General features: G+C 41.0%; 47 protein-coding genes, 2 pseudogenes and 1 riboswitch (2 of these 50 running past the window's edge). Of the genes and pseudogenes, 43 read left to right on the plus strand and 6 right to left on the minus strand.

The features are described from left to right. Positions 1-575: the final stretch of a Tle-like phospholipase domain-containing protein gene (locus O2S85_RS04835; protein ID WP_269411575.1), read on the plus strand. Its footprint begins 691 nt before the window's first position; 575 of the gene's 1,266 nt are visible here — the last part of the coding sequence; the start codon falls outside the window, past its left edge; the stop codon is at positions 573-575. A gap of 21 nt (positions 576-596) precedes the next feature. After that, the gene (locus O2S85_RS04840; RefSeq protein WP_269411576.1) at positions 597-926 is read left to right on the plus strand and encodes a hypothetical protein; all 330 of its coding nucleotides are present in this window, start codon (positions 597-599) and stop codon (positions 924-926) included. A 479-nt stretch (positions 927-1,405) separates the two neighbouring features. Here the strand turns inward: O2S85_RS04840 and O2S85_RS04845 are convergent, their stop codons facing one another. After that, a complete protein-coding gene (locus O2S85_RS04845; RefSeq protein ID WP_269411577.1) occupies positions 1,406-2,293 on the minus strand; it encodes a LysR family transcriptional regulator in 888 nt (295 codons plus the stop codon). A gap of 116 nt (positions 2,294-2,409) precedes the next feature. Here O2S85_RS04845 and hutG point away from each other — a divergent pair, with 116 nt between their 5' ends. The 6 genes from hutG to hutH all read left to right on the plus strand — a co-directional run bounded on the left by hutG (position 2,410) and on the right by hutH (position 10,187). Beyond that, positions 2,410-3,360: a formimidoylglutamase gene (gene hutG / locus O2S85_RS04850; protein ID WP_269412475.1), complete on the plus strand. Its 951-nt coding sequence runs from the start codon at positions 2,410-2,412 to the stop codon at positions 3,358-3,360. A gap of 50 nt (positions 3,361-3,410) precedes the next feature. Then, positions 3,411-5,075 carry a urocanate hydratase gene (hutU, locus tag O2S85_RS04855; RefSeq protein WP_269411578.1) on the plus strand — a complete coding sequence of 555 codons (1,665 nt, stop codon included), beginning with the start codon at positions 3,411-3,413 and terminating at the stop codon, positions 5,073-5,075. Between the two features lies 1 nt (position 5,076). After that, on the plus strand, positions 5,077-6,357 hold the full coding sequence (gene hutI / locus O2S85_RS04860; RefSeq protein ID WP_269411579.1) for an imidazolonepropionase: 1,281 nt from the start codon (positions 5,077-5,079) through the stop codon (positions 6,355-6,357). Between the two features lie 79 nt (positions 6,358-6,436). Next, on the plus strand, positions 6,437-7,867 hold the full coding sequence (nhaC, locus tag O2S85_RS04865; RefSeq protein ID WP_269411580.1) for a Na+/H+ antiporter NhaC: 1,431 nt from the start codon (positions 6,437-6,439) through the stop codon (positions 7,865-7,867). Positions 7,868-8,076: 209 nt separating this feature from the next. Further along, complete coding sequence (gene hutP / locus O2S85_RS04870) at positions 8,077-8,511, plus strand: histidine utilization transcription antiterminator HutP (RefSeq protein WP_269411581.1); 435 nt, start codon at positions 8,077-8,079, stop codon at positions 8,509-8,511. A 131-nt stretch (positions 8,512-8,642) separates the two neighbouring features. Next, a complete protein-coding gene (gene hutH / locus O2S85_RS04875; RefSeq protein WP_269411582.1) occupies positions 8,643-10,187 on the plus strand; it encodes a histidine ammonia-lyase in 1,545 nt (514 codons plus the stop codon). Between the two features lie 135 nt (positions 10,188-10,322). Here the strand turns inward: hutH and O2S85_RS04880 are convergent. Beyond that, positions 10,323-10,918: pseudogene (locus O2S85_RS04880) on the minus strand (DNA-3-methyladenine glycosylase). A 279-nt stretch (positions 10,919-11,197) separates the two neighbouring features. On the opposite strand from O2S85_RS04880, the gene O2S85_RS04885 reads away from it, so the two are divergent. The 3 genes from O2S85_RS04885 (at position 11,198) to O2S85_RS04895 (ending at position 13,208) form a co-directional block, all read left to right on the plus strand. After that, the gene (locus O2S85_RS04885; RefSeq protein WP_269411583.1) at positions 11,198-12,085 is read left to right on the plus strand and encodes a LysR family transcriptional regulator; all 888 of its coding nucleotides are present in this window, start codon (positions 11,198-11,200) and stop codon (positions 12,083-12,085) included. Between the two features lie 222 nt (positions 12,086-12,307). Next, on the plus strand, positions 12,308-12,823 hold the full coding sequence (locus O2S85_RS04890) for an acyl-CoA thioesterase (protein ID WP_269411584.1): 516 nt from the start codon (positions 12,308-12,310) through the stop codon (positions 12,821-12,823). 13 nt (positions 12,824-12,836) lie between these two features. Next, positions 12,837-13,208 (plus strand): hypothetical protein, encoded by a 372-nt coding sequence (locus O2S85_RS04895; RefSeq protein WP_269411585.1) that lies wholly within the window; start codon positions 12,837-12,839, stop codon positions 13,206-13,208. 296 nt (positions 13,209-13,504) lie between these two features. Here O2S85_RS04895 and O2S85_RS04900 read toward each other — a convergent pair whose 3' ends face one another. Then, positions 13,505-14,686, minus strand: coding sequence for an IS256 family transposase (locus O2S85_RS04900; protein ID WP_269410047.1), 1,182 nt, complete (start codon positions 14,684-14,686; stop codon positions 13,505-13,507). A 290-nt stretch (positions 14,687-14,976) separates the two neighbouring features. Here O2S85_RS04900 and O2S85_RS04905 point away from each other — a divergent pair, with 290 nt between their 5' ends. The 20 genes from O2S85_RS04905 (at position 14,977) to O2S85_RS05000 (ending at position 37,268) form a co-directional block, all read left to right on the plus strand. Then, positions 14,977-15,417, plus strand: coding sequence for an acyl-CoA thioesterase (locus O2S85_RS04905; RefSeq protein ID WP_269411586.1), 441 nt, complete (start codon positions 14,977-14,979; stop codon positions 15,415-15,417). Between the two features lie 102 nt (positions 15,418-15,519). Next, the gene (locus O2S85_RS04910; RefSeq protein WP_269411587.1) at positions 15,520-17,178 is read left to right on the plus strand and encodes a class I adenylate-forming enzyme family protein; all 1,659 of its coding nucleotides are present in this window, start codon (positions 15,520-15,522) and stop codon (positions 17,176-17,178) included. A gap of 365 nt (positions 17,179-17,543) precedes the next feature. Beyond that, a complete protein-coding gene (locus tag O2S85_RS04915) occupies positions 17,544-18,452 on the plus strand; it encodes a nucleoside hydrolase (RefSeq protein WP_269411588.1) in 909 nt (302 codons plus the stop codon). A 16-nt stretch (positions 18,453-18,468) separates the two neighbouring features. Beyond that, positions 18,469-19,140, plus strand: a complete 672-nt coding sequence (gene rpiA / locus O2S85_RS04920; protein ID WP_269412476.1) for a ribose-5-phosphate isomerase RpiA — start codon at positions 18,469-18,471, stop codon at positions 19,138-19,140. Between the two features lie 465 nt (positions 19,141-19,605). Continuing rightward, a complete protein-coding gene (locus tag O2S85_RS04925) occupies positions 19,606-20,655 on the plus strand; it encodes a TRAP transporter substrate-binding protein (RefSeq protein ID WP_269411589.1) in 1,050 nt (349 codons plus the stop codon). 35 nt (positions 20,656-20,690) lie between these two features. After that, positions 20,691-21,224: a TRAP transporter small permease gene (locus tag O2S85_RS04930; protein ID WP_269411590.1), complete on the plus strand. Its 534-nt coding sequence runs from the start codon at positions 20,691-20,693 to the stop codon at positions 21,222-21,224. Continuing rightward, positions 21,221-22,513 (plus strand): TRAP transporter large permease, encoded by a 1,293-nt coding sequence (locus O2S85_RS04935; RefSeq protein ID WP_269411591.1) that lies wholly within the window; start codon positions 21,221-21,223, stop codon positions 22,511-22,513. The genes O2S85_RS04930 and O2S85_RS04935 overlap by 4 nt, the downstream gene beginning before the upstream one ends. A gap of 32 nt (positions 22,514-22,545) precedes the next feature. Further along, positions 22,546-23,748: an acyl-CoA dehydrogenase family protein gene (locus tag O2S85_RS04940; RefSeq protein ID WP_269411592.1), complete on the plus strand. Its 1,203-nt coding sequence runs from the start codon at positions 22,546-22,548 to the stop codon at positions 23,746-23,748. A 141-nt stretch (positions 23,749-23,889) separates the two neighbouring features. After that, the gene (locus O2S85_RS04945) at positions 23,890-25,077 is read left to right on the plus strand and encodes a CaiB/BaiF CoA transferase family protein (protein ID WP_269411593.1); all 1,188 of its coding nucleotides are present in this window, start codon (positions 23,890-23,892) and stop codon (positions 25,075-25,077) included. 105 nt (positions 25,078-25,182) lie between these two features. Next, positions 25,183-25,944, plus strand: a complete 762-nt coding sequence (locus O2S85_RS04950; RefSeq protein ID WP_269411594.1) for an IclR family transcriptional regulator — start codon at positions 25,183-25,185, stop codon at positions 25,942-25,944. A gap of 164 nt (positions 25,945-26,108) precedes the next feature. Then, positions 26,109-26,210: riboswitch (SAM riboswitch) on the plus strand. 106 nt (positions 26,211-26,316) lie between these two features. Continuing rightward, the gene (locus O2S85_RS04955; RefSeq protein WP_269411595.1) at positions 26,317-27,051 is read left to right on the plus strand and encodes a phosphoadenylyl-sulfate reductase; all 735 of its coding nucleotides are present in this window, start codon (positions 26,317-26,319) and stop codon (positions 27,049-27,051) included. A gap of 99 nt (positions 27,052-27,150) precedes the next feature. Continuing rightward, entirely contained in the window at positions 27,151-28,989 is a 1,839-nt protein-coding gene (locus tag O2S85_RS04960; RefSeq protein WP_269411596.1) for an assimilatory sulfite reductase (NADPH) flavoprotein subunit, read from the plus strand. A gap of 40 nt (positions 28,990-29,029) precedes the next feature. Next, a complete protein-coding gene (cysI, locus tag O2S85_RS04965; RefSeq protein ID WP_269411597.1) occupies positions 29,030-30,763 on the plus strand; it encodes an assimilatory sulfite reductase (NADPH) hemoprotein subunit in 1,734 nt (577 codons plus the stop codon). A gap of 43 nt (positions 30,764-30,806) precedes the next feature. Continuing rightward, positions 30,807-31,583, plus strand: coding sequence for a uroporphyrinogen-III C-methyltransferase (gene cobA / locus O2S85_RS04970; RefSeq protein WP_269412477.1), 777 nt, complete (start codon positions 30,807-30,809; stop codon positions 31,581-31,583). A gap of 14 nt (positions 31,584-31,597) precedes the next feature. Beyond that, positions 31,598-32,335: a sirohydrochlorin chelatase gene (locus tag O2S85_RS04975; RefSeq protein WP_269411598.1), complete on the plus strand. Its 738-nt coding sequence runs from the start codon at positions 31,598-31,600 to the stop codon at positions 32,333-32,335. A 36-nt stretch (positions 32,336-32,371) separates the two neighbouring features. Continuing rightward, positions 32,372-33,016 carry an NAD(P)-binding protein gene (locus tag O2S85_RS04980; RefSeq protein WP_269411599.1) on the plus strand — a complete coding sequence of 215 codons (645 nt, stop codon included), beginning with the start codon at positions 32,372-32,374 and terminating at the stop codon, positions 33,014-33,016. Positions 33,017-33,154: 138 nt separating this feature from the next. Continuing rightward, a complete protein-coding gene (gene sat / locus O2S85_RS04985; RefSeq protein WP_269411600.1) occupies positions 33,155-34,333 on the plus strand; it encodes a sulfate adenylyltransferase in 1,179 nt (392 codons plus the stop codon). 17 nt (positions 34,334-34,350) lie between these two features. Then, a complete protein-coding gene (locus O2S85_RS04990; protein WP_269411601.1) occupies positions 34,351-36,129 on the plus strand; it encodes an SLC13 family permease in 1,779 nt (592 codons plus the stop codon). Between the two features lie 11 nt (positions 36,130-36,140). Next, on the plus strand, positions 36,141-36,740 hold the full coding sequence (gene cysC, locus O2S85_RS04995; protein ID WP_269412478.1) for an adenylyl-sulfate kinase: 600 nt from the start codon (positions 36,141-36,143) through the stop codon (positions 36,738-36,740). A 138-nt stretch (positions 36,741-36,878) separates the two neighbouring features. Continuing rightward, the gene (locus O2S85_RS05000) at positions 36,879-37,268 is read left to right on the plus strand and encodes an acyl-CoA thioesterase (RefSeq protein ID WP_269411602.1); all 390 of its coding nucleotides are present in this window, start codon (positions 36,879-36,881) and stop codon (positions 37,266-37,268) included. Positions 37,269-37,348: 80 nt separating this feature from the next. On the opposite strand, the gene O2S85_RS05005 is transcribed toward O2S85_RS05000, so the two are convergent. From O2S85_RS05005 to O2S85_RS05015, 3 genes are all read right to left on the minus strand, one after another. Further along, positions 37,349-39,061: a GMC family oxidoreductase gene (locus O2S85_RS05005; protein WP_269411603.1), complete on the minus strand. Its 1,713-nt coding sequence runs from the start codon at positions 39,059-39,061 to the stop codon at positions 37,349-37,351. Between the two features lie 24 nt (positions 39,062-39,085). Continuing rightward, the gene (locus O2S85_RS05010; RefSeq protein ID WP_269411604.1) at positions 39,086-39,832 is read right to left on the minus strand and encodes a gluconate 2-dehydrogenase subunit 3 family protein; all 747 of its coding nucleotides are present in this window, start codon (positions 39,830-39,832) and stop codon (positions 39,086-39,088) included. Between the two features lie 80 nt (positions 39,833-39,912). Next, complete coding sequence (locus tag O2S85_RS05015) at positions 39,913-40,455, minus strand: hypothetical protein (RefSeq protein WP_269411605.1); 543 nt, start codon at positions 40,453-40,455, stop codon at positions 39,913-39,915. 173 nt (positions 40,456-40,628) lie between these two features. Between O2S85_RS05015 and O2S85_RS05020 the strand changes: the two genes are divergently transcribed. The 12 genes and pseudogenes from O2S85_RS05020 to O2S85_RS05075 all read left to right on the plus strand — a co-directional run. Further along, positions 40,629-41,822, plus strand: coding sequence for an exonuclease SbcCD subunit D (locus O2S85_RS05020; RefSeq protein WP_269411606.1), 1,194 nt, complete (start codon positions 40,629-40,631; stop codon positions 41,820-41,822). Positions 41,823-41,837: 15 nt separating this feature from the next. Beyond that, positions 41,838-44,930, plus strand: a complete 3,093-nt coding sequence (locus tag O2S85_RS05025) for an AAA family ATPase (RefSeq protein WP_269411607.1) — start codon at positions 41,838-41,840, stop codon at positions 44,928-44,930. A gap of 50 nt (positions 44,931-44,980) precedes the next feature. Further along, a complete protein-coding gene (locus O2S85_RS05030) occupies positions 44,981-46,600 on the plus strand; it encodes an ATP-binding protein (protein WP_269411608.1) in 1,620 nt (539 codons plus the stop codon). After that, positions 46,593-47,315: a response regulator gene (locus O2S85_RS05035; protein ID WP_269411609.1), complete on the plus strand. Its 723-nt coding sequence runs from the start codon at positions 46,593-46,595 to the stop codon at positions 47,313-47,315. Before O2S85_RS05030 ends, O2S85_RS05035 begins: the two co-directional genes overlap by 8 nt. Positions 47,316-47,699: 384 nt before the next feature. Then, positions 47,700-49,016, plus strand: a complete 1,317-nt coding sequence (locus O2S85_RS05040) for an IS1380 family transposase (RefSeq protein WP_269410923.1) — start codon at positions 47,700-47,702, stop codon at positions 49,014-49,016. A 202-nt stretch (positions 49,017-49,218) separates the two neighbouring features. Further along, a pseudogene (locus O2S85_RS05045) lies at positions 49,219-50,463 on the plus strand (CitMHS family transporter); the annotation flags it as partial. 359 nt (positions 50,464-50,822) lie between these two features. Beyond that, entirely contained in the window at positions 50,823-51,506 is a 684-nt protein-coding gene (locus tag O2S85_RS05050) for a uracil-DNA glycosylase (protein WP_269411610.1), read from the plus strand. Between the two features lie 274 nt (positions 51,507-51,780). After that, complete coding sequence (locus O2S85_RS05055; protein WP_269411611.1) at positions 51,781-52,899, plus strand: hypothetical protein; 1,119 nt, start codon at positions 51,781-51,783, stop codon at positions 52,897-52,899. Positions 52,900-53,177: 278 nt separating this feature from the next. After that, a complete protein-coding gene (locus O2S85_RS05060; protein ID WP_269411612.1) occupies positions 53,178-53,894 on the plus strand; it encodes a ferredoxin--NADP reductase in 717 nt (238 codons plus the stop codon). Between the two features lie 210 nt (positions 53,895-54,104). After that, positions 54,105-55,028, plus strand: a complete 924-nt coding sequence (rbsK, locus tag O2S85_RS05065) for a ribokinase (RefSeq protein WP_269411613.1) — start codon at positions 54,105-54,107, stop codon at positions 55,026-55,028. 16 nt (positions 55,029-55,044) lie between these two features. Then, positions 55,045-55,896, plus strand: a complete 852-nt coding sequence (locus tag O2S85_RS05070; RefSeq protein ID WP_269411614.1) for an ROK family protein — start codon at positions 55,045-55,047, stop codon at positions 55,894-55,896. A 459-nt stretch (positions 55,897-56,355) separates the two neighbouring features. Beyond that, positions 56,356-57,671: the 5' portion of a cation:proton antiporter gene (locus O2S85_RS05075; RefSeq protein WP_269411615.1), read on the plus strand. It continues 481 nt past the right edge of the window; the window shows 1,316 of its 1,797 coding nt (coding positions 1-1,316); the start codon lies at positions 56,356-56,358; the stop codon falls past the right edge of the window.

The following is a 57,671-nucleotide window of genomic DNA, read 5'->3' on the forward strand; positions in this document are numbered from 1 at the left end:
GCGACCCCTTAGAAACATCTATGTTAGGGATTAATACTCACACCATAAATGATAATTATGCCAAGGATAGTTTTTTTGACGAAAATGGGTACTTCAAAGCTGCTCTCTTATACGATGGTGAACTCGGAATACAACTTAAAAATTCTCCGCTTGAAATGAAAAATAATGGTGTTCATGACTTTAGCATAGTCATCCAATCGGAGATCATTAAGTCATTTGCTAAAGACTTGGAAGCGAATACGGATCTAATTAAGAATACGGAGATGGCATTTGTTAACTTTTACGATTATTACATACAGACACTTACAGATATTAAAGGCAAATATTTAAGATTAGTAGGTTCAGGTAATTTTGATAAGTTAACAGCAGCGGATGTGGAAGAAATTTTTCAAGGGTATGGAAAAATGGAAGAAGGAGTACCAATCATATTCGATAAGGAACAATATGAATATATTTTAACAATGTTAAAAAGAGGGAAATCTGATACTGCTGAAATTGGCTTTAACATGAATAAGATGGGAAATAACTTTGAAGAAACAGATCAATTGCTTGCTGACTGGTTGGGTCTCAAATAAAACAGGGAGGGGTGAAAGTATTTGGGGTATGATGGGTATAGTATTGTTGGGGATACAAAACTCAATGATTTTTGGAAGGAACAAATGGAACGAGCTGCCCAAAAAGCAGAACTTAGATCTCGAATAAAAAGTGACATGGAAGATTCCAAACAACTTTTTGAAGCCTATTTGCAGCATAGCTTTGCTACAGGTTCCATACCAGAACATCACAACCAAATCCTTGATAGTATCAACGCTCTTTTCGATGGTAAGGCTAAGCGAGCATTGGAAGAACGATTCAATGATAACATCATAAAGTTGGCGCATACTAATATGGAAATAGAGCTATTCATTGAAACCTTTCACAAGTAAAAAATACCCCCTTCTTCTCACCATAAAACAAGAGGAGTATTTCTCTCGTTTTTCTTACGGTGTGACCGGGTGTAAGTCCTGAGCTGAGATCGTCACATCAACTATGGTCGATGAGAGGGTAAAAGCATGGTTAAATGAGCAAGAGCTGAAAAGTGAAGTCAATATCTATCAATCTAGTGTTAGTGAAGATTTTGAAGAGTAAAGGAGTATGAACATCGTTGTTTTGCCTAAGATCGTACCAGATGAAATGAGGCTGTCATCAACGGTATACTATCGCTAACAGATACCAATGTGAATGGGTATCCGAAAAGTGCAACTACCTTATGTATCAATCGAACCGGACTAAAACTCGATCGAGTACTCCCGAAACTCGATCGAACTAGATACAAAATCAATCAAACAAGCGAAATTCAACCAAGTGTTTTCTGTCTGGACTCTTTCTCAGTAGTCTTGAGCGGTCCCTTTGTCTCCTTAACCCTCTACACACCAAATAGCCCAGTAATCAAAGATATAAATTGCCTTACAATTGGCGGTAAATATCTATTTTTTTCGTAGACCAAATAGACCGTTCTGGAAATGCTGGCATCGTGGATCGTTTTTATTCGGCAATCCGGTTTTTTCGAGAATTTTACATAGTTTTCCGGGACAATCGTAATGCCAAGACCGCTCTCCACTAAACGGCAACCTGTTTCGAACCGTTCAATTTCAAATTGTATGTTGGGTGTTACACCTGCTTTACTGAAGGCATTTAATATATCCGCTCTTGTTTGAAACCCTTCCTTGCAAACAATTAATTTTTTCCCGGCTAACTCCTTCATTTGAAGTTCATTTTTATCTTCTAATTCGTGCCCATACGGGATCAACGCAACCAGCTTTTCTTGATAAAGCGGAATAGCTTCAAATTCCCTATCGTACATGTATTGGTTGGTAATCGCCAACTGAACATCAAAATTGTGAAGCGCGTTTTCTACATCATATAAACTCAATGTTTCCAGCAATCTGACACGTACATCTGGGTGTTGATTTGTAAAAGTAGATAAGATTTTTGGCATAAAAAACATCGTCGATTCAATGAGACCAATGGAGATTTCCATGGGGCCATGCTGCTTCAACCGGGTCATTTCATTGTGAATATGCTCGTAATTGTTTAACAGTTTTTTCGCTTCTTGATATAAGATTTTTCCTTCCTTGGTGACCTGAAAGTGATGTTTCCCACGATCGATTAACGTGAGGCCAAGTTCATGTTCCAATTTTTTAATGGCAGCGCTTAATGATGGTTGTGAAATATGTAATTGATCTGCTGCACGTGTATAGGTTGCTTCTTCCACCAGAGTTATATAGTAGGTTAATTGACGAATATCCATCATATCCTCCTCTTTATAGACGTTACCTATAAAAATATAAAAAATAAGTATTTGTATTTATATGATAGACTATTTATAATTACTAATAAAGTAAATATCTTTAGAAATGGGGTGTAATTATCTATCAGTTGCCCAATCAACAGCTTTGGCAAGGAAGAATTGATACAACTACGAATCGTTCCGGTTTCCGATTGCATCAGGTAATCCAAATACAAGCGGTTGATGATGTGAAAGATAAAGATAATACGTTTAGTTTCATTGGATTTGCAAGTGATGAAGGGGTAAAGAGAAACAAAGGCAGAACAGGAGCGGCGACGGCACCTGATAAGATTCGTACAGAACTTGCCAAGCTCCCATATGGCTATGACCTAAAAACAAAGCTAATCGATGTAGGAAATGTTGTTTGTGAAAATGATGAATTGGAAAAGGCGCAAGAAGAATTGGGAAACCAGATATACAAGCTTTTTCAACAACGTGTTACTCCCATTATTATTGGTGGCGGTCATGAAACCCTGTATGGACATTATTTAGGGGCCAGAAAGCATATTGGACCGGAACGCACATTAGGCATAATTAATATCGATGCTCATTTTGATTTACGCCATGATGAGATACCATCGTCGGGAACCATGTTTAGACAAATTTTAGAACAGGACAAAAGAGCAGGTTATTTATGCTTGGGAATTCAAGAATTTGGGAATACACGACTATTATTTGAAACGGCGGATCGGTTCGGTTGTGCATATGTACAGGCGGATGATATACGACCAGATAATATATGGAGGACGTTGGAAAAAATTGATCTGTTTGCTGGTCAATATGAAGATATTATCGTTACCTTATGTACGGATTCAATCATGGCTTCAGCAGCACCTGGGGTAAGTGCCCCTTCTCCAATGGGATTGGATCCCCAGCTGGTCAAACGGCTATTGAAGTATACGGTAGCCCGAAAAAATGTACGCAGTTTTGATATATCAGAAGTAAATCCTTTGGTGGATGAAAATGGTAAGACTGTTAAACTAGCTGCTTATTTAATAGCAGAAACGATGAAAAGCTTTCATAAGAATTAGTATATCCAATTATTTTGTAAGCGTTTTTAATGATGAAGGGGTGGATAAATATGAAAACGAAAATGCCTGTTACACAATATCGCGGTACCGAATTGCACACAAAAGGATGGATACAGGAAGCGGCATTAAGGATGTTAAACAATAATTTGAATCCCGAAGTTGCTGAAAATCCGGATGAATTGGTCGTGTATGGCGGAATTGGAAAGGCCGCAAGAAATTGGGAATGCTATGAGGCGATTGTAAAGGAATTAAAGCAATTGGAAGAGGATGAAACATTGCTTATTCAATCGGGAAAACCAGTCGCGGTATTTCGTTCGCATAAAAACGCACCAAAAGTGTTAATTGCAAACTCTAATCTTGTGCCTGCCTGGGCCAATTGGGATCATTTTAACGAATTGGATCAAAGAGGCTTGATGATGTATGGGCAAATGACTGCAGGCAGCTGGATTTATATCGGCAGTCAGGGGATTGTTCAAGGAACGTATGAAACGTTTGCGGAATGTGGACGGCAACATTTTAATGGCAATTTAAAAGGAACGATTACCGTTACCGCTGGATTAGGTGGCATGGGTGGCGCCCAGCCTTTAGCCGTTACTTTAAACGAAGGGGTTGCTATTTGTATTGAAGTAGACCAGCATCGCATTGATCGTCGGTTGGAAACAAAATATTTGGATACACAAGCAAGTGATTTGGAAGACGCGATTCAAAAGGCTATAGAAGCAAGGGATAAAGGAGAGGCCTTGTCGATTGGTTTGCTTGGTAATGCGGCGGAAATTTTACCACAAATGTTGGAAAAAGGCTTTGTCCCAGATGTATTGACGGACCAGACATCTGCCCACGATCCGAAAAATGGCTATGTACCAGTTGGAATGAGCTTGAAAAAGGCCAATCAGCTAAGAAACAGTGATCCCGATACCTATACTGCACGTTCAAGGCAAAGTATCGCCCGGCATGTAGAGGCGATGTTACGGATGCAACAGGCTGGTGCCATTACGTTTGATTATGGTAACAATATTCGCCAGGTTGCAAAAGATGAAGGGGTGGCCAATGCGTTTGATTTTCCGGGATTTGTACCTGCCTATATCCGGCCACAATTTTGTGAGGGTAAAGGACCATTCCGCTGGGTGGCGTTATCTGGTGATCCGGAAGATATTTATAAAACGGATGAAGTAATTTTGCGGGAATTTAGCGAAAATGAATCGCTTTGTAAATGGATCAAAATGGCTCAGGAAAAAATCAGTTTTCAAGGACTGCCATCACGTATTTGCTGGCTGGGATATGGCGAGCGTGCCCGGTTTGGCAAAATCATTAATGATCTGGTTGCAAGTGGGGAAATCAAGGCACCGATTGTCATTGGACGTGACCATTTGGATTCCGGTTCCGTAGCATCGCCAAATCGGGAAACGGAAGGTATGAAAGATGGAAGCGATGCTGTTGCCGACTGGCCAATCTTAAATGCCTTGATTAATAGTGTTGGTGGCGCGAGCTGGGTCAGTGTCCATCATGGTGGCGGTGTTGGAATGGGTTATTCACTACATGCCGGAATGGTGATCGTTGCGGATGGTACCAAGGATGCAGAAGAGCGGTTGGAACGAGTACTAACTACTGATCCGGGAATGGGAATCGCAAGGCATGTGGACGCAGGTTATGAACTTGCTGAGAAAACAGCACGAGAAAAAGGGGTTCAAATCCCAATGCTTAAGGGAGAGAAATAGTATGTCACAAGCGTTATTTATTAAACATGGAGCACAGGTTATTACGATGAAAGGTCACTCCGATAATCCAGCGAAGAAAAGTGCTATGCGAGATCTTGATATTATTGAAGATGGTGCCGTTCTTATCCAGGACGGCACAATCAAAGCGGTTGGCACGACACAAGAGATCAGAGGAAAATTTCCAGATGAGGTTGCCCAGGCCAAACATATTGATGCAACAAATAAGCTGGTCACCCCTGGATTAATTGATCCGCATACTCATCTGGTGCATGCAGGAACGAGAGAGAATGAGTATGCTATGCGGTTGAAAGGGAAAACGTATATGGAAATTATGAATGCTGGTGGGGGTATTCATGCGACAACCCGTGCGACAAAAGCGGCTGACTTTGATCAATTATATGATGAATCCCAAAAAAGGCTCAACACGATGTTGGAACATGGGGTAACTACAGTAGAGGCAAAAAGTGGCTATGGCTTATCATGGGATGATGAGCGAAAACAGCTTGAGGTTGCCAAAAAATTGAATGATAATCATGTGATTGATATTGTTTCAACATTTATGGGTGCACACGCTGTTCCCCTGGAAGAGAAGCATAATCCAGAAGTTTTTGTAGAACGGGTTATTCAGGAGATGATTCCTAAAGTTGCCGAAGAAAAATTGGCTGTGTTCAATGATGTGTTTTGTGAACGTGGTGTTTTCACTCCGGATCAATCAAGACGAATTTTGGAAGCCGGTAAAGAATATGGACTGATTCCAAAAATTCATGCGGATGAAATTGAACCGTATGGAGGCGCAGAACTCGCAGCTGAAGTCGGGGCGATTTCCGCCGATCATTTACTAAAAGCCTCTGAAAAAGGCATTCAACAAATGGCTGAAAAGGATGTGATTGGTGTACTACTTCCTGGAACGGCATTCTTTTTAATGGCCGAATTTGCCCAAGCACGAAAAATGATTGATCAAGGGGTGCCTGTAGCTCTTTCTACCGATGCCAATCCCGGCTCATCACCAACCTTGTCGCTGCAATTTATTATGAATTTAGGCTGTTTAAAAATGGGAATGACACCGGAAGAGGTATTAACGGCAACAACCATCAATGCCGCACACGCTATCAATCGTGCGGATGTAGTTGGTAGCTTGGAAGTTGGGAAAAAAGCGGATATTGCTATTTTTGATGTGGGAAATTATTACATGTTGTCGTATCAGTATGGGATGAATCATATTGATACGGTGATTAAGGAAGGTAGGGAAGTGGTTGATGGAAAAAAGCCGTTAGTAGTTTAAATATACAAGGGGATAGATAGTAAGTTTAGATTGATTTACTCGTAGTAGGGAGCAGCAAGCGAAAGGAATGGTTATATATATGGATAAAACTGAAAAGAAAATTTCGTTCGGCTTGGCTATTATCCCCTTTCTTGTCATGATTATCGCAATGACATTTGTGATTATTGTATTTGATGGGGATCCACATATCCCAATCCTATTTGGGGCAATTACTGCTGGATTCATTGCCTGGTTGTGTGGGTATTCTTGGATAGAGTTGGAAAAGTTCATTTATCAAGGCATTACCAAGGTTTTACCTGCAGTAGTAATTTTAATTTTGGTCGGTCTGATCATTAGTGCCTGGATTGGTGGAGGAATTGTGACAACAATGATTTATTATGGTTTGAAAATCATCACACCATCCTTCTTTTTACCTGCTATGCTAATTATTAGTTCCGTCGTAACAGTAATGATTGGGAGTTCATGGTCGACGATTGGAACAATTGGTGTGGCGGGAATGGGAATTGGTATCAGTATGGGTATTCCTCCAGCCATGATTGTTGGGGCGATTGTTTCGGGTGCGTTTTTTGGGGATAAAATGTCACCGCTTTCGGATACGACAGTTCTTGCATCCGGAATTGCGGGTACAACCTTGTCGCAGCATATTAAACATATGCTGTACACCACAATTCCGGCATACATTATTGCGCTGATTGTCTATGTAATAATGGGAATGAAATTTGCGGGAAATGCGGTTGATACTCACGTAATTGATGGTGTAATGATAAGCCTGCAAGATAATTTTGTGATCTCTCCTTGGCTGTTACTTATACCACTAGCGGTGATACTTCTAGTATTTAAAAAAGTACCTGCACTTCCTGCATTAACGGTGGGTATTATTTTGGGATTTCTGGTGGATATTTTTGCCCAAGGTGGTTCTGTTGGAGAAGCAGTGAATGCGTTACAAGGCGGCTATGAAATTGAAACGCAAAACGAGACAGTGAATAACCTATTAAATCAAGGTGGATTGGATTCCATGATGTACACTGTATCGTTAGCAATGGTTGCGATGATATTTGGCGGATTTATGGAGAGCACAGGTATGTTATCAACTATTGTCGAACAAATTTTGAAAGTGGCTAAAACGGCAAGAACTTTATGCGCAACCACTGTTGTTACTTCTTTTTTCATGAATGTCATTACAGCAGAACAATATATATCCATCATTATTCCAGGTAGAATGTATGCAAGCTCATATATGGAAAAGAGGTTAGATCCGAAAAATTTATCCCGGGCCCTTGAAGACGGTGGAACAGTTACTTCACCATTAGTACCGTGGAGTACAGATGCAATATTCGTTATGAGTACCTTGGGTATAAGCGCATGGGCTTATGCTCCCTATGCTGTATTAAACTATTGTGTTCCTGTTATATCCATTATTTTCTCTTTGTTTGGTTTTTCAATTGTATATAAGAAAAAACAAGCTAACGAAAAAAAGAACGAAGATGAAAGTATGGATGTAAGTTTATGAAAACTATGATTAACGAAATTGGAAAGTAGGTTGGTCCAATTTTATAGCTGGATGGAAGAGAACTTATCAAAATTGGATTAGAAGAGAGAAAAGTCTATATTTCAGTCTAATGTTCAGATTATTCTCCATAATACAACAAATGGAGTATAATATTTGAATATAATAGTTATTAGCTATTAGTTTTCTGATTATAAAAGGAGAACGCTTACATGAGGAAGCCCTCTATAGGAAAAATAGCAGCATTATTGGCAATGCTGGATGAGAATGAACCAATGCCCTTAGTATTGGATGAAAAAGATATCAGTATATGTCTGGGAAAAGTTGGATCGATGAATATGCAAAAGGTTATTTCGGCTGTTGAAACAGCGGTAAAAAGAAATGGTTTAATTCAGGAAGAGGTATACCGCGAGACACATGCGTTGTATCATGCAATCATGGAAGCGCTGGAAGGTGTAACAAGAGGACAGCTTGCAATCGGTGATATGATGCGAACAGTGGGACTTCGTTTTGCTATCGTTCGCTCAAGACCATATCCAAACGAAATTGAGGGTGAATGGATTGCAGTTGCATTTTATGGAACCATTGGTGCTCCAGTAAAAGGTTTGGAGCATGAGGCACTCGGTTTGGGAATTAACCATATCTAATAATTATATGTCATGACCTATAGTAACGAGTTGTTAGGGGGTGATGATGGCTTATTTTGTGATGCCATGGTCACCTCCTTTTTGTTATTAAAAGTTTAAAAAATGTAATGATAGAGAGGGAGGAGCCCATCATGATTAAATTAACCGGTGAAACATTAACCATTGAGCAATTAAAGGAAATTCTTATCAATCAAGAAGATGTATCTATTTCAAATGAAAGTATGCATAAGGTTAGCAATAGCAGATCTGCTGTAGAGCAAATAGTTTCTGATAAAAAGACTGTATATGGGATCACTACAGGTTTTGGCAAATTTAGTGATGTGATGATTAAGCAAGAAGATGTAGAAGATTTACAACTAAATTTAATTCATTCACATGCCTGTGGTATTGGTGATCCTTTTCCGGAAATTGTTTCAAGAGCTATGATGGTACTGCGCTTAAATGCATTATTAAAAGGATTTTCAGGTATACGTCCAGTTGTAGTGGAAACCTTGGCTGAGTTGATTAATAAACGGGTACATCCTGTTATTCCGCAACAAGGCTCCTTGGGGGCTTCCGGTGATTTGGCTCCACTGGCTCACCTTACACTCGTTTTAATTGGTGAGGGTAAAGTCTTTAATGAATCTGGGGCACCTGTTGATGCAGCGGCTGTTTTAAATGAAAAAGGCATTCAGCCAATTGTGTTACAAGCGAAAGAGGGGCTGGCGCTGATAAATGGTACACAAGCAATGGTAGCCATGGGGGTTGTGAATTATATAGAAGCCGAGCAGCTTGCTTATGACAGCGAATGGATTGCGGCAATGACCATAGAGGGGTTGGAAGGAATTATTGATGCGTTTAATCCTGCTGTTCATGAAGTAAGAGGTTATCCACAACAAATTACTGTAGCCAGCAGATTAACGGATTGGTTACAAGGAAGCCAGCTGACTACCCGTCAAGGAGAAAAGCGGGTACAAGATGCGTATTCATTACGTTGCATTCCGCAAGTACATGGAGCATCGTGGCAAGCGCTGGATTATGTGAAGGAGAAACTGGAGATCGAAGCAAATGCTGCTACGGATAACCCACTTATTTTTGATGGAGGAGAAGTTGTTATATCAGGGGGGAATTTCCATGGCCAACCAATTGCTTTAGCTATGGATTTCCTAAAGATCGCAGTGGCTGAATTAGCAAATATATCTGAGAGACGTATTGAACGATTAGTTAATCCGCAATTAAATGATTTGCCACCATTTCTTAGTTCACACCCGGGGCTTCAGTCAGGTGCCATGATTATGCAATATGCGGCTGCATCGCTTGTATCCGAAAATAAAACGTTAGCACATCCGGCAAGTGTTGATTCTATTCCATCATCAGCCAATCAGGAAGATCATGTAAGCATGGGGACAATTGGATCCAGACATGCTTCGATGATTGTACAAAACGCACGTCGTGTTTTAGCAATTGAATGTATTTGCGCTCTTCAAGCGGTGGAACATAGGGGAACGAAAAATATCTCACCTAAATTGTTTAAGAAATTGGAACAAATTCGTGAAGTGGTTCCAAGTATAACAATGGACAGAGTATTCTCGAAGGATATAGAGAACTTGAGTAAGAAGTTGAATCCGTTGATGGGTGAGTGGACTGATGAAAATGCAGGGAAAAGGGACGCTGTTAAAAGCTATGTCCTGACTTAAGAGTATTTAAAGTTAATTTGGTAACGAATCATTATTTCGTAATAAAGGCATTCGTGAATGTATGTATTTCAATAAGTAGAGAATAGGAAGCTTTCCCTAGATAATCGGAACATGAGGATAAGCTTCCTGTCCCTCTCACCTGGAAACATACCTATTCCCAGGTATCCAGAAACGGTGTGGATAATCTTTTGCTTCACCTGCATTACCAATTCCAATTCGTTTTCCTTGGGTAATCCGTGATGGTGCTATACCTTTGGCGATGAAAAGTGGTGGTTCATATAGTGTTCTCCCGTAATCCTTCATGCTAATTCCCAATGCTTTCGTCAGTTTACCCGGGCCGCTCGTCAAGTTTTGCATTTTTTCCACAGGTCTTCTTTTTAGCATCAGATCAATGCCACTGTACGGCTCCACAGCCCGGATCAGGACAGATTCCGGTACCCCTTCTCCGCCGCTAACCACGTTAATCAGGCATGGGTATGCATCGTATGTGTGTATGCTAGCCCAGCGCTGCCAAACATAACTTCCGTCCGCTTCGTTCTGCGATTTTGATAACTATGTGCGGCCCGGTCAGTTGAACCAAGATAGGCTTCAGTTTCAACAATGACCCCTGAAGCAGTTCCATCTTCTGTTTCATGAACAAGCAGACATCCAAGCAATGCTTTTGCCAGTTTAAGGGTAGGTTGCTGATAGAAGGATGGAGGAAGGGGCGTGAATAAATTATCTATTTCCATTTTTTACTCCTTCCATGTGGTGCATCACTCCTAATATAACATGCTCTATAATTGGTGTACCATGTACTTGTTAAATGAATGTTGATTACTTTATTATTTCACCTTTTATTACAGCCCTTATCGTTTTCTTTTTAAAAAAAGATTTGATAATGTATGTAACATTATAGCAATAATAAGGGAGAGACACATTAGCATGATACTTGATGCTATTTTCATCTAGTGAGAAAACTCAGATAAGCTATTGTGGCGTTCATGTCTTATAAAATGGAGGTGGGTACGATGGAAATCAAGCATCTGCAATATTTTTTGGAAGTGATACATACAAGAAGCTTTACGCATGCCGCGGAAAATTTGTATATTACCCAGCCGGCGTTAAGCAGAATTATTAAGTCATTGGAGAATGAAATCGGAACGCCATTATTCATACGATCACGGAAGGAATTGATTGTCACGGATGGTGGTTGGGTTTTATACAAATATGCAAAGGAAATGGAGAAGCAATTCCGGGATTTGCAAACGGAGCTTGGCAATCTGCAGACATTGAAAAAAGGTCACATTAGGATTGGGCTGCCTACAGTTACGAATTCCTCCTTTTTCTCCCAATTAATAGGCTCTTTTCATCATGAGTATCCAGAGGTTACATTTCAACTGGAAGAGGACGGTTCCAGACGAATTGAAGAGAAAGTTATGTATGATCAGTTGGATTTTGGCGTGATGGTACTGCCAACAAAAAATGATGGAATAGATTATTTCACTTTTGTTAATGAAAGTTTGAATGTCGTGATGCCTTCTTCTCATCCATTATCGGAGGCATCGGAAATTTCCTTAGAAAAGTTAAAAGATGAGACATTTATTTTGTTCAATCAAGATTTTTCATTGCGAAACGTAGTACTGGAAGCTTGCCAGGAAGCTGGTTTTGAGCCAAAGGTGATATCCGAAACGTCTCAACTCGACTTTATTGAGGATATGGTTGCTTCTGGTTTAGGTATTACTCTTTTGCCAGAATCTACTAGTATGGAGTTGACCAGTGAAATACAAACCATTCCGGTGACTGATCCAACAATTGATTGGAATCTGGCAATTATATGGAAAGGGGATAATTATTTGCCCCAGATTAATAAGGAATTTATTCGTTTTGCGAAAGAGAAATTAACGATAGACGACTGATTGGCTTGCCTGAGAAAGGATTCCATGTAGAATTGGTGTCCTTTTCTTCGTTTAAGAAACAAAGCGTTTCCATGATATTTTGTTATCATCCCCATGTCAAACTGGCATTTTACAGCTAGAAGAACCCGGAATATAATATTTGACGTACCGGTTTTAAAGAACGAAACCTATTGTCCTATTTTAAACAGTCTAAATGATCGTAAAAGATAAGGTGAGAGATATATGGAACCAAAAAAAATTAAAGATACACGTGTTGTTCAAACCGACCAAGTATTGATTAATGATTTGAATAATTATCATACCTTATTTGGCGGTGTATTAATGAAAAAACTTGACGCCTGTGCAACTCTTTCCGCACGCCGTCATGCAAGAGTACCAGAATGTGTTACGGCATCGACGGACGCAGTTAATTTTTTGGAACCCATTCGTCAATCCGATTCGGTATGTATCGAATCATGTGTTACCTATACAGGCAAGAGTTCGATGGAGATATTTTGCAAAGTGATTGCGGAAGATATGGTAACCGCCGATCGCAGAATTGCTGCAACCGCCTTTTTGACATTTGTTGCGTTGGGTGATGAGAAAAGGCTGATTGAAGTTCCAAAGGTCATCCCGGAGACAGACGAAGAAAGGTTTCTATTTCAAACAGGCGAAAAACGAGCAAAAATGCGTAAAGAAAAACGGGAGCAAAATAAACAACTTTTATCCAGGCTTACCCTGGAAAAACCAATTTTATAAGGGGAGATAAGATATGCTTGTAAATTCAAGCATTCATGAACTGTTAGATGCACAGCAATCAATTGAAGCTTTTAGAAAAAACGAACCGATAATTTATAAAAAAGTTATGCATATGATTTATCTGACACGTCAGCTTCAATTTGGATACCAATATATGGGCTGTCTACTGATGGATGAAAACCCGGATAAATTTCAGCCTGTTTTACAAGATGAATATATTTTATCAGTTTACCAACAAGAGATTGAAAAATTAAAGCAAGATAAAATGGTACACGATCTGAAGCAATTGTTATCTTCTTATAAACAGATAAGTTATTACGTTATGTGTCAGTTGATGCTTGGAACAAATCCAAAATTGTTAGTTGGTCCAACAGTAGTTCGGTAGATTGGTACTTGAAAAAGATGACGGCAGAGGGGCGTGAATAAGTTATCTATTTCCATTTTTACTTTCATGTGGAGCATTACTTCCTAATTTAACATGCTCTATCAACCTTCATTTAACAAGTACATGGTATACAAACTTTATTATTTTACCTTTTAACATAAACGACCATCTATATCAAAAGATGGTCGTTTGGGTACTGTCAATAAGTTTGTGTAAATTAATAGAGTATCCTCGGAATTGGGATTTGTTTTCTGACACCTACCCTGGGTACCCAGGGTAGGTGTCAGAAAATTAAATCAGATATTATTTGGTTTCCCGTATCGTTTTTCAAACATGTCCTGTAGCTGCTGATAAGCGCTTGCGAATCCCCTTAATTTTCGTTCTCCCCATCTTTGGTTATAGTCGGTTACTTGAAGGTACACTACTTTTTCTGTCGCCCTTTCGCTTGGTAAACTGTTCATGGTTTTTGTGCGCTTCTTGATTTCCTTCATCGTCCGCTCGATGATGTTCGACGTGTATATCACGCGCTGGATAGACGATGGGTAATCCAGGAAAGTCAGAAGCACTTCTAGATCTTCTTCCCATGATTTCACGACTTTAGGATGCTTCGATTGCCAAACCTGCTTAAATGCGTTAAATTGCTTTCTGGCTTCTTCTTTGGTACTTGCCTGATAAATAGGTTTTAAGTCTTCTGCTATGGCTGTCTGATCCTTTTTACGCACGGCATTTAACGCATTGCGGATTTTATGAACAACGCATCGCTGGACATCGGCTTTTGGGTACACCTCTTTCATAGCTGTTTCCAACCCGGGAAGACCGTCAAACACACCAAGCAACACTTCTTCAGCCCCGCGCTCGTAAAGATCTATCAAAATCTCTTTCCAGCCCAAGGAACTTTCCTGACCGCCTACATAAAATCCGAGAATTTCGCGGTAGCCATTCTCATTAACTCCAATGACGATGTAGACGACCTCATTGGCAACGTCATCCCGGCGCAACTTTAAATAGGTTCCGTCCAAATAGAGGACTGAGTAGCGTTTATTCAATGGGCGTTGCTGCCAGGCCTCAATATTTTCAACTGTCGCTTCCGTGATGTTACTGACGGTTGTGGCGGAGTAGGAAGATCCTAGCATATGTTCAATCATTTCCCCAATTTCACGCGTACTAACGCCTTTCTGATACATGCGCGTCACTGTTTCACCTACCCACTGATCACGGCGTTGGTAAGGATCAAATAATTCCGTCTGAAAGTCACCATGGCGATCACGAGGTACTGCGAGATCATCAATATGACCGTGTTTGGTATCAAGGGACCGTTTGTAATAACCGTTTTTCACTTGTTTCAATTCAGGGTGTTCTACCTCGAAAAACTGCTTTCTTTCTTCCTCCATGATGGTCTCCAACTGCTCTTTGACAAAGTCACGTACAAGGTTATCCAGTTGATTTATAAAGTCATGATCCGTTATACTTTGAGACATGGTAGGGTTTCTCCTCTCTTTATTTGTTGTCCAATTTTGAGGATACCCTACCTCTTTTTTTCGTCTCAAATATTTTACACAAACTATTTTACGTCATCAATATGAAGAGCATTTTAATACATGGTATATGCCGTTTTTGTGGTTTAGGTTTCTTTATTTATGAGACAAATAAGCCCATCTTTTGACTTTTGAACGTACGAGGCATACAATTTCTTAAATAAAAAGAAACCAATTATATAAATGGATTCTTTACATCTAAACAATTTAATACGGAAAGGAAGTGTGATCCTGTGGCCAATACATACCCAAAAGCGGATATGAAAATGACAGTGACATGGGGGGATAGTGATCCGGCGGGAATTTCCTATTATGCCAGAACATTCGACTGGTTTACAAATGCGCGCATGCATTTTTTTGCAGAATATGGATTCCCATATATGGAGACCTTTCATGGGAAGGGGATTGCCCTTGTTTGTTTACATGCGGATTGTGATTACAAAAAAATGGTGCGTCCTGGAGAGCCAATCACTGTTCGCGCATCATTGACGAATTTCTCGCGGACAAGATTGGCAATTTCATATCAAGTATTCAATAAGAGTGGGGAACTTGCAGAAATTGGTGAGACCGTACATGCATACACCGATAATGATGGGAAGCCATTTAACCTGAAAAGGCGTCACCCACAGCTTTGGAATGAATTGATCGAGAAGTGGCCTATATTTAACCAATAGTTAGAACCTACAATAAAGAGATGCCACTAGCTGGTATGTCTTTTGTTGTTAGGGGATATAATCGTAAGTAAAATCATATCAAATATGGAAGGATTGGGAAACATGGAGCAGTATACGTATGATGTTCAAATGTTTAAAGAAACATTTGAGTATGAATTTACTTATCTGAATGGATTTTTACGAAATGTGCACCGGTTTGCGCATAAACCTGCCATGACATGTACGTCAACGGACCGTACATGGACCTATGCGGAATTGAATCAGGATGTGAATCGGCTAGCCCATGCCTTGTTGGAAGATGGTGTTGGTAAAAGTGATGTTGTGATGTATCAGCTGCTGAACTCGGCAGAATTTGTTTTTAGTTTTCTGGCACCGCAGAAGATTGGCGCCATCAATAGTCCAATCAATTTCCGGCTATCACCTGGGGAAACAGCCTATATTATTGATGACAGTAAACCTGTTGTTTTTATTTATGATGCAGAAATAAAAGAAACGGCGGAACAGGCACTGGCTATGGCAAATCACCAGCCAAGCCGGGTAGTGATGGTTGACATGACAGGCGAAGAAAAAGCACCAGAAGGCCAGGTCACGTTTGAAGATTATGTGCAAAACCAATCAGTTGAAGACCCGGACATTACACATCCAATGCATATTTATGATGAAAATACACGTCTTTATACCTCGGGAACAACAGGAATGCCAAAAGGGGTTCCCTTAAATAACATTAATGATATTCTCTCTGCACATGATGTGGCCATGCATTTTCCACTAACTCCTACAGATAAAACGATGAATATGAGTCCGTGGTTCCATCGTGGCGGGCTCCATTCAGGCGGTCCAAATCCCACACTCTATGTTGGCGGAGAAATTGTCATACTGCGCAATTTTCATCCAAAAACTTGTTTAAAGTACGTCGAAAAATATGGATTAACCTTTTTGATTGGTGCACCACCGATGTTGAAAATGCTGTATGAACAACAGAAGAAACATCCGGTCGATTTATCAAAATTGAAGGGAATTGTTACAATGGGGGCGCCGCTGGGAAGAGAAGAGTGCATCAACTATCAGGAGACACTTACCCCAAATATTTATAATGGCTATGGAACTACAGAGGCATTCTGGAATACGTTCCTTCGTCCATATGATTTGCCGGAGATGGCCGGTTCAGCGGGACGAGCCTGTACCGATGATGATGTTGCCGTGGTAAAAATTTATCCTGATCGAAAAGCTGATCCGGATGATGTAGTAGCCAGAGATAATCAGGAGGTTGGAGAGGTTATTGTTCGTGCGCCCGGAAAAACTGCGTATGCCTATGTTAATAAAGAGGAAGAAAGCAGGCGGGTATTTCATAAAGGCTGGATTTATATAGGCGATTTGGCAACATGGGATGAAAATGAGTTTGTTACTATCGTTGGCCGCAAAAATGATATGATCGTCTCCTCAGGCGAGAATATTCATCCGGTACAGGTAGAAGAGATTCTCAATGAACATCCAAAAGTGCAAGAATCTGTGCTCGTAAGCGTTCCTGATGAATTAAGGGGTGAGTCAACCGTAGCTTACATTATTAAGGCAGATCCGTCACTAACTACTGAAGAACTAAACCGGTACTGTGCAGAGCACCCGATGTTGGCTGATTATAAAAAGCCGCGTTATTACCGGTTTATTGATGATTTGCCATACACCGCAACAGGGAAGAAGAAACATTTTGAGGTGCGAAAGATGGCAGTGGAAGATCAGGAAGCAGGACTTTTTGAAAAATAGAGGATAAGGTAATGAAAAGCTGCGAGTCCCATTTCGGGATTTGCAGCTTTTTTATCGATTTACCCGGGAGGGAACGCTTTGAGATCGGGAGGGAGGCACGCGAAGTCGTGAGAGAATGCCCCGAGGTCGGGAGAGATTCAAGAAGCCAAGTCGGGAAAGAAACACGATGTATGCGTAGTATTACTAACCATAGAAGGACATTATGTATTGAACCAAATGAGTGTAATCCCAGGCAGGCATCTTGTCCCGTTTTTTATTATAGAAGTTTCCAAAATAAAATCATGAAAATTGGGGTTTTGTTTTATTTTGTTTATAATGGGATCGTAAAGTTTATGAAACAATTTACATAAAACAAGGAGATGATCATGATGAAACCAATTATTATTGATACGGATCCGGGCATTGATGACGTGGTAGCAATTACAGCCGCTACGTTTTCCGATGAATTGGACGTGAAATTAATAACTACTGTTGGCGGAAATGTAGGAATTGAAAATACGACAAAAAATGCTGTTGACTTGCTTACTTTTTTGGAGAAAAATGTCCCAATTGCCAAAGGTTCTGCCGGGCCGCTTTTACGCAAGCAGGAAACAGCTTCCCATGTTCATGGAACGAGTGGTATCGGTGAATACCAATTTACAGCTGAGCCGAATACCTCGCTACTTTCTGAGGAGAATGCGGTCGTCGAGTTAAGAAATTATATTATGCACTCGGCTGATTCGGTAACACTGGTGCCAATTGGACCGCTGACCAACATTGCTCTCCTATTCAAAACGTTCCCAGAGGCACTTGAGAACATTGAACAAATCGTTTTAATGGGTGGTGCAGCAGTAGGAGGGAATGCAACCCCTGTCGCCGAATTTAATATATTTGCTGATCCACATGCTGCAAAGATTGTTTTTGAATCAGATATGAATATTGTTATGTGTGGACTTGATGTGACCCAGTTAACCAGTGTATCATATGAGGATGTTAAGAAAGTGAAAGAACAGGGCAAAATTGGTGAGATGGTTTACGATATGCTTCAATTCTATAAAAATACCTATTCTGATAAGGCAATAGCTATTCATGATTTATGTACGATTATTTATTTAACCCGACCTGAACTTTTCCGAGTAAGACGCGCATCAATTGATGTCGCAACAGATGGGCCTGCCGCTGGATGCACGGTAACCAATTTCACAGATGACGGGAATGTGCAAGTATGTGTGGATGCGGATGTGGAAGCGTTTCGGCATGCATTTGTGTCCATGTTTGACCATAAAAACGGTTAGGAGGAGACATGTGACTATGAATCAGACCGATCTTCATAAAATGCACGTTGGAGAAAAAGCCGTGACGTACATTAAAGACGGAATGACAGTTGGTCTGGGCTCCGGATCTACGGTTAATTGGATGTTGAAAAAGCTTGGTGAGCGTGTGCAAGAGGGGTTAACAATGAAAGGAATACCAACATCAACAAAAACCGAAAAATTGGCGAAAGCATATGGGATTCCGTTGACAAGTTTTGCCGAAATCGACCGGATTGATTTAGCCATTGACGGTGCCGATGAAGTGGATGAAAATCTTAATCTGATAAAAGGCGGGGGCGGTTCACTTTTACGGGAGAAAATTGTTGATGCCAGGGCGAAACAGCTACTCATTATTGTAGACGAATCCAAACAAGTCACACGTCTCGGAAAGTTTCCCTTACCAATTGAAGTCGTCCCTTTTGGCTGGGAAATGGTAGCCAAAGAAATAGCTAATCTTGGTGGAAAACCACAATTACGTAAATTGGGTAATGATATATTTGTTTCTGACAATGGCAATTATATTTTGGATTGTGCTTTTAATGAAATCGACCGGCCGGGGCAACTACATAATCAATTAAAAGCACTGACTGGCGTGGTGGAAACTGGACTATTCATTAACATGGCTGATCAAGTAATTACAGCGACCGAAAAGGGGATTAAAATAAGTTAATGTGCAAGGGGATTTTTTGAAAATCTGAAGTAATTAAGTCACGATATATTAACCATTACGAACACGGCACGACATGACCATAATATTGTATATAAATAGCATTATAGCTGATTTGCCGAAGAAGAGCATGCCCGTTTAAGTATGCTCTTCTTTATTGATACTAATTGCAGTTCTCGTGGGTGAACAGAAGAATCGAACGTCTTCATTTGATATATTACATATTTCTTGCCGAAAAAGCAATGACGTGATGCTTGAAATCTATTAAATTATTCTAATTATTGGACTAACCAGTTATGGAAAATTGACATTAATTTGTATTGACGTAATTATCGGAAATATGTTATATTCAATTTAACGGAATAGCATACGCTTAGATGACATATATGTAAGCGTTTGCCGACGGAGGCTAATTGAAAAAGCGGGGAACGATTGTTTAGAATTTCATTTTTTACAGGGGGGACGGTAGTGATACGGAAAATTTTTATCTATGCAGGTTTACTTGGTTTAATTTGTTTCATGGGAAGTTGTAATAACGTTGACCAAAGTGTGGCGAAAGCAGATCAAGATAACGTTATTACGTTAAAGGTTGCCGACTCAGTGCCACCTACAAATTTTATTTCTCAAGAGGGAATTGTGTACTGGATGGATCGTGTGGAAGAGCTTACTAATGGGCAAATAAAGTTTCAATATTTTCCCTCGGAACAGCTTGGGAAGGCAACTAGTTTATTAGAATTAGCGAATTCCAGCACCGTAGATATTGCATACACTTCTTACGCTACCGAAAAAATGCCCTTGTCCGAGGTTGCAACACTTCCGGGAGCGATCCCTTCATCAAAGGAAGGTTCCCAAATATATTGGAAGCTTGTTAATAAATTTTTGCTGGACGAAGAGTATTTGAAAAATGGCGTTCGTCCAATGTTTGCGGTTACATTGCCCCATTATCAAATTGTAACTGCCAAAAAGAAGATTACGGGCCTGGAAGATTTACAAGGACTAAAGCTACGAGCGCCTGTTGGCCCATTGGAGATTGGAATTGATGCATTAGGGGCATCTCCGGTATCAATGGCCGCTCCAGAAATTTTTACGGCAATGGAAAGGGGAACAATTGACGGGGCTGCAATTGCGGTAACAAGTTACAAACCTTACCAATTACAGACAGCAGCAAAATATTCAACTACAAATGCAAATATGGGAAGCTTTGTCGCTACTTATTCCATTAATGAAAGGGTTTACAAAGATCTTCCGAGAGATGTTCAGCAGGCGATGAATCAAGCGGGAGAAGAGACGATTGAACACTTTTCTTCATACTTAGATGACCATGTTGAAGAATTAATAAAGGAATTTGAACAAGATGGTATGGAGATGTACGAACTTGACGATGAGACTTTGTCCACACTTAACCGGGAGATCGAATCTGTCTGGAATAGTTGGGCCAATGATTTGGAAGAAAGGGGTTATCCTGGGAAAAAGGTTGTAAGGTTATTCAAAGAAATAAGGAAGGAAGTTACCAAGTAGTTAATAATGGTGAATTAAAAAAATGGGGTGGATTTATGGAAAAAGTAATACATGTGTTTGAAAAACTGGAACGTCTTTCCCTATTTCTCGCGCAAATATCTATCTTTATTATGATGCTATTAATTACAGTAGATGCTACAAGCCGGTATGTACTTAATCAATCGATCATTGGTACATATGAATTTACCGAACGATACTTGATGATCGCAGCCGTATTTTTAAGTATGAGTTATGTGATGAAGATCGACGGTCATATCCGATTGGATTTATTAATTGAAAGGTTGCCAAAAAAGGTTACCAATGTTGTTAATTTAATTCATCTGTTATTAGAGGCTGCATTTGTGTTTGCTATTGGATATCAAGGAATGTCGATGACTTATGAGGTCTGGATACAAAATATTGTGGGAACTGGTCTTATTCCTTGGCCGATCTGGCTTTCCTATATATGGGTTCCCATCGGTGCTTTTTTATTCACACTACGATTACTTCTTGAATTTATGGAACCTATTTTAGCCCATTTTGGAAAACAAAAAGAAGAAGAGTTCATAAAGGAGGGAGAGGGTTTATGACTGTCGTTATTCCCATTGTTCTACTGTTGATTTTTCTGATATTTGGGATGCCTATTGCTTTTGCATTAGGTGTTTCTGGTTCAATAGGTTTAATTCTTAATAGTGGCTGGGAAGCTTTTTTCGGAGTAATTAAGACAGCACCATATGATAGTATAGAGAGCTTTGTACTTAGTGCGATTCCCATGTTTATTTTGATGGCAGCAATTATGACTGTAAGTGACTTAACGAAGGATTTGTTTTACACAGCCAATAAATGGTTAGGAAATTTACCGGGTGGATTAGGTATTGCAACGGTGTTTGCTGGTGCAGGTATGGGGGCGACAAGTGGTTCAAGTACTGCTTCTGCCGCTACGATGGCATCGGCTGCTTATCCTGAGATGAAGCGATATAAATATAGTACTTCTTTTGCAATGGGAGTAGTTAGCATTTCAGGTACGCTGGCAGTACTCATTCCTCCTAGTATCATACTAATTATGTATGGCATTCTCTCAGAGGTTGGGGTCGCTTCACTTTTAATTGCAGGCGTTATCCCAGGGATTATTACAGCATTAGGTTATATCGTAACAATTTTGATATGGGTTAAGTTCAAACCAAATGTGGCACCAAATATATACGAAAAAACTCCTATTAAAGCCCGTTTTAAATCTTTAAAAAACACGTGGCCCGTTTTACTATTAATTACCATTGTAATTGGGACTATTTATACAGGGATTGTAACCCCAACCGAAGCAGGTGCTGTCGGAGCTTTTGTTGTCTTTTTGATTGCTATTGCGATGCGAAGGTTTTCGATTACATTGTGTAATAAGGTATTAATAGAAACGATAAAATCAACAACAATGATATTGACAATTGTAATCGGTGCCATGATATTTGGCTATTTTTTAACGATTACCGGAGTTACCCAAAACTTAGTAACGTATGTAGAAGGGTTACAGGTTTCCAAATACTTCATCGTAGCCATTATTGTTCTCGTTTACTTGATATTAGGGTTTTTTCTTGATCAAATGGCAATCTTGATTTTAATGGTACCGATAACGTTCCCAATTATTACAGCACTCGGGTTTAACCCAATATGGTTTGGCATTATAATTACCAAAGCAGCGGAAATTGGCTTGGTAACACCGCCTGTAGGAATGAACGTATTTGTTGCTTCAGGTGCAGCAGGGGTGAAAACAACAGAAACGTTTAAAGGTGTGTTTTGGTTTGTTGTAACTGATTTAATTATTTTAATTATACTGATGCTAGTTCCATCTATTGCAACCTGGTTACCGGCTACGATGGATCAATAAATATTTTATTTTAATAAGAGGAGAGGTTACATATGGAATTTAATCTAACAGAAGAAAACTTGGCTATCAAAAATTCAGTCAAAGTTTTTGCTGAAAGGGAAATCAAACCTGTTATTGGAGAATTTGAACAAAATCATCGGTTTCCAAAAGAAATTTTACGGAAGATGGGGGAGCAAGGTTATTTTGGATCCTGTTTTCCTGAAAAAGTGGGCGGGTCAGAAATGGGTTTTGTTAATTTAGCGATTATTTGCGAGGAAATTTCTAAGGCTCACCCAGCGCTTGGATATGCATTCAATATGCAATCCATGACCTGTCCGTTTACTATTTTAAATTGGGGATCAGATGAGCAGATTCAAAAATATGTGCCAAGTTTGATAGCCGCAGAGAAAATCGGTATGTTCGCACTCACTGAGCCCGGTGGTGGGTCGGATGCAGCAGGTTCTATGAAAACCGTTGCTGTAAAAGATGGTAACGAATATGTGATTAATGGTTCAAAGGTGTTTATTACATTTGCAAATGAAGCGGATTATGGGGTGTTATTTGCAAAAACGAATCCTGATGCAGGTCATCGAGGCATTTCCGCATTCATCATTGAAACCGACCGCCCAGGGTTTTCGGCTACCCCAATTGAGATGAGCGGTTTAGGTTATATGATGCGCAGCTGTGAAGTGTTTTTAGAGGATCATCGAATCCCAGAAGAAAATCTGCTTGGTAAAGAGGGTGAAGGGTTTAAAATTGCGATGAATGCACTGGATTATGGAAGATTAACAGTCCCTGCCAGGCTATTGGGAATTGCGCAAGGGTGTTTGGAATTGTCGATTGATTATGCAAATACCCGCGTACTTAAGGGTAATGCCATCGGAAACTATCAAATGATTCAGCACTTGATCGCCGATATGGTAGTCGAAGTCGAAGCGGCTCGCATGCTAGTTTACAAAAGTGCTTATTTAAAAGATAAAGGTGAATCAGCAACCCGAGAAAGTGCACATTCCAAATATTTTGCTTCCGAGATTACAACACGAGCAACTCGTGCTGCCTATGAAATTTTTGGTGGTTATGCCTTGACTGACGAGTATCCGATCATGAAGTATATGAACTATGCGAATATGTTGCACATGGGCGAAGGTGCACCAAATGTTCAACGAATCCTCATCGCGGAAGATGCATTGGGAATTAAGGATGCAAATCGGCATAAAATTCCACGGCGGTTTCATTTAGCGAGTGATTTGCAATAGAGTCGGACGTGGACAAGAAATGTTTCCTTTGTTGCCAAAACGTTTACATGGAGTGTGTGGTGGGACAGGGGGAGAGACAACGTCGAACTGAACTATTCCATTAGATATATGCTGTCCCAATCAGATAAGGAGGAATTTACAATGAAGCAAGCGTTGGAGGATATAAGGGTTCTTGATTTGTCGAGGGTTTTTGCGGGACCGGCTGGATCGATGATACTGGGTGATCTAGGAGCCGATGTGATTCGCGTGGAAGCGCCAGGAGGTACCGATAGTATTCGTGATTGGTGGCCTTTTGTTGATAATGAAAGTACATACTATCTATCGGCAAACCGTAATAAGCGAGCGATTACATTGAATTTAAAAAAGGCGTCGGGAAAAAAACTTTTTTTAGATCTTGTCAAAAATGCTGATGTGGTAATAGAAAATTTTAAAACAGGTACGATGGAGCGTTTAGGATTAGCGTATTCTGCTTTGGAAAAGGTCAATCCAAAAATAATTATGTGCTCAGTCACTGGATACGGTCAAACAGGTCCTTTTGCTAAAGAACCTGGTTTTGACCCGGTTTTGCAGGCGGTTGGCGGTTTAATGGATGTAACTGGTCAACCAGATGGAGAAGCAACACGTGTCGGGCTGCCAGTAGTAGACATTATGAGCTCATTATATACAGTAATTAGTATTCTTTCAGCAATAAGGATTAGAGATTTAACCGGTGAAGGTCAACAGATTGACATTTCTTTATTGGATGTGCAAGTTAGCTCTCTAGCAAATGTCGCGAGTAGTTATTTAATGAAGGGGAATGTTTCCAAAAGAGTAGGGAACAATCATAACAATATTGTTCCCTATCAGGTATTTCAATGCAAGGATAAACCTCTCATGGTGGCCTGCGGGAATGATCGGCAGTTTCAGAAGTTTTCCGAAATACTTGGCATGCCTTCATGGAGTAAAGAGGCTAAATTTAAAACAAATGCCAAACGCATTCAAAATCGGGAAGAATTAACAGACAAGATACAAAAAATAATGGTTTGGAAAGATGCAAATGAATGGTTTACACTACTTTCGGAAAAAGGAGTGCCTTCGGGTCCGGTCAATAATGTAAAAGAGGTGTTTGAACATCCGCAAGTTCAATCAAGAAAAATGGTTGAAGAAATACCACACCCTACTTTGGGTAAGGTGAAATTAGTGCGAAATCCAGTCATTTTTTCTAAAACGCCAATTTCGATTAAAAAACATCCCCCACTTTTGGGAGAACACACTGAACTATTTTTGCAGCAAGAGATGAGTCTTTCCAAAGAAGATATAGATCAATTAAAAGAAGAAGGGGCTATTTAGGGGTAAAGGAGGCCAGTAGATGCAGGTCAGTTCACTACGACTATTTGGTTGAAAGTTCCTTTTTTCTAGCCCATAATATTTATTAATATGGGGGGGGAGTACGATATGGTGAATTCACGTTTTAATCCAAATGTCATTTCCAAAGCTTTTGCAATCATCAGAGCATTTACCGATGAAAAATCAGACTGGGGAGTAAACGAACTGGCACGTTATCTGGAAATACCGGTAAGCTCCTTGCATCGTAATCTAAAAACGTTAAGAGATGAAAACATATTAGGTATATCCGCCCAAACCGGAAAATACACCATTGGGCCCGAACTCGTTCGAATGGCTTCCATTATATCGTCACAAGTAGAAATCAAACAGGTTGCCAGAACATTCATGGAGGAAATTTCATCCACGATTACTGAATCTGTCTATTTAGGACTATATCATCCACAGCATAGGAAGATTTCCTTTGTTGAGGGCGTACACAGCCAAAATCCTTTGCAATATGTTCTGGAAATCGGTGTGTTGCAATCTATCCATATTGCGGCAAGCGGAAAGGTCGTATTGGCTCACTTGGATGATGATGAAATTCAGAGGATTTTTGAAAAAGAGGCGGTTGACATTGATGAACAGGAACAAATTTGTGATGAAATAAAGCTAATACGCGAACAAGGCTATATGATTACTTTAGGTGAGCGATTGGCGGGTGCATCAGGTACTGCCGCTCCAATTTTTGATTCGACACAAAAGGTGATTGGTTGTATTACTTGTGTTATTCCTTTAAATCATTATGATGAAAAGCAAAAGTACAAAGTAGCAAAAAAAGTGATGGAAGGGGCGGCTAAGATTTCTTATGTTTTAGGATACAAGCAAGACTAAGTATAGATGGGACAGGGGATCGGATTTCCTGCCCCATTATTTTTTACAGAACAGAGATTGGAAAAAGAAACATTTATGTGTCCTAAAGCCCATTTTTCAAATAAGTATTGACATCATTTTTTCAATAATATACAATTCCTATAAAGTTAGTTTGATTTTAAGTTTTCTTATCATGAGAGGTGGAGGGAAAGGCCCGGTGAAGCTTCGGCAACAGGTTGTATGAAACACTGTGCCAAATCCTGCAGACATAGTCTGAAAGATAAGAAGGGAGCTAGGTTAGGATTTAAGTTCTGCCCCCTTCTTCTTCCAAAGCTGGAGGGGGGCTGGTTATATACACGACTTTCACCTCAAATTATTATGGAGGGATGATAAATGGAAAAGTCCCCGATTACGTACGACAATTTTCCTGGTGACCCTTTTAAAGATTTTCACCCGGTTGACGAGACACAAGGGGCATCTCCAATCTTACAATGGGCTTACGATTCATACGGAGATGGTGTTGTTTATGCTTGTAGCTTTGGTGCTGAGGGGATTGTATTAATTGATTTAATTTCAAAGGTGAAACAAGATGCAAGCGTTGTTTTTTTAGATACAGGGATTCATTTTCAAGAAACCTATGATTTGATTGATAAGGTAAAAGGTAAATATCCCGATCTTCGCATTGAATTAAAAAAGCCAGAGCTAACGTTGGAAGAACAAGCGGCGGAGTATGGTTCTGCCTTATGGACACGAAATCCGGATCAATGTTGTTTCATTCGGAAAATAAAACCACTGGAAGATGTTTTACAAGGCGCTCCTGCATGGATTTCCGGTCTTCGCAGGGAGCAGTCGGCAAGTCGTAAACATACTGATTTTGTGAATAAGGATCAACGTTTCAAGTCAATTAAGATTTGCCCGCTTATTCATTGGACGTGGGATGATGTATGGGCGTATATCAAAAACAATGATTTGCCATATAATGAACTACATGATCAGGGATATCCAAGCATTGGTTGTATTCCTTGTACGTCACGAGTAACGGATTCTGATGATCCCAGAGCAGGCAGATGGCAAGGATTTAATAAAACAGAGTGTGGATTGCATTTGCCAGGCAGTAACGGACAGTAACCTTATTGATATAATGGCTAATGACACTGTTTGTTTTAAACCTTAGTAAAGCGATATATTTAATAAATATAATTATGTTTATTGTGAGGTGAATTTGTTTTGGAATTACAAGTAAACAATAGCCCATTTAGTCAAGAACAAACCGATATTTTGCAACGTCTGCTTCCAACCTTGACAGAGACGCAAAAAGTTTGGCTGAGCGGATATTTGGCAGCTTCCCTGACAGTACAAAACGGGTTGACGGTGCCAAATCAGGAGCAAGCACCAACCAATATCGACCAACCCGCTTTAAGAGAAGTAACCATTTTATTCGGATCCGAGACCGGTAATGGGCAGACGTTGGCAGAGGAGCTAACTAAAAAAATAGAGGGGCAGGGTTTTAAGGTAACCTGCTCGGCCCTGGATGACTTTAAAGTAAAAAAGTTGAAGAATGTGCAAGACTTGCTGATTGTGACAGCCACGCATGGAGAAGGAGATCCTCCAGATAATGCCGTTTCCTTTTACGAATATTTGTTTAGCAGAAAAGCACCGAAACTAAAGGATTTGCGTTTTTCGGTACTTTCCTTGGGGGATCAGTCCTATGAGTTTTTCTGTCAAACAGGGAAAGATTTTGATAAACGGTTGGAGGAGTTAGGTGGGGAAAGACTTCATCCACGGGTTGATTGTGATGTTGATTTTGATGAACCCGCAGAAGAATGGATAAACGGTGTATTAGAAAAAGTGTGTGAAGCGAAAAAAGCCGTTCCGCAATCGGACGATGCACATACCCAACAGGTGGGGAGTCAAACACAAGAACATGATCTGCCAACCTATTCCAGAACTAATCCATTTCAGGCAGAAATCTTGGAAAATCTCAATTTGAATGGTCGCGGATCAAATAAAGAAACGCGTCATCTGGAATTATCACTGGAGGGGTCTAATTTTTCCTTTGAACCGGGTGATAGTGTAGGGATCATCCCGGAAAACGATCCAATTCTGGTAAATCAACTGATCCACGAGATGAACTGGGATCCTGAAGAAACTGTACCGGTAAATAAAAAAGGTGATATTCGTTCGATTTATGATGCATTGCATAAAAACCTGGAAATTACCTGTCTGACAAAACCACTCATGCAAAAAGCGGCGGAGATTTTCCGAAATGATAAGTTGGTGGATTTAGTTGCACCAGGGCAGGAGGAAACGTTGAAAGATTATCTTGTTGGCAGGGATTTGCTTGATTTGATCAATGACTTTCCGCCAACACGGGAGCTGACACCAGGCGAATTTGTACAGATTCTTAGAAAGATACCACCAAGACTTTATTCGATTACAAGCAGCCATAAAGCAAATCCGGATGAAGTTCACTTAACGATTGGAACGGTTCGCTATCATGCCCATAATCGCGATCGAGCTGGTGTCTGTTCGCTTCAGACGGCTGAACGATTGGAACCTGGTGATCGATTACCGGTTTATATTCAGCATAATCCGAATTTTAAGCTTCCTGCCGATCCAGATGTTCCCGTGATTATGGTTGGACCTGGTACGGGAGTCGCGCCTTACCGGGCTTTTATGGAAGAACGAGAAGAGTTAGAAGCAAAAGGGAAAACGTGGTTATTCTTTGGCGATCAACATTTTACTAGTGACTTCCTTTATCAAGTCGAATGGCAAAACTGGTTGAAGGAAGGTTACCTAACCCGATTGGATGTCGCATTTTCACGTGATTCCAAGGAAAAAGTATATGTGCAAAACATGATGCTGGAAAATAGCCGGGATCTTTATCAATGGCTCGAGGAAGGTGCCCACGTTTATGTCTGCGGTGATGAAAAGCGAATGGCAAAGGATGTTCACCAAACGCTAATCACTATTGTGGAACAAGAAGCTGGTATGACGCATGAGGAAGCCGAACAGTACTTGAAAGAAATGCGACAGCAGAAACGGTATCAACGGGATGTCTATTAGTGAGCAAGAAATAGAAGACAAAAAGGGAAGGAGCTTGACGATGGCAGCGTATGATTCATTTAAACAGGATGGGCCACCGAGTGATCTGGAACGAATAAAGGATGAAAGTAACTATTTACGGGGGACGATTCAACAAGGATTGGCGGATCGAATCACAGGGGCTATATCGGATGACGATACGAAGCTGTTAAAGTTTCATGGAAGCTACCAGCAGGATGACCGGGATATTCGGGATGAACGACGTCGTAAAAAACTGGAACCGGCTTACCAATTCATGTTACGTGTGCGAGCCCCAGGTGGTGTCGCAACGCCTGAACAGTGGCTGGTTATGGACGATTTAGCAACCAAATATGCGGATGACACTTTGAAATTAACGACAAGGCAATCATTTCAAATGCATGGGATTCTAAAATGGAACCTAAAGCAGACGATCAAAGAAGTGAATGAGGCATTGATGAATACCTTGGCTGCTTGTGGTGACGTTAACCGGAATGTCATGTGTAACCCGAATCCGTATCAATCTGCAGTTCATAAAGAAGTTTACGAGCTTTCCCAACAAATCAGTGAACACTTGTCACCAAAAACAAACGCTTACCACGAGATTTGGCTGGATAAGATGAAAGTGGTTGATACCAAAGAGCAAGAGGATATCGAACCATTGTATGGCCGCTTTTACCTGCCGAGAAAATTTAAAATTGGTTTAGCGGTTCCACCATCCAACGACATTGATGTGTTTTCACAGGATCTCGGACTGATTGCGATCCTGGGAGACGGAAAATTAATAGGATTTAATATAGCGGTTGGCGGTGGTATGGGAAGCACCCATGGTGAACCGGAAACATATCCACAGGTTGCAAAAGTGATTGGCTTTTGTTCAAAGGATAATGTCATCGAGGTAGCGGAGAAAGTCATGACGATTCAACGAGATTATGGTAATCGCTCGAATCGGAAGAACGCCCGTTTCAAGTATACGATCGACGCCCATGGTCTGGATTGGTTTAAGACTGAGTTAACTGAACGTCTCGGTTGGGAATTAGAGGCCGCACATCCTTATCATTTTGCTCGTAATGGGGATCGATATGGCTGGGTAAAGGGTGATGGTAAATGGCACCTAACGTTATTTCTGCAAAATGGTCGTGTGAAGAATACGGATGATTATGCGCTCAAGACTGGATTAAGAGAAATTGCTAAAGTTCATACTGGAGATTTCCGGCTTACTGCAAATCAAAATTTGATTATTGCCAATGTCGCGAATGAAAAATTGGAGGAAATCAATGAACTGGTAAAAAAATATGGATTGACAGATGGAAAACAACACTCTGCATTAAAACGGAATTCCATGGCATGTGTTGCTTTCCCAACATGCGGTTTAGCCATGGCTGAGTCGGAACGGTATTTGCCTGCTCTGCTTGAGAAGATAGAAGAAATTTTGGATGAGGTCGGTTTACGGGAAGAAGAAATTGTTATTCGCATGTCAGGATGTCCCAATGGCTGTTCACGACCCGCGCTTGCGGAAATCGCCTTTATCGGGAAAGCACCGGGAAAATATAATATGTACCTTGGTGGTGGTTTTACCGGCGACCGTTTAAATCGTCTTTATCGAGAAAATATCGGGGAGCAAGAAATTTTGGAAAACCTCCGTACCATCCTAACTGATTATGCTGACAATCGTTATGAAGGAGAACATTTTGGTGATTATGTGATCCGCGCCGGTTATGTAGATAAAGTAACAGATGGACGTGATTTCCATGCAACCAACCAATATAAGGAATAATGAAGTTGCTCAAGCACATACGGGAGGAGAATCGGTGGACATGATGGGAAAAGTTTACTTGATAGGCGCGGGTCCCGGTGATCCGGATTTGATTACAGTCAAAGGAATCAAAGCACTTCAGCAATCAGATGTTACTTTATATGATCGTTTAGTGAATACAGAACTTTTAACCCATGCTGCAGATGAAGCGGAACTTGTTTATTGCGGAAAAGGGCCTAATCAGCATTCGCTTACCCAATTGGAGATCAATGACTTGCTTTATCAATTTTCAAGCCAAGGTAAAGTTGTCAGCCGGTTAAAGGGTGGAGATCCGTTTATTTTTGGCAGAGGCGGGGAGGAAGCAGCGTTTTTACATGCGAATGGAATTGCCTTTGAAATTGTCCCGGGGATTACATCGGGATCAGCGGCACCAGCTTATGCCGGTATTCCATTAACGCATCGGGATTACAGCTCATCGGTAACGTTTATTTCCGGCGTGAACAAAAGCCTTGAAGCCTCGGAAAAGTATTGGGAGCATCTAGCTCAAGGAGTGGATACCCTTTGTATCTATATGGGCGTCAAGAATCTGCCACTTATTTGCAGTAAACTGATTCGTTATGGCTGTCAGGCGGATACTCCTGTTGCATTAATACACTGTGGAACAACAGAACAGCAGCAAACGGTAACTGGAACATTAGGCAACATTACAAAAAGGGGTAATACGATTAAAAATCCAGCGATGATTGTTATCGGCGAGGTGGTCAAACTACGGGAGCAACTACAATGGTTTGAACAACTGTCGGTAGAAAATGAATTTTCGGTGTCTGCGGTCATCGGTTAATTGGAGGAATATGCATGCAAGGAGTACTGTATGTCAGCCATGGCAGCCGAATATCTGAAGCGACTGCTGAGGCGATTAGCTGTATTTCAGCCGTCATCAAACAAGTGGATGTACCGCTTCAGGAAATTTGCTTCTTGGAACTCGCGGAGCCAAATATGGAACAGGGAGTAGAAAAACTCGTGGATCATGGAGCATCGAGGATAGCGGTGGTTCCGGTTCTGCTCTTAAGTGCTGGTCATTATTACAAAGATATACCAGCCGAGCTTACTGAGATCAGGAAAAAGTATCCTTTCATCACCTTTACCTATGGGCAGCCATTGGGGGTGCAGAATCGCTTTACTCAAATTTTGCTGGAACGCATTGCGGAAACAGGTCAATCGGTTAGGGAGGATTCCAAAATACTGGTTGTTGGGCGTGGCAGTCACAATCCCCAAACAAAAAAGGATATCAGCCAGGTTAAGACAAACTTGCAAAAAAGCATGCCTGCTGTACAAGTAGATTATTGCTTTTTGGCCGCATGCGAACCTTCATTTGAGCAACAGCTTCATGTGTCATTGCAAGAAGGGTTTTCCAAACTGTTCATTGTTCCTTATTTATGGTTTACCGGATTGCTGATGCGTTCAATACAGGAGAAAGCACGGGAACGAACAAATCCGAAGACGGATATTATCGTTTGTCGACAACTTGGGGATCATCCGACTATGAAACAGGGACTTAAACAGCGTGTGTATGAGGCGCTGTCACTAAAATAGATGTTTACCCAAGTTTATAAAAAAGGATGTTGGTAAATGGCTTTTCTACCTTTCATGATTGATTTAACAGATAAAAAAGTCGTTATCGTTGGTGGGGGACGTGTTGCCGAGCGAAGAATTCGATTTTTGCTCGAAAGTGGGGCATACATGACGGTGATCAGTCCAGAAATAGATGAAGGGGTTCGCATGTTATGGGAAGAAGGGTACGTAAGCTGGAAACAAAAGCATATTGAAGCAAACGATCTTCTTCATGCATTCCTGATTATTGTTGCCACAAATAACCCTACAGTAAATCAGGCTGTCACCAAAGCTGTACCGGAAACATCCTTAGTAAATGCTGCTGCAGATGCTGAACAAGGGAATGTTCAATTTCCAGCTCACTTACAGCAAGGGAAATTATCGATCGGTATTGCCACAAATGGTGCAAGTCCAATTCTGGCAGCAAAAATAAAAACCAAGCTAGCCACGATATATGACAAAAGCTACGGAGAATATGTTGACTTTTTGTATGAGAGTCGCCAGCTAATCAAACGGTCGTTGCTAACGCAAAAGGTCCGGACGCTTCTATTAAAGGAATTAATGGACGAAAGCTTTTTAAACAAACAAAAGCAAATCATCACCCTGGATTGGCTGAAAAACCTGGTAAAAGAGGAGGAACATGATGGGGTGAACCGGAAGTAAACAACTAAAAGAACATCATGTTCCACATGTCTTTTATTTCGATTAGCCAAAGACGGGTGCCATGATAGTTGAGCTGAATGCTATTTTGCCAGAATATTAGCTTTTTGAAAGGATAATAAGGAAAAGGTGGGTTATCGCATGACATTGACAAAAGAAAAGACAAAAGAAGCGATTCTTCCCCATGGTGGTGAGCTTGTTCAACGGGAAGTCATTGGGTCGAGGCGGGAAACGCTTGTAAATGAAGTACACAGGCTGAAGACATTGACATTGGATGCCTGGAGTTTATCTGACTTGGAACTTATTGCAATTGGCGGCTTTAGCCCATTAACTGGTTTTATGGGGGAGCAGGACTATACAAGAGTTGTAGAGGAAATGAGGTTAGCGGATGGGACCATTTGGAGCATTCCAATTACGCTACCAGTGACGAAAGAACAGGCAGATGCATTTGCAATTGGTGAGAAGCTTGCACTTGCAGGGGAAGACGGTGTGAATTATGGAATTCTTCATTTGGCAGAAATCTACTCCTATGATAAAGAAAAGGAAGCAAGATTTGTATATGGTACAACAGATAAAGCCCATCCCGGTGTAAAAAAAGTCTATGAAAAAGGTGAAGTTTATTTGGCTGGATCGATTGAATTGCTGCAACGTCCACAACATGATCAATTTGCCGATTTTTACCTTGACCCATTGGAAACAAGAAAGTTGTTCGCTGACTTAGGGTGGAAAACTATTGTTGGCTTTCAAACGCGTAATCCTGTGCATCGTGCCCATGAATATATCCAGAAGAGTGCGTTGGAATCAGTCGATGGTTTACTTTTAAATCCATTGGTGGGAGAAACCAAGTCTGATGATATACCAGCTGAGATCCGAATGGAAAGTTATTGGATTATTTTGAATACGTATTATCCTGCCGATCGAACCCGACTCGTTATTTATCCAGCTGCGATGCGTTATGCTGGTCCAAGAGAAGCGATCCTTCACGCGATTGTCCGCAAAAATTACGGTTGCACCCACTTTATTATTGGACGCGATCATGCCGGAGTAGGTGATTATTACGGTACTTATGAGGCACAGGAATTAATTTCTCAATATGAGGAAGAACTTGGCATTCAAATATTTAAATTTGAACATGCTTTCTATTGTACGAAATGTGAGAGTATGGGAACGAAAAAAACATGCCCCCATGATAAGACGTTTCATGTTCATCTAAGCGGTACAAAGGTACGGGAAAAATTGCGAAATGGCGAGTCATTACCGAAAGAATTTTCCCGTCCTGAAGTAGCTGCAGTGCTGAGAAAAGGTTTAAAACAACATTAACTAAAGGGTTGACCCCTATGACATTTGAATTGATATTTGTGCTCGTAATCGTAACTGCTATGTTAATCGGGTTATTTTTCGAAATCGCCCGACCGGAAATCATTGTTTTTACGGTGTTAACCATTTTTTTAATAACGGGTATTTTAACTCCTGAGGAAGCATTACGCGGATTTTCCAATGAAGGCATGTTGACGATTGCGCTTTTATTTATTGTTGCTGGTGCTATTCAAAAAAGTGGCATCCTGGAGAGATTCATTACATCCTGGCTTGATCAGGGTAACAGTTTACTGGGATCGATGGCACGTTTTTTTATACCGACAACATTGCTTTCCGGTTTTTTAAATAATACCCCTATTGTTGTGGCGCTTACCCCTTTGATAAAAAAGTGGTGTGAAGCGCACCATATCGCGCCGTCTAAATTTTTAATTCCGTTATCATACACAACAATTTTAGGTGGTACGATCACCTTGATGGGAACGTCTACAAATCTGGTTGTTCACGGCATGCTGCTTGATTATGGCTATGAAGGGTACACCTTATTTCAATTGACGGTTATAGGCATACCCATCACCATTGTCGGTTTGGTTTATCTGTTTACAGTTGGTTATCGATTATTACCGGAATACAAAGGGTTGCAGCAAAAAGTGAAAGAGGATTCCAAAGAATATATTGCTGAGTTAACCGTTGAAGAAACATTTCCGCATCTGAACCAAAGTGTACAGCAGGCCGGGTTAACGGAGCTAAAGGGGTTGAATTTAGTGGAAATTATCCGTCGGGAAGAGCGTATTTTCCCTATCCGTTCCTCTACGATTATTCAAATGGGAGACCGATTAATTTTCACCGGATTAATGTCAACTCTGACTGATGTGCAAATGACGAAAGGGTTAGCCCTAAAAACGGGTAAGCCCTCGGATTTGGATGCATTGAAAAATGGGAACACCCAGATTGTCGAGGCGGTTGTCTCACATCAATCCGGATTATTATCCAAATCAATTAAACAAAATCAGTTTCGTTCCAAATACGATGCCGGAGTGATCGCAGTTCATCGTAATAATGAACGGATCCCATCAAAAATAGGGGATATTCCACTTCTTCCAGGCGATACCTTACTCTTGCTGGCTGGAAAGAACTTTGTGGAAACCTATCAGCAATCCAATGATTTTTATGTTCTAACGTCTTTAGGAATCCCGGAATCGCTCAAACGTAATTCAGGGAAGGGCTGGCTATCGATCGGGATCTTTTTCCTCATGATCATCCTTGTTACGTTTAGTGTATTAAGTATGTTTAAAGCTATGGCCTTAGCCGTTTTATTATTGTTGGCAACCAAGGCGATAACAGTGGGGGAGGCCAAGAAATATATCCATTTTCATGTATTGCTTTTAATTGCCAGTTCCTTTGGGGTTGGTATGGCCATCATGAAATCAGGCTTGGCAGAGTGGATTGCAACAGGTGTATTAGCGGTGGGAGAACCGATCGGACTATTTATGATTCTGTTATTCGTGTATATGTTAACCAATATATTTACGGAGGTAATTACGAACAGTGCTGCTGCCATATTTATGCTGCCGATAGGGTTGGAGCTGGCTGCGGATTTACAGCTGGACCCAATGGGCTTTGCGGTTGCGATTACCATTGCGGCATCGGCAAGTTTTATGACACCAATTGGCTATCAGACAAATATGATTGTTTATGGCCCGGGTGGTTACAAGTTTTCGGATTTTATCAAAATAGGTACACCACTTAGTTTGCTAGTAATGGTGATTACTGTTACCATCGTGTACTTTTGGTGGTTTTAGGAGGAAAAATGATGGGAGAATCAACGAATATTGTTTGGCATCAGTCTGAGGTAAAAAAAGAGGCAAGGCAAAAACGAAACGGACATCTAAGTGCAGTTATTTGGTTTACCGGCTTGTCTGGATCAGGGAAATCAACTATTTCTGTAGCATTGGAGAAGCAGCTGCACGAATTAGGCATACACACGTATCGCCTGGACGGAGATAACGTGCGTCACGGATTGAATAAAAACTTAGGCTTTAGCCCGGAAGATCGTAAGGAAAATATTCGACGGATTGGGGAAGTGGCCAATTTAATGGTTGATGCTGGATTGATCACCTTGACCGCGTTTATTTCTCCCTATCGTGCTGATCGTGATAATGTTCGTGCGTTGTTTCATGACAAGGAATTTATCGAAGTATATGTAAAGTGTGGGCTGGAAGCATGTGAGGCACGTGATCCAAAAGGATTGTACGAAAAAGTACGTGCCGGTGAAATCAAAGGTTTTACTGGTGTTGATGCCCCTTATGAAATACCTGACAATCCGGAAATCATCATCAACACCGAGCAGCACACATTAGAAGAATCAACTGGTCTTATCATTAACTATCTGAAAAATCACGAATACATTTAGTGGGACGGAGGGCATCTTCCGTTCTATTTTTTTGCCCGATAGGAATTAATCTGCTATTCCTGGATATTTTTGAAATAAAGCAGGAAATTCCTTTGTTTTGTTGAAATAGTAGTAGATATGAAGTAAAGGATGATGTTCATGTATCAAACCATAATCGAACCGCGCGTTTCAGAAACAGATGGTATTGGTCATATAAATAATACAACGGTGCCAGTCTGGTTTGAGGCGGGACGAAATGAGATCTTTAAATTGTTCACGCCCGATGATAACTTTGATCACTGGAGAATGATCATCTTGAATATGAACGTGGACTATGTACAGCAAATTTATTTTGGTACACCCGTACATATCTATACTTGGGTAAAAATGATAGGTAACACCAGTTTACAATTATATGAAGAAATGTGGCAGCATGGGCGATTATGTGCAAAAGATACGGTGACCTACGTGAATTTCAATGTGCAAACGCAAACATCGGAGCCAATTACAGGAAGCATCAGAGAGGAACTGGAAAACCATTATTATTAAGTGGACCTAATTTTTGAAGATAGAAGAGTCGCTTGTCCCATCCCTTCCAAGGAAAGAAGATGGAACAAGCAACTCCTGTCTTAAACTAATGAACCGCCGTTTTTCATGTATTTGATGATTCCCTCCGCTGAAAGATAGGATAGGGCGCCAAGTGTTCCTGTTGGATTGAAACTGCTGTTATGCGGGAATGCGGAGGCTCCGGCAACAAATACATTTTCGGCATCCCACATTTGTAAATATTTGTTTACAGCCGACGTGTTAGGATCATCTCCCATAATAACACCACCTGTATTGTGCGTGTTAATATAAGGGGATATATCCAATGGCTCCAGATTATTTTGGGTCTCGGTAATTTCCGCCCCCATTTCTTTCATAATTGGGCCGGTTTTCTTGGCCATGAATTCGGTTAATTTCCGGTCTTGATTGGTATAATCATAGGTCATGCGCAATAACGGGACACCATACTCATCTGTATAATTGGGATCCAGGTCAAGATAGTTTGTTCGCCATGGCATACTGGCCCCCTGGACTGCGACTTTAAGCCAGCTGTTGGCATATTTAATCGATGTCTGTTTAAATTCCTTACCCCAAGCCTTGGTTCCCTCAGGGACAACGTTGTTCGCAATGGGACGATTTCCATATTGGAACATGCGAATTCCGGCACCATGGATAAAATCCAGATCCGAGTGATCAAAATTGTCCCCGGTAAATTCAGGGATCTCCATCCCAAGTGCACCTGCGCCGGCATAAATATTAAACTTATCCTTGAAAAATCCCAGGGTACTTCCACCAGTTATTTGATAGCAATAGTTTTTCCCGATAACACCCTGACCGGTTTTAGAATCATATGGTTTACCCAGATTGGATACAAGAAGTAGTTTGGTATTATTGAATACGTAACTGGATAAGACAACCACATCTGCGGGCTGTTCAAATTCCTCCCGGGTAACTGGATTGACATAATGAACCCCAGTTGCTTTATTGCCATCATGAAGTATTTTAGTTACATTGGAATAGGTGCGTACCTCCAGCTTACCTGTTTTTTCTGCTACTGGTAAAACAGTAACCACTGGATCGGCTTTTGCACCATATTCACAACCAAAGCGTTCGCAAAATGCACAATACTGACAGGCACCACGAGCAATGCCATCTGGGTTTGTGTAATTCTCTGACAAATTTGCTGATGGTGTCATGTATGGGGAATATCCCAGCTTTTTAGTCGCCTTTTCGAACATTTCCAAAACAGGCGTTTTCAGCATTGGTTTGGTTGGATAAGGATTGGAACGTTTTCCATAAAGGGATACTTCTTCACCAGAAATGCCGGCCATTTTTTCAAATGTATCATAATATGGCTCCAGATCGTCATAGGTAATCCCCCAATCCTGAAGATCCATGCCATCCGGGATCTTGTTTTTTCCATACTTTTCTTTCGTTTTGGTAGCAATTTCAAAATCATAAGGTAAGAAACGATAGGTTTGTCCATTCCAGTGCGAACCAGCCCCACCGGTCCCGATTCCGTCCAAAAACGTGCCATATGTACGCATTGGCAAGGCGCGCATATTCTCTGTATTTCGAAATGTAAGGGTCTCCTTGGATAGGTCCTTCATCATCTCGTATCGCTGGGCATAACGCAATTCATCGTGAACCATGTAATAGTCACTTGTTTTTCTTGCTTTCCCACGTTCTAATCCAACAACCTTAATACCAGCTTTGGTTAGTTCCGAGGCAATTATTCCGCCGGCCCATCCCATTCCGACAATTACGACTGGAACCTTTGGCAGTTTTTTAGTCAATTTGTTCACTCCTTGTGCATCGTTTTAGCCACCCATATGTTCACGTAAACTTTTGGGTTCGATCTTTACAAATTCCTTTTTCATAATGGTTTCTGTATAACCTGTTTGGCTTCCCGGAAAGTCACGCATTTTCCAGCCAGCTTTATTTTTATTTCCGCCATATAAAGGATCGGCGTATGCACCTTCAATGGTCATGCTCCGTAACAGTTGGAAAAACTGTTTGGTTGTAGCACCGGTAAGTTTAAATTCTTTTGCTGCATCAAAAACCTCCAATACGTCATCCTGTTGATCATCGGATAACTGTGCGAAGTTCTTATCGTACTTTTTGTTACTATAATCATCAAGACCTTTGAGTCCAAGAGTGAAAATTTCCCTGCGATCCATTAATAATTGGTTTCCTTGGGTTGCCTCCGCCGTATAGGCTGGTCCTCTCATATAGTCTTTTGCATTCAAACCCCACGGTCCGGCAAGCTGATGGTCAATGTAATAGGGAACACCCAATTCCTTGGCACCCGGTCCAAGCTCATCTTTTGGAAAAATTCTTTCCGTTGCCGCTTCAGTTGTTTTAAATTGATCCAATGTAAAAAACATCAATGCATCATTGTAATTAACTTGCTTTTTTGCTGTGGATGCTTGTTGCTGCTCCGTTTTTTGTTTGTGCGGTATCAAGCTTCCCAATGCGCCGCCAACGACAACACCCCCAACAGCGATTCCGGAGTTTTTAATAAATTTTCGTCTGGAATGATCCACAGACTCATTTTTATCACTCATGCCTATCCTCCTCTACATCATGGCTTTATTATTTTTCGATCGTGTATGAACTTTGCGTTCTTTCCACCAAGGTACAGGGTTTATCCTTTCTCCGCGGTCATCTCAAAAAGAGCCTGTATATCGTTACCCAATTGTGCATAATCGGTTGATTTTCCGGTAATGTTTTGTTTGATCCTTTCTATTAATTCCGGGGCCTTTGGATTTGCTGTTGTTAACACTTGTACCTTGTCACCAAAGGAAACCTGCATGATTCCTTTCGCTTGTTCCAATTTACCGTTATTGTTGGTATTCTCTGTGGTATCCGCCAAAACAACGGTATCGTCAATGGCAAACACCTTAATATCCCGAATATCAGATCCTGCCAAACGATATTCTAAATGGGTAGATATTCCTTGATCATGTTGATTTTTTTCATCTGGCAGATCATAAATGTTGGAATCTTCACCTGTTGGCGTTGTATTACGATTATTTTCGCTATTGATATGTTCAATTTCTTCAACGTTATTGCGCTGATCTCTATCCCTTGCAGGTGCCGCACCCTCATTATTATTATTCATACATCCGGTTAACAGGAAAAGGACGCCGACAAAAATGATTAATGGTGCTAAGGTTGTACGCTTCATTGCAAATCCTCCCTTGTAAAAAAATTGTCTTACCATTTAATGTGTCCTTTCCATTAATTTCTATGCATTGGGACATGGGACAGTTCAAAAAAATTGTGGGATAGGAGAACCGACCTACTCGTCTAAGTGTTATACTGTGTATATAGTTTAAATAGGTGGGAGGAGTGTTGCAGATGAAGTTTTTTCATACGGCGGATTGGCATTTGGGAAAGCTTGTACAGGGTGTATATATGACAGAGGATCAGGAATACATACTGGAGCAGTTCATTCAAGCGGTGGAACAGGAGAAGCCGGATGCGGTGATTATTGCGGGGGATTTATATGATCGGGCCGTACCACCAACGGAAGCTGTTCATCTACTCAATGATGTATTGGAGACGATCGTGCTAAAGCTGCAAACGCCTGTCTTGACTATCGCGGGGAACCATGATAGTCCAAGCCGTTTAAATTTTGGCAGTAAAATGATGGAAAACAATGGTTTGTACATGGTTGGTAATGTAACGAAAGATCTCGACCCAGTCATTCTTCACGATGAACACGGGGAGGTATATTTCCATCTTGTCCCCTATACAGATCCGAGTGTTGTCAGGAACATTTTTGCCGATGAAACCATCCATACCCATGACGATGCTGCTAAAAAGATAGTTCAAGAGATTATTGAAAAAATGGATCCAACTAAACGTCATGTATTTGTTGGACATGCGTTTGTCACCCCTTTTGGAGAGGAAGAAGAAAATACTAGTGATTCGGAACGTCCGCTGGCAATTGGTGGGGCAGAATATGTGGATGCTCGCCATTATTCTAACTTCGATTACACCGCATTGGGCCATCTGCACCAAGGACACTATGTATCTAGTCAAACGATCCGCTATTCTGGTTCGATTTTAAAATATTCGATTTCCGAGGAGCATCATAAAAAGGGATTTCATGTAGTTGATATGGATGCGGACGGACAAGTTACCATTGAAAAACGGGAACTCATTCCAAAACGGGACATAAGAACGGTCGAGGCCACAATGGAAGAAATTTTAACGCATCCGATAAATGAAGACTATGTTTTTGTGCGTTTGCTGGACGAGACACCGGTTTTATCGCCAATGGAAAAAATTCGTTCGGTCTACCCGAATGCGATGCATGTGGCACGGAAAAATTACTTGATGACCCCAACTGGTGAAGCAAAGGAAATTAATAATCGCAGCAATCGCAGTCAGCTGGAGTTATTTCATGCTTTTTACGAAGAAGTCAAGGGGGAAAAGGCATCGGAGGAAACCGAGACTATTTTTAAAGAGGTACTGGATGAACTGCTAACCGAGGAAAAAGAAACACAACAAGACATCAAACAAAAGAATTTCGTTGCACATTCATAAAGGGAGGAGTAACAATTGCGACCGCTAACTCTAACCATGACGGCATTTGGTCCGTATAAAGATAAAACAACCATTGATTTTAACGAGTTACAGGATAATAAATTATTTGTCATTTCCGGAAATACCGGTGCAGGAAAAACAACGATATTTGATGCAATTTGTTTTGCGTTGTACGGAGCAGCAAGTGGTCAGGACCGGGAAAATAATAATATGCTGCGCAGTCAATTTGCTAATGATGATACCCATACATCGGTTGAGCTGATATTTGAATTAAATAACAAGGTTTACCGGATACTTCGCCAGTTAGGTCATGTGAAAAAGGGGAATAAGACGAAAACGGGAGAACGGTATGAATTTTATGAGCTCGTTGATGGTGGTGAATCTCCATGTGTTGACAGGCAAATTGTTTCCGAGATTGATAAAAAAGTAGAAACATTAATGGGATTAACACAGGATCAGTTTAAACAAATTGTGATGTTGCCACAGGGGGAGTTTCGTAAATTACTAACCTCACAAACGGAAAATAAAGAAGATATCTTAAGACGTTTGTTCAAAACCGAACCGTACAAACATATTAGTGAACGTTTACGCTATAAAAAGGATTTGATTTCCGAAAAATATCAACAAGAAGAACAAAAACGCAATACGTATGTCGAAAATATCCGCGCAACTTTACCCGAACGTGATGGGTCGCCTGTTTTTCAAGTGTTGGGTGAGGAGCATTACAACGTCAATCAAGTGCTTCATGCATTGGATCAGGAAGTGGCGTTTTATCAGCAACAAATTATGGCTGACCAGAAAGCGTATGAACAGGCCTATCAAGCTCATGACAAAAAGCAAACTGAATTTCATGCAGCCAAGAGTTTAAATGAACGCTTCCAGGAACTTGAAGACAAAAAGATTCATTTAAGTAAGTTAGAACAACAGACAGTGGAATATGACGAGAAGGAAAAGCAGCTAAAACAGGCTGAACAAGCGGCTGGACTGGAAGCCTATGAAAAACAGTTAATGGAATGGCGTCAGGATGAACAAGCCAAAAAGCAGAACGTAGAAAATGCCGAAAAATCGCTTCAACAGGCAAACGAAATGCTTCGTGAACGTAAGCAAGTTTATGAGCAAGAGGAAAAGAAAGCATCGGAGCAGGAGGATGTTCGTAAAAAACTAGATCGGTTACAAAGATATCTGCCGATTGTCGAAGAACTGGATCAGCAAAAACAGGAATTACAGGATTTACAGAACAGAGGAAAACGGACATTTAAAGATGTTACTGAAATGCAAGCAACTCTAACGGAAAAGAAAAACCAGCTGGACAAGCAGACTGGTGAAATAAAGCAGCTGGATACGAAGGTTGATCAATTACCGGATAAACAAGAGCAATTGATGGAGTTAGGTAAACAATCCGATATGTTGAAGGATTATTTGGATGCGAAGGCTAAGCAAGCAGAATTGGAACAAATTTTACAAGAAAAGAAGCAGGAGTTTGTAAGCAAAAAGCGTTTTTATCAAGAATTGGAGCAGGCATGGCTGAATAATCAGGCGTTTGTTTTGGCAAATCATTTGCACGATGGCGAGGCTTGCCCTGTTTGTGGCAGTAAAGAGCATCCGAATAAAGCAATAAGTTCTAAAGGTGCGGTGACAAAACAACAACTGGAAGCGGCAAAGAAAGCATTGGATAAAAAGGATAAGGATTATAGTGATGCATCTGCCAAGGTTGACTTGAATCAAGACACACTACAGGAAAAAGTGCAGAAACTTGCGGATTATTCGATCACAACCGATGATGCTGAAACTGTACGAGATCGCATTGTTACAGCGGGGAAAAAATTGAAAGCAGAAGTCATGGAGTTGCGAGCTTCTAAAAAGAAACTGCAAACTTTAAAAGGAACGCAAGAAACTTTACAGAATGAATGCAAACAGTTGGAAGAAAAAAAGGAACAGTTGGATAAGAATTATCAGAAATTAAAAACAGCTTATGAGTCAGCCCGTGCGGTTTACCAGGATCGATTAAAGCAAATCCCGGAAGAAGTACAGGTTTTAACAGAACTGAAAAAGCAAATCAAAACAACCGAACAACGAAAGTCGAAACTGGAACAAGCTTGGGAAACAGCACAAAAACAGCTGCAACAGGCAAAAGAGGCACAAACAAAAGCAGCATCCAATTCGGAACATGCCAATAAACAGCTTGCAGAAACAACTGCAAAACTTGAGCAAGCGGAGCAGCGTTTTTATCAAGCACTTGATACGACCGGATTTTCTACCGAAGAAGCATACCAGCGAGCAAAACGATCTGATCAGGAACGGCAGGATTTGCGCCAAGCCATTGAGCAGTTTAAGCAGAACCTTTCAACTACGAAACAACTGGTACAAGAGCTAAAGACATCGTTAAATGGTAAGCAAAAAGCTGACTTGAGCGCATTACAGGAACAATTGGAAACATTGAAACAAGCCTATGAATCGGCATTAAATAAGCGGGATCAGTCAAAAGCATATTTTCGGGAGGCTGGGCAATTAATCGCCAATATCCGCGATGCTAATGAACAGGTGAAAGCCTTGGAAAAACAATTAAGCAGTATCACCGATTTATACGATGTACTCCGGGGACAAAACAGCCGAAAAATATCGTTTGAGCGGTATCTGCAAATCGAATATTTGGAGCAAATTATCGAATCAGCTAATGAACGTTTGAAGCGGTTATCCAATGGTCAGTTTTTCCTAATCCGTAGTGAGCGTCAGGAAGCCCACGGCAGACAAAGCGGACTTGGTTTGGATGTGTACGATGCTTATACAGGGCAAACGAGGGATGTCAAAACACTGTCCGGTGGAGAGAAATTCAATGCTTCCTTATGTCTGGCATTGGGAATGTCTGACGTGATTCAAAGTTTTCAAGGGAATATATCGATTGAGACGATGTTTATTGATGAAGGTTTTGGTACATTGGATGAAGAATCATTAAATAAAGCCATCGATGCCTTAATTGACTTGCAACAGTCAGGCCGGATGATCGGCGTCATTTCCCACGTCCAAGAGTTAAAAAATATCTTCCCGGCAGTATTGGAAGTCAAGAAAACCAGAGAAGGTCACAGTCACACTCAGTTTGTCGTCAAGTAGGGACAAAGGGACGGTTCCTCTGCCCCGTGTCCCGCAAAGGAGTTATCATCATGGTTTATCCGGGGAAAAGGTTTAATTTGAAATGGAAAATGATTGTGTCGATTAGTGTGTTGGTAATTGGCATTTGTGTTATTTTTGGCCTGTTTCTTCATTCGTTTATTTCTAAGACGATGGAGGAACAAATTGGCAAAAGGGCGTTAAGTGTGTCACAAAGTGTAGCAAACATGCCGGAAATACAAGCTGCTTTTGAATTGGAAAATCCGGCTTCGGTGATCCAGAAGGTTGTTCTGCCCATTCAACAGCAGACTGGTGCAGAATTTATTGTCGTCGGAAACACAAAAGGGATCCGTTACTCACATCCCGACCCGGACAAATTGGGTAAAAAAATGGTTGGCGGGGATAATGAGCGCGCACTAAGTGGTGAATCATATACATCGAAGCGGGTAGGCTCACTGGGGTTATCCATTCGTGGCAAGACACCGATTTATGATAAGAATGGCAAGGTTATCGGTGTCGTATCGGTTGGATTTTTGAATAATGATGTTCAGCATATCATTCAACGGCAAAGTAAATCGGTATGGATCACGCTAGCAGGGGTTGTTCTAGTGGGAATCATTGGTGCAATTGTGATTTCCATCTATTTAAAACGATTGTTATCAGGGATGGAACCAGAGGAAATCTCCCAAGTATTACTTCAAAAGGAAGCCATTTTGCAGTCAACCCATGAAGGGCTTATTGCCGTTAATGAAACAGGGATGGTGACGATGATTAATGCAGCGGCCCAGCGGATCTTGTTTCATCAAACAGTATCAGATGATCGTTATACTGGCAGACCCATTCAGGAGATTCTACCGCATACGGGGTTATTCGCGGTTTTGAAAAATGGGGAGAGCCATTATAATCGGGAAATGGTCCTCGGTGACACAGTTGTTCTTGTGAATCGCATGCCCATTTTTCGTCACCATATAATTGTTGGCGCAGTAGCAACCTTTCGGGAAAAAACAGAGCTGGAACATGTCACGAATGAGTTACTGCAAATTAAGCAATATGCCAATGCACAGCGGGCGCAGACACATGAATTTTCCAATAAACTATATACGATTCTAGGTTTGCTTCAATTGGATCAGACCGATGAAGCGATCGCCTTTATCAAAAAGGAAAGTGATAGTCAGTTAGGATGGTCAGAGTTTTTGGTGAAACATATTGCTGATCCAATGGTTCAAGGGCTTCTTCAGGGGAAAATCAATCAAGCAAACGAGCTTGGGATTACCATGTCGATTGATCCAGACAGTCAGTTAACAACCCGGTTTAAAGGAGATAAGCAAGATGCCTTGTTAACAGCGGTCGGAAACTTGATTGAAAACGCGATGGATGCATTGAAACAGAACCCGGATGATCAGCGGGAGATTGCTATCTTCTTTACCGACATAGGAGAAGATGTCATTTTGGAGGTGGATGATTCTGGATCAGGAATCTCCATGGACGAGGCACCACATATTTTTGACCAGGGATATTCCACGAAACAAGGATCTCACCGTGGAACAGGCCTTGCACTGACCAAACACAGGTTACAAGAAGTTAACGGAACGATCATGTTGGAAGAAGGAGATCTTGGTGGAGCTTGCTTTATCGTGATCATACCAAAAGATGAAGGTGATAACAATGTCTGATAGCATTCATGTGCTTATTATTGAAGATGATTTTCGAATTGCGGAAATCCAGCGGCAATTCGTAGAAAAGGTGGAAGGATTTGTTGTTGACTATTGTGCAAAAACCGCTCAGGAAGCATTCACTTTTTTGCAAAGTCCTGACACCCAAGTTGATTTGATTTTATTAGATATATATATTCCGGATGTCGAGGGATTGGAGCTATTTTGGCAGTTGCGTACGTTCTATCATGATGTGGATATTGCCATCGTGACTGCTGCTGCGGAAACTAGCACAATTAGCGAAATTCTCCGGGGCGGGATCATAGATTACATTATAAAACCTGTGGATGCGAAGCGGTTTGAACAAATGTTGACGAGGTTTAAGCAACGAAAAAGTTTTCTGGCGTCCAGGGAAAAGTTGAACCAGGATGACATAGACATGCTTACAGGTACGGTAAATTCCGTGTTTCCTGCTAATAAATCCAATGACAAATTGCCAAAAGGTATTGATTCGATTACATTGGATGAAATTACCGATTTATTACAGAAGCAAAAAGTCAACGGCATTACAGCGGTTGAATTAAGCAAACAAATTGGAACAAGTCGTTCGACAGCTCGAAGGTATTTAGAATATCTAGTATCTATTAAGCGAGTGCAACCAACACTTTTGTATGGAAATGTAGGCAGACCAGAACGGCAATATATCCTTCGTGAAACTTATGAACAAAATGAGTAATATAGAAAATAATCGCTTTATGAATAGAAGGTTTATCTCCCCCTTCTATTCATGGTATTTTATAAAAAGTCATTTATTTGTTAACGTTTTCACCGTTAAATGATCTAATTTTGAAAACAGAAGGGAGATATAACATTGAGTCTTAGTTTAATCGGTTTTGTAACCATATTGGTCATTGTCCTAATACTTATTAGCGGGCGCATGACGCCAATTATACCGTTATTACTAATCCTGAATTATTCACTGAAATTCTATAATACAGTTTAAAAGCTTATCTGACAGTCGGTTTAGCCAAAACATTTATTCATCTAATAAATGAAAAAAGAACCCATTTTCTGTTACAGTTAAAGTACCAACAAAAACCAACAGAAAGGGGTTCTTATATTGGCTACTTTACCGCAAATACCGCTAGATTTCAATCGCCAAATCAAATTATCTAACGATGGTGGTGCACTTTCATCCGATACAGGTGAACTCTTATTCCGAGAGTTCGATGAAAAGATTGGCTTCTTCTCAACGCTGACAAAGCATTTAAAGCTTAAAGATGATCGACGTTACTATGTTCACTCCAATGAACAGTTACTTCGCCAAAAGATGTATCAAATCATTGCTGGATATGCCGAAGATGACGCAGCTGATCAATTAACGAATGATCCTGTCTTTACGCAGGTTGTAGGAACAGATGCTTTAGCTTCCCAGCCAAGTTTATCCCGGCTTTTCCCACGATTTGATGATGAATCGATGGAACAATTAAACCAGGCAAACCAGGAACTTTTAGACAAGGTGCATCAATATAGAAATGCCAAGTCGATTATTCTGGATTTGGATTCCACTCATGCAGATACATATGGCGATCAGGAGGATGCAACATTCAATACGCATTATGGAACCATTGGATTTCATCCTTTAGTTGCTTTTGACGGTATCACCGGCGATTTTTTGAAAGCAAAACTACGCCCAGGCAATGTCTATACTTCCAATGGCGTGGTGGATTTTATCGAGCCTGTTATCAACCATTACAATGAGCAGTTTCCTGAAACCATCCCGTTTCTGCGTGGTGACAGTGGCTTCGCCGTCCCGGGTCTATATGAACTGTGCGAGGATGAATCGGTTTATTATGTGATTCGTTTGAAATCCAATCCTAATTTGCAGCGACTTGCCGATGAGCTGCATCCTTCCACTGTTCCAACCGATGTGACAAAATCGGAAATCTATTATGAAGAAGCCGAGTATCAGGCAAAATCATGGTCCAAGCCAAGAAAAGTGATCATCCAATCCGTTCGTCCGGCCGGTGAATTGTTTTTTACGCACGCTTTCTTTGTAACGAACCTGACTGATGTCTTCTCTCCTAAAGATATTGTTCATTCCTACCAGAAAAGAGGAACGATGGAGAATTATATCAAGGAATCCAAAAATGGGTTTAACCTGGATCGCATGAGCAGCCATAAATTTGAATGCAATGAGGTTAGAATGATGCTTAGTTTGTTAGCTTATAACCTTACGAATTGGATGCGTACGCTTTGTTTTCCTGAAGAACAGAAAAACATGCGGATCCAAACGATACGAACTAGAATCATTAAAGTCGCCAGTAAATTGGTAAAGTCAGGACGATCTCTTTACTTTAAATTAGCCTCCAGCTTTGTGTATCAATCGTTTTTCTGGAAAGTATTACAGCGAATTCAAAGATTACAATTAGAGTGAGGCCATACCGCTGTTCTCTAAGCACATTTAAAAAAAACATCGTAAGACCAAGGGAGTCGTATGTCCAAAAAATAGAGATTTTCAAGGATCTCCAGTTTAAGCAAACCATTTCTGGAAAGGTTCCATCTTATTTTACGAAAATAACCCAGGGCTAAGCTTCATTTATCTTTTTGGTTAGAAGTATGAATAATTCAGGCTAATTCCGATTCTCGGAGCGTTTGCTACCGGTTTCGGTATGTCGAAAATTGGTGATTTCTTTGGTGATGGTGTTGCTGATGTCATGGACGTTGCGATTATGTTTATTTTCGCAATATTGTTCTTCGGAATTATGTCGGACGTTGGCTTATTTGATCCGTTAATCAATGGTTTGATTGCGATTTCACGGGGGAACGTGATTGCCATTAGTGTGGGAAGTGTATTAATCGCCGCTATAGCCCATTTGGATGGTTCAGGAGCATCAACTTTTTTAATTACCATTCCGGCATTATTACCGCTGTATAAACGGTTGAAAATGAATCCATATTTTCTGTTGCTATTAATTGGCGGAAGCGCCAGTATCATGAACATGATTCCATGGGCAGGGCCACTTGGACGAACCGCATCGGTCTTAAATATCGATGTTACGGAACTATGGAGACCGCTAATTCCCATCCAAATCATCGGGATGGTGTTGATGGTTGGATTAGCAGTGCTATTGGGATATCGCGAACAACGACGAATCAAAAAACAATATGGTTCGGTTGAAGCCGCCGCAGCTGCTGATGTCGCCGCGGAAGATGATGATCCCAAAAATGAAGGTGACGTACCGGAGAAGGAAAAATCGCTTGCTCGTCCAAAATTACTGTGGGTGAACGTCATTCTAACGATTGGTGTCATTGCTATTTTGGTATGGGGAATCATTCCACCCGGTTTTGCCTTTATGATCGGTGTTAGTTTGGCCTTGCTGATTAACTACCCGAAAGTAAAAGATCAAATGGCACGTATTCAGACACATGCGCCGAATGCACTCACGATGGCTACTATTATTCTGGCTGCGGGTTCATTTTTGGGGATTTTAACCGGAACAGGGATGCTCGATGCCATTGCTGGAGATGTCGTGAAAGTTTTACCGGCATTTGTTGCACCATTCTTGCATATCATTATTGGCGTTTTGGGTGTGCCGTTCGATTTATTATTGAGTACCGATGCCTATTACTTTGCATTATTGCCTGTTATCGAACAAATTGCCTCCGGTTTTGGAGTCGATTCATTATCTACCGCATATTCCATGATTATCGGGAACATTGTCGGCACCTTTGTCAGCCCATTTTCTCCGGCGCTTTGGCTTGCATTGGGTCTTGCCAACCTGGAAATGGGACGACATATTCGCTATTCCCTCGGCTGGATGTGGGGGCTCAGTATTATCTTATTAATTATCGCCGTATTTATGGGGATTATAGTTATATAGTGACAAAGGGTACTATCGTGTTAACGGGTTAATAATACACTTTGAATTTGGGAAAAGGGCGGAGAGCATATGAGCTTCGTCCTTTTTTCTTAAATAGCCGGAGTTGAACAAACATCGTCACTTGATTAAATAATGTATTTGAAGAAATAACGGATTTCACCCAAGTATAGACGGGTCTTTTTTTAATTGTGGATTAATTCTCACGGTAGATTCAAGTCCCACATTCCGAGAAATCAAGCCGAGATAATGTTTCCTATAGTTGCTTCAAAAAGGAATTTTCTCGTTGCTAGTTTGATAGGCAAGCTACTATAATAGAAATGGAATTGCATGTATCGATTTTTTTAATAAGGATGATAGGTATGCCAAAACAAATTTTAAAAAACGATTGGGCGCCGTTACTTGATGAAGAGTTTTCTAAACCGTATTACCTGCAATTACGGGAGTTTCTAAAAAGAGAGTATACTCAACAAACGGTTTATCCGGACATGTATGATATTTTTAACGCCCTTCATTTCACTGGCTTTGGACAGGTAAAAGTGGTCATTCTTGGTCAGGACCCCTACCATGGTCCGAATCAAGCGCACGGTCTGAGTTTTTCCGTACAACCTGGAATATCCCAGCCACCATCATTAAGAAATATCTTTAAAGAGTTACAGGACGATTTGGGCTGCGCAATACCAAATCATGGGTACCTGGGCAGCTGGACGGAACAGGGTGTACTACTATTAAATACTGTTTTAACGGTTAGGGCCGGGCAAGCGCACTCACATAAAGGAATGGGGTGGGAGATTTTTACCAACCGGGTAATTGAGTCGTTGAATCAGAAGGAAAATCCGGTTGTCTACATCCTTTGGGGTGCGGCTGCTCAAAGGAAACAAGAACTTATTGATACATCAAAGCATTATGTTGTCAAATCACCTCATCCCAGTCCGTTATCTGCCCATCGCGGCTTTTTTGGAAGCAGGCCTTTCTCCAAGACAAATCGGATATTAAAGCAAATTGGGCTGGAGGAAATAAATTGGGAGGTTCCAAATCTGAATTAAATACCTAAGATAAGGAGAAATATCCCAGCAAGTGCGCACTCGAGTTTGTGCGTCGCTAACCAGACACTTTATCCCATGCCCATGTTGCAATATTTTTGTGCAGTCAGGGGAAAATAACATAGATACCGCAGAAAGGATAAAAGAGCCGTCCCTATGTCCCGCATTCGGGTGCAACGTCCATTTTGAGTTTAAAAGTATTTCATGCGGGAATTGTAAATTTAAGTGGGAATTTGACGGTTTTACATAGATATTTTTGAGATGTGGAGAGTGAACTATGAGGAAACAAATAACTATCCTTTTTCTTGTCATGGGAACGTTGCTACTGGCAGCGTGTGCAGAAACGACTACAACAGTTTCCAAGCAGGATGAACAAAATAATGATAAAAAGTCGGTAAAGGTTAATAAGTCTACAACTGGCGATAAGAAAGAACAAGGGGATAAACAAAAGACTGTTACCAAGCCATTTAAGGCAATAAAACCACCTGAGGATGCAAAATTGCTGGAAACCAATTATTCTGATGAAGAAAAAGAAAAAATGCCGGATCAAGAGGCTCATGGTGAGGAAAGCGCACGAACGGTTTCGCTCGGACAGACCTTATTACAGGATAAGAAGGATACTTCCAATGGCCCGCTTAAAGATCATCGGCTGGTTGCCTTCTATGGAACACCGAAGTCGGAAAACATGGGGATTCTAGGTGAATATCCCCCCGATGAAATGATGAAGAAATTGAAAGAACAAACAGAAGAATATTCCAAAATTGACCCAGATCGGCCGGCGATACCAACGATCGAATTAATTGCTACAGTCGCACAGCGCTCACCGGGTCCGGATGGATTGTATGTTGCCAAGCCTTCTAAAGAGGTGATTGATGAATATGCCAAGTTGGCTGAAGAACATGATGCATTACTACTTTTAGATATCCAATTGGGACGGGCGGAAGTGATGGACGAACTAAAAAAGGTTGCACCCTATTTAAAATTACCACATGTTCACTTGGCGATTGACACGGAATACAGTGTTGGGGAAGGTGAAATTCCCGGCGAAGATCTAGGTGAAGTCGATGGGGAGGACATTCAAGAAGCTGTCGAATATGTTGACAAATTAGTCGAAGAGAACAATCTGCCAGACAAAATAGTACTGGTTCATCAATTTGGTAATGGCATTGTTACAAACAAGGAAAAAATCAAACCAACCAAACATGTTGAAGTACCCCTAAACTATGATGGATTTGGGGACCCGGCAATCAAAATGAGTGCATATGGGAAGTTAGTCAGGAAGCAGCCAATTCAGTACGGTGGATTTAAACTATTTTACAAAAATGATGATCCACTGCTTTCTCCGGAGGACGTTCTAAAACTTGACCCGGCTCCGGCAGTTATTGATTATCAATAATGGGTGTAGTGGATTTGTTAAGGGCTTGATGCACATGCTCTACAACCTTTTGATTAGATTTACGCCTGCTTGATCAACGCTCATGCGCCCAGTCAACTCGAATCCGCTCGAGCAAAGAGGGAGACATACTTATTCAGTAATTTTAGTCTGTTCCCTTGTCTCAAAGATTTGATTTGGTATATTTATGGTAAAGTGTAAGTAGACATAGGTATGAAGGCTTTTGTCTACAGAGATTTTTTAAGTAGGTGTATAATTATAGCTGAAAGGAGATGTTTGGAATGGCACAGTATACGATTAAATTACTTAAAAAGGAAATGGTTGCCAAGGATACGATGGCTTTTCATTGGGAAAAACCAGAGGGATTTGAATTTAAGGCAGGACAGTTTGGAGATTTTACCTTAATTAATCCTAGCGAAACAGATGATGAAGGAAATACAAGAGCTTTTTCATTTGTATGCGCGCCCAGTGAAGATAAATTGGTAACCACAACTCGTTTACGGGATTCTGCTTTTAAACGGGTACTGAAAGATTTACCAGAAGGAAGCGAGGTAAAATTCGATGCACCGCATGGTAATTTCACCCTGCATAAAACGGAATCTACACCGGCTGTATTTCTAATTGGCGGTATTGGTATTACCCCGGTTCGCAGCATGATTGCAGAGGCCACAAACCAACAAACATCACATGATATCACGCTGTTATATTCGAATAAAACACCTAAAGACGCGCCTTTTCAGTCTGATTTGCAGGAAATGGAGGATAAAAACGCTCATTTCACATTTGTGCCGGTGATGACACAAACCGATGCTACTGAATGGAACGGTGAAAGTGGTCATATTGATGCGGAAATGTTAAAACGATATGTTTCTGATGTTAGTGCACCAATTTACTATCTTGCTGGCCCGGCCGATATGGTACAGGCAATGCAGAAAATGTTAATTGATGCAGGGGCAAATGAAGATAATATTCGCGCTGAAGAATTTTCCGGTTATTAATTAAACATTCATCTCAAGGTAACAGGTATGCGTTCTTTTGCCGGAACGTGTACCTGTTTTTTCATATCATCCGATGGTTAGCGGGTGGGATCACTAATCAAATTTGGATAAATTTGGTGGGATAAGGTGCCTGTCCCTTTGTACCAGTAGACTTGTTTTTGATTTTGGGCTAAGCTAAAGTAAAGTGTTGTAACGAAGGGGGAATTGATTGTGGATATTGCGGTAATTGGATCCAACAATGTAGATTTGATTACATATATTGATAAAATGCCAAAGAAAGGTGAAACGCTTGAGGCACCAAATTTTGAGATGGGGTGTGGTGGAAAAGGTGCCAATCAGGCTGTTGCAGCAGCTAAACTAGGGGCAGATGTGATGATGGTTACCAAAGTAGGGGATGACATGTTTGCCGATAATACGATTGCAAATTTTGAAAAACACGGAATTAATACCGAATTCACGAAGAAAGTTCCGGGAACAACTAGTGGCGTTGCTCCCATTTTTGTTGATCCTAACTCAGAAAACCGGATTCTTATCATTAAAGGCGCCAATCAGCATCTAAAACCAGCAGATATCGATGAAGCGGCGGATAAATTAAAACAGTGTAAACTTATCGTTCTGCAATTAGAAGTGCCAATCCCAACGGTTTATCATGCGATCGAATTCGGCAGCCAACATGGTATACCAGTTATTTTTAATCCGGCACCGGCGACAAAAGATTTAGATTTTCAATACGTTACCATGTGCGATTTTGTGGTTCCAAATGAAACAGAACTGGAGCTGATTTCCGGAATGCCAGTGGAAACAGAAGATCAGGTACTTAAGGCGGCGCACTACCTGCTTGAAAAAGGGGTCACAAATGTAATTATTACGCTGGGTCGTCGTGGGGTGCTCTGGGTAACAAAAGATACGGTCCAACGGTTTAATGCATATACAGTTCAGGCGGTTGACACAACAGGTGCCGGAGATGCATTTATTGGTTGTTTTGCCCATTCATTTATCCAAACAGAAGATGTTGCACAGGCAATCAAACGTGCCCAAGCCTTTGCTGCGCTGAGTGTGACAAAACATGGAACACAAACTTCTTACCCAACGGAAGCTGAACTGACCGCATTTTTAAATGAACAACATAAGTAAAAGGGAGAGAACTATCATGTTATTAGGTGGAATTGAAGCGGGCGGAACGAAATTTGTTTGTGCTGTCGGAGATGAATCTGGGAAAATAATCGCAAAAACAAGCTTTCCAACAACAGAACCGGATGAAACACTGCGGCAGGTTCGACAATTTTTTCAGCAACACCATGCGGATGCGGTTGGAATTGGTTGTTTCGGACCAGTTGATCTGGATGAAAAAAGCAATACGTATGGTACCATTTTAAACACGCCGAAAACGAAATGGAAACAGTATGATATATTAACCAAGTTGAAAACCGATTTACAAATTCCTGTTTCTATTGATACCGATGTTAATGCCGCAGCACTGGGGGAGTACCTGTATGGTGCCGGTAAAGATGTGGACAGTTGTATGTACATTACGGTCGGAACAGGAATTGGCGCCGGCTTTGTCCATCATGGGAAAACATATATTGGTAAAAGCCATCCGGAAATGGGACATCTACTCATTCAGCAACATAAGGATGACACGTTTGCCGGGAATTGTCCCTATCACGGAAATTGCTTGGAGGGACTTGCCTCTGGCCCGGCAATTGAACAACGGTATGGGGAAAAAGGTGTTGAACTAGCTAATGATGTACATGTATGGGAACTGGAAGCCTATTATCTGGCACAAGCAATCATGAATTATTTCCTTGTCCTATCTCCGGAACGAATTATTTTGGGTGGTGGAGTCATGAAACAAGAACAATTATACCCGCGGATTCGTGAAAAATTTCGGGAATTATTAAACAGTTATCTTGACGTTGAAAATATGGATAAATTAATTGTTGCCCCAGAACTCAATGATGAACAGGGCATAAGAGGAGCAATGGAATTGTTGCGGCAATAATGGAGCTTGCCCCGTCAAAGCCATTGATCACAGCATTGCCCGTCCCGTAGAAGAATCGGGTTGGGGAGCTAATTGAACCAAGGATTGAGCCCAGTCAACTAAACTTATTTGGTCGATGTTTCTTGTAACGGGTTGAAGTTTATGTGAATTAGGTTGATAACCCTGAAATCGGGTCGAAGTTTATATAGATTAGGTTGATGTTCCAGGAAATGGGTCGATGCTTGTGCAAACCAGGTTGATGTCTCTGGAAATGGGTTGATGTTTCCCGGAATTAGTTTGCCCACTGCAATATTATTGCCAAGTAACGCTTGTTTTCACTCAAAAATAACGCAAATTTTCCATGATTACAGTAAACGACAAACCGAAATCAAGGTTGCCGCTAGTGAAATACGCCATTTTTTGCTAAACTATGGGGGAAAGAATTTGTGCAAATTTAAAATGGAAAGTGGCGTTTAGTTTATGGAAGAAGCAGCACTAATTAGTATTGTTGTCATTCTTGGACTAGGGATCTTTTCCCAATGGCTTGCCTGGCGCATTCAGTGGCCATCGATTGTAATTATGTCCATTGCCGGGTTGTTAATTGGCCCGATCTTTGGACTGATTAATCCGAAAGAAGCATTGGGCGATTTATACAGCCCCATGATTTCGCTGGCTGTTGCTGTTGTCTTGTTTGAAGGAAGTTCAAGTCTTGATGTACGGGAACTAAAGGGGATTTCCAAGTCGGTATTTCGGATTGTAACCTTTGGCGCTTTTCTGGCATGGATCGGTGGCTCACTTGCTGCCTACTATATCGCCGGTCTAAGTCTTGAAGTTGCGTTTATTATCGGTGGATTGTTCATTGTAACAGGCCCGACGGTGATCATTCCGTTACTTCGGCAGGCTAAATTAAAATCACGGACAGCAACAGTTTTAAAATGGGAAGGAATTATTGTTGATCCTTTTGGTCCGTTATTGGCACTGTTTGCCTATCAAGTGATTAAAATATTGGTGAATGAACATTTATCGTTTCAATATCTGTGGAATTTCTTTTTAGGTGCGATATTTGCAGTCATCCTTGGGTTCGTTGTCGGTCTTGTCGTCAGCATTATGGTTAGTAAAGGCTGGTTTCCAGAGTACCTGAAATCACCAATTATCCTGTCATTTGTTTTATTATGTTTTATGATTGGCGAGGTAGTGATGCATGAAACGGGAATGCTCGCAGTGACCATCATGGGGCTTAGCATTGGCCGTTCGAAAAAATATGTGTCGTCGATTGAAAATGTTGGGCACTTTGTCGAAAACATTTCTGTGATTTTGACATCCACCATTTTTATTTTACTGACCGCCTCTTTGACACGAGAAGTGATTGGACAAGTATTCACACTGCCGATTATCGGATTTGTGCTGGTTATGCTATTTATTGTAAGGCCGTTATCGATCTGGATTTCAACGATCAAAACAGAGCTTTCCATTGCCGAGAAGACACTGATTGGTTGGATTGCTCCCCGTGGTGTGGTAGCACTCACTGTTTCCGGGTATTTTGCCTCGTTGTTGCTAGATGATGGTTACAAAGATGCGTCGTTATTGACGGCATTAACGTTTGCACTGGTTTTTATTACGGTGTGCGCGCATGGGTTTACCATTGGACCGCTGGCAAAAAAACTGCAACTGGCTAGTTCTGAACCACCAGGAGTTTTAATTGTCGGAGCCAGCAGCTTTTCCGTTGAACTGGCAAAAAGCTTAAAACAATTCGGGATTCCGGTACTAATCACCGATATTTCTGAGGATCGTTTGCA

Origin of the sequence: Lentibacillus daqui (assembly GCF_027186265.1) — a bacterium.
Classification (GTDB): Bacteria; Bacillota; Bacilli; order Bacillales; family Amphibacillaceae; genus Lentibacillus_C; species Lentibacillus_C daqui.

Bases quoted from the DNA above. Each gene is read 5' to 3' on its own strand.
- O2S85_RS04845 (WP_269411577.1), bottom strand. From the start codon at position 2,293: ATGATGGATATTCGTCAATTAACCTACTATATAACTCTGGTGGAAGAA.
- hutU (WP_269411578.1), top strand. From the start codon at position 3,411: ATGAAAACGAAAATGCCTGTTACACAATATCGCGGTACCGAATTGCAC.
- hutI (WP_269411579.1), top strand. From the start codon at position 5,077: ATGTCACAAGCGTTATTTATTAAACATGGAGCACAGGTTATTACGATG.
- nhaC (WP_269411580.1), top strand. From the start codon at position 6,437: ATGGATAAAACTGAAAAGAAAATTTCGTTCGGCTTGGCTATTATCCCC.
- hutP (WP_269411581.1), top strand. From the start codon at position 8,077: ATGAGGAAGCCCTCTATAGGAAAAATAGCAGCATTATTGGCAATGCTG.
- hutH (WP_269411582.1), top strand. From the start codon at position 8,643: ATGATTAAATTAACCGGTGAAACATTAACCATTGAGCAATTAAAGGAA.
- O2S85_RS04885 (WP_269411583.1), top strand. From the start codon at position 11,198: ATGGAAATCAAGCATCTGCAATATTTTTTGGAAGTGATACATACAAGA.
- O2S85_RS04890 (WP_269411584.1), top strand. From the start codon at position 12,308: ATGGAACCAAAAAAAATTAAAGATACACGTGTTGTTCAAACCGACCAA.
- O2S85_RS04895 (WP_269411585.1), top strand. From the start codon at position 12,837: ATGCTTGTAAATTCAAGCATTCATGAACTGTTAGATGCACAGCAATCA.
- O2S85_RS04900 (WP_269410047.1), bottom strand. From the start codon at position 14,686: ATGTCTCAAAGTATAACGGATCATGACTTTATAAATCAACTGGATAAC.
- O2S85_RS04910 (WP_269411587.1), top strand. From the start codon at position 15,520: ATGGAGCAGTATACGTATGATGTTCAAATGTTTAAAGAAACATTTGAG.
- O2S85_RS04915 (WP_269411588.1), top strand. From the start codon at position 17,544: ATGATGAAACCAATTATTATTGATACGGATCCGGGCATTGATGACGTG.
- rpiA (WP_269412476.1), top strand. From the start codon at position 18,469: ATGAATCAGACCGATCTTCATAAAATGCACGTTGGAGAAAAAGCCGTG.
- O2S85_RS04930 (WP_269411590.1), top strand. From the start codon at position 20,691: ATGGAAAAAGTAATACATGTGTTTGAAAAACTGGAACGTCTTTCCCTA.
- O2S85_RS04935 (WP_269411591.1), top strand. From the start codon at position 21,221: ATGACTGTCGTTATTCCCATTGTTCTACTGTTGATTTTTCTGATATTT.
- O2S85_RS04940 (WP_269411592.1), top strand. From the start codon at position 22,546: ATGGAATTTAATCTAACAGAAGAAAACTTGGCTATCAAAAATTCAGTC.
- O2S85_RS04945 (WP_269411593.1), top strand. From the start codon at position 23,890: ATGAAGCAAGCGTTGGAGGATATAAGGGTTCTTGATTTGTCGAGGGTT.
- O2S85_RS04950 (WP_269411594.1), top strand. From the start codon at position 25,183: ATGGTGAATTCACGTTTTAATCCAAATGTCATTTCCAAAGCTTTTGCA.
- O2S85_RS04955 (WP_269411595.1), top strand. From the start codon at position 26,317: ATGGAAAAGTCCCCGATTACGTACGACAATTTTCCTGGTGACCCTTTT.
- cysI (WP_269411597.1), top strand. From the start codon at position 29,030: ATGGCAGCGTATGATTCATTTAAACAGGATGGGCCACCGAGTGATCTG.
- cobA (WP_269412477.1), top strand. From the start codon at position 30,807: ATGGGAAAAGTTTACTTGATAGGCGCGGGTCCCGGTGATCCGGATTTG.
- O2S85_RS04975 (WP_269411598.1), top strand. From the start codon at position 31,598: ATGCAAGGAGTACTGTATGTCAGCCATGGCAGCCGAATATCTGAAGCG.
- O2S85_RS04980 (WP_269411599.1), top strand. From the start codon at position 32,372: ATGGCTTTTCTACCTTTCATGATTGATTTAACAGATAAAAAAGTCGTT.
- sat (WP_269411600.1), top strand. From the start codon at position 33,155: ATGACATTGACAAAAGAAAAGACAAAAGAAGCGATTCTTCCCCATGGT.
- O2S85_RS04990 (WP_269411601.1), top strand. From the start codon at position 34,351: ATGACATTTGAATTGATATTTGTGCTCGTAATCGTAACTGCTATGTTA.
- cysC (WP_269412478.1), top strand. From the start codon at position 36,141: ATGGGAGAATCAACGAATATTGTTTGGCATCAGTCTGAGGTAAAAAAA.
- O2S85_RS05000 (WP_269411602.1), top strand. From the start codon at position 36,879: ATGTATCAAACCATAATCGAACCGCGCGTTTCAGAAACAGATGGTATT.
- O2S85_RS05010 (WP_269411604.1), bottom strand. From the start codon at position 39,832: ATGAGTGATAAAAATGAGTCTGTGGATCATTCCAGACGAAAATTTATT.
- O2S85_RS05015 (WP_269411605.1), bottom strand. From the start codon at position 40,455: ATGAAGCGTACAACCTTAGCACCATTAATCATTTTTGTCGGCGTCCTT.
- O2S85_RS05020 (WP_269411606.1), top strand. From the start codon at position 40,629: ATGAAGTTTTTTCATACGGCGGATTGGCATTTGGGAAAGCTTGTACAG.
- O2S85_RS05030 (WP_269411608.1), top strand. From the start codon at position 44,981: ATGGTTTATCCGGGGAAAAGGTTTAATTTGAAATGGAAAATGATTGTG.
- O2S85_RS05035 (WP_269411609.1), top strand. From the start codon at position 46,593: ATGTCTGATAGCATTCATGTGCTTATTATTGAAGATGATTTTCGAATT.
- O2S85_RS05050 (WP_269411610.1), top strand. From the start codon at position 50,823: ATGCCAAAACAAATTTTAAAAAACGATTGGGCGCCGTTACTTGATGAA.
- O2S85_RS05055 (WP_269411611.1), top strand. From the start codon at position 51,781: ATGAGGAAACAAATAACTATCCTTTTTCTTGTCATGGGAACGTTGCTA.
- O2S85_RS05060 (WP_269411612.1), top strand. From the start codon at position 53,178: ATGGCACAGTATACGATTAAATTACTTAAAAAGGAAATGGTTGCCAAG.
- O2S85_RS05070 (WP_269411614.1), top strand. From the start codon at position 55,045: ATGTTATTAGGTGGAATTGAAGCGGGCGGAACGAAATTTGTTTGTGCT.